This window comes from Pseudomonas tremae, assembly GCF_001401155.1.
Lineage (GTDB): Bacteria > Pseudomonadota > Gammaproteobacteria > Pseudomonadales > Pseudomonadaceae > Aquipseudomonas > Aquipseudomonas tremae.
Window position 1 is genome coordinate 1 of record NZ_LJRO01000206.1, and the last position, 57,671, is coordinate 57,671.

At 57.8% G+C, this 57,671-nt stretch carries 53 protein-coding genes and 2 pseudogenes; 21 read left to right on the forward strand and 34 right to left on the reverse strand.

Annotated features, from left to right (window positions below; all coding sequences use genetic code 11):
- A pseudogene (locus ALO43_RS31490) lies at positions 1–1,432 on the reverse strand (ABC transporter transmembrane domain-containing protein); the annotation flags it as partial.
- A gap of 286 nt (positions 1,433–1,718) precedes the next feature.
- Here ALO43_RS31490 and ALO43_RS30930 point away from each other — a divergent pair.
- Positions 1,719–1,889, forward strand: coding sequence for a PA1571 family protein (locus ALO43_RS30930; protein ID WP_005887456.1), 171 nt, complete (start codon positions 1,719–1,721; stop codon positions 1,887–1,889).
- An 85-nt stretch (positions 1,890–1,974) separates the two neighbouring features.
- Here ALO43_RS30930 and pdxB read toward each other — a convergent pair whose 3' ends face one another.
- The 3 genes from pdxB to rlmM form a co-directional block, all read right to left on the reverse strand.
- Positions 1,975–3,117 (reverse strand): 4-phosphoerythronate dehydrogenase PdxB, encoded by a 1,143-nt coding sequence (gene pdxB, locus ALO43_RS14580; protein ID WP_054997718.1) that lies wholly within the window; start codon positions 3,115–3,117, stop codon positions 1,975–1,977.
- Positions 3,118–3,206: 89 nt separating this feature from the next.
- Positions 3,207–3,461, reverse strand: a complete 255-nt coding sequence (gene tusA, locus ALO43_RS14585) for a sulfurtransferase TusA (RefSeq protein ID WP_005887451.1) — start codon at positions 3,459–3,461, stop codon at positions 3,207–3,209.
- A 66-nt stretch (positions 3,462–3,527) separates the two neighbouring features.
- Positions 3,528–4,601, reverse strand: coding sequence for a 23S rRNA (cytidine(2498)-2'-O)-methyltransferase RlmM (gene rlmM / locus ALO43_RS14590; protein WP_053480633.1), 1,074 nt, complete (start codon positions 4,599–4,601; stop codon positions 3,528–3,530).
- Between the two features lie 191 nt (positions 4,602–4,792).
- On the opposite strand from rlmM, the gene acnA reads away from it, so the two are divergent.
- The 3 genes from acnA (at position 4,793) to ALO43_RS14605 (ending at position 10,710) form a co-directional block, all read left to right on the forward strand.
- Positions 4,793–7,537, forward strand: coding sequence for an aconitate hydratase AcnA (acnA, locus tag ALO43_RS14595; RefSeq protein ID WP_054997719.1), 2,745 nt, complete (start codon positions 4,793–4,795; stop codon positions 7,535–7,537).
- Positions 7,538–7,702: 165 nt separating this feature from the next.
- Positions 7,703–9,268 (forward strand): methyl-accepting chemotaxis protein, encoded by a 1,566-nt coding sequence (locus ALO43_RS14600; protein ID WP_053480635.1) that lies wholly within the window; start codon positions 7,703–7,705, stop codon positions 9,266–9,268.
- 908 nt (positions 9,269–10,176) lie between these two features.
- Complete coding sequence (locus tag ALO43_RS14605; protein WP_053480636.1) at positions 10,177–10,710, forward strand: hypothetical protein; 534 nt, start codon at positions 10,177–10,179, stop codon at positions 10,708–10,710.
- Between the two features lie 63 nt (positions 10,711–10,773).
- Here the strand turns inward: ALO43_RS14605 and ALO43_RS14610 are convergent, their stop codons facing one another.
- Positions 10,774–13,068, reverse strand: coding sequence for an autotransporter family protein (locus ALO43_RS14610; RefSeq protein ID WP_217999774.1), 2,295 nt, complete (start codon positions 13,066–13,068; stop codon positions 10,774–10,776).
- 326 nt (positions 13,069–13,394) lie between these two features.
- On the opposite strand from ALO43_RS14610, the gene ALO43_RS14615 reads away from it, so the two are divergent.
- The 3 genes from ALO43_RS14615 to ALO43_RS14625 all read left to right on the forward strand — a co-directional run bounded on the left by ALO43_RS14615 (position 13,395) and on the right by ALO43_RS14625 (position 17,506).
- Positions 13,395–15,275: a hypothetical protein gene (locus ALO43_RS14615; protein ID WP_054997757.1), complete on the forward strand. Its 1,881-nt coding sequence runs from the start codon at positions 13,395–13,397 to the stop codon at positions 15,273–15,275.
- 88 nt (positions 15,276–15,363) lie between these two features.
- The gene (locus tag ALO43_RS14620) at positions 15,364–16,956 is read left to right on the forward strand and encodes a hypothetical protein (RefSeq protein WP_024670714.1); all 1,593 of its coding nucleotides are present in this window, start codon (positions 15,364–15,366) and stop codon (positions 16,954–16,956) included.
- Positions 16,957–17,047: 91 nt separating this feature from the next.
- Positions 17,048–17,506 carry a hypothetical protein gene (locus tag ALO43_RS14625; protein ID WP_005887431.1) on the forward strand — a complete coding sequence of 153 codons (459 nt, stop codon included), beginning with the start codon at positions 17,048–17,050 and terminating at the stop codon, positions 17,504–17,506.
- A gap of 1 nt (position 17,507) precedes the next feature.
- Here the strand turns inward: ALO43_RS14625 and ALO43_RS14630 are convergent, their stop codons facing one another.
- On the reverse strand, positions 17,508–18,197 hold the full coding sequence (locus tag ALO43_RS14630) for an alpha/beta family hydrolase (RefSeq protein ID WP_024670716.1): 690 nt from the start codon (positions 18,195–18,197) through the stop codon (positions 17,508–17,510).
- A gap of 294 nt (positions 18,198–18,491) precedes the next feature.
- Here ALO43_RS14630 and ccoN point away from each other — a divergent pair, with 294 nt between their 5' ends.
- Genes ccoN through ccoP form a run of 4 tightly spaced genes read left to right on the forward strand, consistent with a single transcriptional unit; the run spans position 18,492 to position 21,713 of the window.
- Positions 18,492–19,937 (forward strand): cytochrome-c oxidase, cbb3-type subunit I, encoded by a 1,446-nt coding sequence (gene ccoN, locus ALO43_RS14635; RefSeq protein ID WP_024690355.1) that lies wholly within the window; start codon positions 18,492–18,494, stop codon positions 19,935–19,937.
- Positions 19,934–20,542, forward strand: coding sequence for a cytochrome-c oxidase, cbb3-type subunit II (ccoO, locus tag ALO43_RS14640; protein WP_054997720.1), 609 nt, complete (start codon positions 19,934–19,936; stop codon positions 20,540–20,542). The genes ccoN and ccoO overlap by 4 nt, the downstream gene beginning before the upstream one ends.
- Positions 20,543–20,547: 5 nt before the next feature.
- On the forward strand, positions 20,548–20,739 hold the full coding sequence (locus ALO43_RS14645) for a CcoQ/FixQ family Cbb3-type cytochrome c oxidase assembly chaperone (RefSeq protein ID WP_005887420.1): 192 nt from the start codon (positions 20,548–20,550) through the stop codon (positions 20,737–20,739).
- Positions 20,736–21,713: a cytochrome-c oxidase, cbb3-type subunit III gene (gene ccoP / locus ALO43_RS14650; RefSeq protein ID WP_024690357.1), complete on the forward strand. Its 978-nt coding sequence runs from the start codon at positions 20,736–20,738 to the stop codon at positions 21,711–21,713. The genes ALO43_RS14645 and ccoP overlap by 4 nt, the downstream gene beginning before the upstream one ends.
- Before the next feature lie 73 nt (positions 21,714–21,786).
- Here the strand turns inward: ccoP and ALO43_RS14655 are convergent, their stop codons facing one another.
- Complete coding sequence (locus ALO43_RS14655; RefSeq protein ID WP_024690358.1) at positions 21,787–23,433, reverse strand: metallophosphoesterase; 1,647 nt, start codon at positions 23,431–23,433, stop codon at positions 21,787–21,789.
- Between the two features lie 258 nt (positions 23,434–23,691).
- Between ALO43_RS14655 and ALO43_RS32125 the strand changes: the two are divergent.
- The 8 genes and pseudogenes from ALO43_RS32125 to hemN form a co-directional block, all read left to right on the forward strand.
- Positions 23,692–23,805 (forward strand): annotated as a pseudogene (locus ALO43_RS32125) (type II toxin-antitoxin system Phd/YefM family antitoxin); the annotation flags it as partial.
- Entirely contained in the window at positions 23,805–24,257 is a 453-nt protein-coding gene (locus tag ALO43_RS14660; protein WP_005887413.1) for a type II toxin-antitoxin system VapC family toxin, read from the forward strand. The pseudogene ALO43_RS32125 and the gene ALO43_RS14660, both read left to right, overlap by 1 nt.
- A 64-nt stretch (positions 24,258–24,321) precedes the next feature.
- The gene (gene ccoG / locus ALO43_RS14665; RefSeq protein ID WP_054997721.1) at positions 24,322–25,734 is read left to right on the forward strand and encodes a cytochrome c oxidase accessory protein CcoG; all 1,413 of its coding nucleotides are present in this window, start codon (positions 24,322–24,324) and stop codon (positions 25,732–25,734) included.
- Positions 25,735–25,744: 10 nt separating this feature from the next.
- Positions 25,745–26,281: a FixH family protein gene (locus ALO43_RS14670; protein ID WP_005887408.1), complete on the forward strand. Its 537-nt coding sequence runs from the start codon at positions 25,745–25,747 to the stop codon at positions 26,279–26,281.
- Positions 26,282–26,283: 2 nt separating this feature from the next.
- A complete protein-coding gene (locus tag ALO43_RS14675) occupies positions 26,284–28,746 on the forward strand; it encodes a heavy metal translocating P-type ATPase (protein ID WP_054997722.1) in 2,463 nt (820 codons plus the stop codon).
- Complete coding sequence (gene ccoS / locus ALO43_RS14680) at positions 28,725–28,928, forward strand: cbb3-type cytochrome oxidase assembly protein CcoS (RefSeq protein ID WP_024670724.1); 204 nt, start codon at positions 28,725–28,727, stop codon at positions 28,926–28,928. Before ALO43_RS14675 ends, ccoS begins: the two co-directional genes overlap by 22 nt.
- Complete coding sequence (locus ALO43_RS14685; RefSeq protein ID WP_054997723.1) at positions 28,921–29,610, forward strand: sulfite exporter TauE/SafE family protein; 690 nt, start codon at positions 28,921–28,923, stop codon at positions 29,608–29,610. Before ccoS ends, ALO43_RS14685 begins: the two co-directional genes overlap by 8 nt.
- A gap of 88 nt (positions 29,611–29,698) precedes the next feature.
- On the forward strand, positions 29,699–31,081 hold the full coding sequence (gene hemN, locus ALO43_RS14690) for an oxygen-independent coproporphyrinogen III oxidase (RefSeq protein WP_005887397.1): 1,383 nt from the start codon (positions 29,699–29,701) through the stop codon (positions 31,079–31,081).
- Between the two features lie 15 nt (positions 31,082–31,096).
- On the opposite strand, the gene ALO43_RS14695 is transcribed toward hemN, so the two are convergent.
- Positions 31,097–31,564 carry a chemotaxis protein gene (locus ALO43_RS14695; RefSeq protein ID WP_005887395.1) on the reverse strand — a complete coding sequence of 156 codons (468 nt, stop codon included), beginning with the start codon at positions 31,562–31,564 and terminating at the stop codon, positions 31,097–31,099.
- Between the two features lie 152 nt (positions 31,565–31,716).
- Here ALO43_RS14695 and fnr point away from each other — a divergent pair, with 152 nt between their 5' ends.
- A complete protein-coding gene (gene fnr, locus ALO43_RS14700; protein WP_005887393.1) occupies positions 31,717–32,448 on the forward strand; it encodes a fumarate/nitrate reduction transcriptional regulator Fnr in 732 nt (243 codons plus the stop codon).
- 60 nt (positions 32,449–32,508) lie between these two features.
- Positions 32,509–33,057 (forward strand): adenine phosphoribosyltransferase, encoded by a 549-nt coding sequence (locus ALO43_RS14705; RefSeq protein WP_005887391.1) that lies wholly within the window; start codon positions 32,509–32,511, stop codon positions 33,055–33,057.
- A 190-nt stretch (positions 33,058–33,247) separates the two neighbouring features.
- Here ALO43_RS14705 and ALO43_RS14710 read toward each other — a convergent pair whose 3' ends face one another.
- The 26 genes from ALO43_RS14710 to ALO43_RS14835 all read right to left on the reverse strand — a co-directional run bounded on the left by ALO43_RS14710 (position 33,248) and on the right by ALO43_RS14835 (position 57,637).
- The gene (locus ALO43_RS14710; protein ID WP_005890139.1) at positions 33,248–33,649 is read right to left on the reverse strand and encodes a DUF2802 domain-containing protein; all 402 of its coding nucleotides are present in this window, start codon (positions 33,647–33,649) and stop codon (positions 33,248–33,250) included.
- Positions 33,650–34,129 (reverse strand): chemotaxis protein CheW, encoded by a 480-nt coding sequence (locus ALO43_RS14715; protein WP_024690363.1) that lies wholly within the window; start codon positions 34,127–34,129, stop codon positions 33,650–33,652.
- A 57-nt stretch (positions 34,130–34,186) separates the two neighbouring features.
- Positions 34,187–35,068 carry a CheW domain-containing protein gene (locus ALO43_RS14720; protein ID WP_024670728.1) on the reverse strand — a complete coding sequence of 294 codons (882 nt, stop codon included), beginning with the start codon at positions 35,066–35,068 and terminating at the stop codon, positions 34,187–34,189.
- Between the two features lie 102 nt (positions 35,069–35,170).
- Positions 35,171–35,959 carry a ParA family protein gene (locus ALO43_RS14725; protein WP_005890137.1) on the reverse strand — a complete coding sequence of 263 codons (789 nt, stop codon included), beginning with the start codon at positions 35,957–35,959 and terminating at the stop codon, positions 35,171–35,173.
- Positions 35,960–36,001: 42 nt separating this feature from the next.
- Positions 36,002–36,892 carry a flagellar motor protein MotD gene (motD, locus tag ALO43_RS14730; RefSeq protein ID WP_005890136.1) on the reverse strand — a complete coding sequence of 297 codons (891 nt, stop codon included), beginning with the start codon at positions 36,890–36,892 and terminating at the stop codon, positions 36,002–36,004.
- A 6-nt stretch (positions 36,893–36,898) separates the two neighbouring features.
- Positions 36,899–37,639 (reverse strand): flagellar motor protein, encoded by a 741-nt coding sequence (locus ALO43_RS14735; RefSeq protein ID WP_005890135.1) that lies wholly within the window; start codon positions 37,637–37,639, stop codon positions 36,899–36,901.
- Positions 37,639–38,832 (reverse strand): protein-glutamate methylesterase/protein-glutamine glutaminase, encoded by a 1,194-nt coding sequence (locus ALO43_RS14740; protein ID WP_024690365.1) that lies wholly within the window; start codon positions 38,830–38,832, stop codon positions 37,639–37,641. Before ALO43_RS14740 ends, ALO43_RS14735 begins: the two co-directional genes overlap by 1 nt.
- Before the next feature lie 50 nt (positions 38,833–38,882).
- Positions 38,883–41,156 carry a chemotaxis protein CheA gene (locus ALO43_RS14745; protein WP_024690366.1) on the reverse strand — a complete coding sequence of 758 codons (2,274 nt, stop codon included), beginning with the start codon at positions 41,154–41,156 and terminating at the stop codon, positions 38,883–38,885.
- Between the two features lie 32 nt (positions 41,157–41,188).
- A complete protein-coding gene (locus ALO43_RS14750; RefSeq protein ID WP_005890129.1) occupies positions 41,189–41,974 on the reverse strand; it encodes a protein phosphatase CheZ in 786 nt (261 codons plus the stop codon).
- Between the two features lie 19 nt (positions 41,975–41,993).
- Entirely contained in the window at positions 41,994–42,368 is a 375-nt protein-coding gene (locus tag ALO43_RS14755) for a chemotaxis response regulator CheY (protein WP_172678989.1), read from the reverse strand.
- A 254-nt stretch (positions 42,369–42,622) separates the two neighbouring features.
- On the reverse strand, positions 42,623–43,363 hold the full coding sequence (fliA, locus tag ALO43_RS14760) for an RNA polymerase sigma factor FliA (protein ID WP_003378731.1): 741 nt from the start codon (positions 43,361–43,363) through the stop codon (positions 42,623–42,625).
- Complete coding sequence (gene fleN / locus ALO43_RS14765) at positions 43,360–44,193, reverse strand: flagellar synthesis regulator FleN (protein ID WP_024670733.1); 834 nt, start codon at positions 44,191–44,193, stop codon at positions 43,360–43,362. The genes fliA and fleN overlap by 4 nt, the downstream gene beginning before the upstream one ends.
- 115 nt (positions 44,194–44,308) lie before the next feature.
- The gene (flhF, locus tag ALO43_RS14770) at positions 44,309–45,640 is read right to left on the reverse strand and encodes a flagellar biosynthesis protein FlhF (protein WP_005890121.1); all 1,332 of its coding nucleotides are present in this window, start codon (positions 45,638–45,640) and stop codon (positions 44,309–44,311) included.
- An 11-nt stretch (positions 45,641–45,651) separates the two neighbouring features.
- The gene (gene flhA / locus ALO43_RS14775; RefSeq protein WP_005890119.1) at positions 45,652–47,781 is read right to left on the reverse strand and encodes a flagellar biosynthesis protein FlhA; all 2,130 of its coding nucleotides are present in this window, start codon (positions 47,779–47,781) and stop codon (positions 45,652–45,654) included.
- Between the two features lie 306 nt (positions 47,782–48,087).
- Entirely contained in the window at positions 48,088–49,224 is a 1,137-nt protein-coding gene (gene flhB, locus ALO43_RS14780) for a flagellar biosynthesis protein FlhB (RefSeq protein WP_005890117.1), read from the reverse strand.
- Between the two features lies 1 nt (position 49,225).
- On the reverse strand, positions 49,226–50,011 hold the full coding sequence (gene fliR / locus ALO43_RS14785) for a flagellar biosynthetic protein FliR (protein WP_032618644.1): 786 nt from the start codon (positions 50,009–50,011) through the stop codon (positions 49,226–49,228).
- 6 nt (positions 50,012–50,017) lie between these two features.
- Positions 50,018–50,287, reverse strand: a complete 270-nt coding sequence (locus ALO43_RS14790) for a flagellar biosynthetic protein FliQ (protein ID WP_002554277.1) — start codon at positions 50,285–50,287, stop codon at positions 50,018–50,020.
- Between the two features lie 25 nt (positions 50,288–50,312).
- Complete coding sequence (fliP, locus tag ALO43_RS14795; protein WP_005890114.1) at positions 50,313–51,065, reverse strand: flagellar type III secretion system pore protein FliP; 753 nt, start codon at positions 51,063–51,065, stop codon at positions 50,313–50,315.
- Positions 51,065–51,505, reverse strand: coding sequence for a flagellar biosynthetic protein FliO (gene fliO, locus ALO43_RS14800; RefSeq protein ID WP_024690367.1), 441 nt, complete (start codon positions 51,503–51,505; stop codon positions 51,065–51,067). The genes fliP and fliO overlap by 1 nt, the downstream gene beginning before the upstream one ends.
- Entirely contained in the window at positions 51,506–51,967 is a 462-nt protein-coding gene (fliN, locus tag ALO43_RS14805) for a flagellar motor switch protein FliN (RefSeq protein ID WP_005890112.1), read from the reverse strand.
- Positions 51,968–52,027: 60 nt separating this feature from the next.
- Positions 52,028–52,996 (reverse strand): flagellar motor switch protein FliM, encoded by a 969-nt coding sequence (gene fliM, locus ALO43_RS14810; protein ID WP_005890111.1) that lies wholly within the window; start codon positions 52,994–52,996, stop codon positions 52,028–52,030.
- Positions 52,997–53,005: 9 nt separating this feature from the next.
- Positions 53,006–53,512, reverse strand: a complete 507-nt coding sequence (gene fliL, locus ALO43_RS14815) for a flagellar basal body-associated protein FliL (protein ID WP_005890110.1) — start codon at positions 53,510–53,512, stop codon at positions 53,006–53,008.
- A gap of 205 nt (positions 53,513–53,717) precedes the next feature.
- Positions 53,718–55,133 (reverse strand): flagellar hook-length control protein FliK, encoded by a 1,416-nt coding sequence (locus tag ALO43_RS14820; protein WP_054997724.1) that lies wholly within the window; start codon positions 55,131–55,133, stop codon positions 53,718–53,720.
- Between the two features lie 100 nt (positions 55,134–55,233).
- Positions 55,234–55,590, reverse strand: coding sequence for an Hpt domain-containing protein (locus ALO43_RS14825; RefSeq protein WP_005890108.1), 357 nt, complete (start codon positions 55,588–55,590; stop codon positions 55,234–55,236).
- A gap of 33 nt (positions 55,591–55,623) precedes the next feature.
- Positions 55,624–57,330, reverse strand: coding sequence for a fused response regulator/phosphatase (locus tag ALO43_RS14830; RefSeq protein ID WP_054997725.1), 1,707 nt, complete (start codon positions 57,328–57,330; stop codon positions 55,624–55,626).
- Between the two features lie 4 nt (positions 57,331–57,334).
- Positions 57,335–57,637 carry an STAS domain-containing protein gene (locus ALO43_RS14835; RefSeq protein ID WP_005890106.1) on the reverse strand — a complete coding sequence of 101 codons (303 nt, stop codon included), beginning with the start codon at positions 57,635–57,637 and terminating at the stop codon, positions 57,335–57,337.
- Positions 57,638–57,671 lie beyond the last annotated feature (34 nt).

Genomic DNA, 57,671 nt, shown 5'->3' on the forward strand with positions numbered 1-57,671 from the left:
AGCCCGCCCTCCCCCAAGTGGGTACGATAACCGTTGGCCATCTCCAGAATGAACTCGTGAGCATGAGCAATAAGTGCCGCAGCCTGAACTTGTTCGAAACTGGCGTTGACGTTGCCATAACGAATGTTGTCCTCGACGCTGCCAAAAAACAGCGCGGGGGTTTGCGAAACCAACGCAAAACAGCGACGCAAATCGTGCGGATCAAGCTGCGTAGCAGGCACCCCTTCGACAAGAATGCGCCCGTGTCCAGGATCGTAAAAACGCAGCAGCAGATCGAAAATCGTCGATTTGCCCGCACCGGAGGGGCCGACCAGCGCCAGGGTTTCTCCAGGCTCCACGGAAAGGGTCAGGTTATCGACCGCATTACGTTCAGGACGCGAGGGATAGGCAAAACTGACGTTTTCCAGCGCCAGCCGCCCGCTGATACGCTGCGGCAGATTCAGCAGCCCAGTGGCCGGCGCACTGATCTCGCTGCGGGCCTGGAGCAGTTCGCCGATCCTCTCGGCAGCACCGGCTGCACGCTGCAGCTCACCGATCACTTCGCTTAATGTGCCGAACGCCATTCCCACCACCAGTGCATAAAACACAAACGCTGCCAGTTCACCGCTGGAGATTCCATGCCGCCCACCCACAACATCACGGCCACCGCACCCAGCACCAGAACGATCACCAGTGTAATCAGCCAGGAGCGTTGCAGAATCCGCTTGCGGGCGGTTTCGAACGCCTGCTCGACCGTCTGGGAAAAACGCTGTCGGTCCTGTTGCTGATGGTTGTACGCCTGAACCGTCTTTATCTGCCCAAGCGCTTCAGCCACGTAGCTGCCTACATTGGCGACCCGGTCTTGGCTCTCCCGCGAGAGATTGCGCACCCGCCGCCCGAACATGAGGATCGGCGCAATGATCAATGGCAAGGCCACCATCACAATGCTGGTGAGTTTGGGGTTGGTGATGAACAACAACACGATCCCGCCAATGACCATCAACGCGTTACGCAGAAACATCGACAGCGATGAGCCGATCACCGATTGCAGCAAAGTCGTATCGGCGGTCAATCGCGACTGAATTTCCGAACTGCGATTGTTTTCATAAAAGCCGGGATGTAGCTCGATCAAGTGGTCGAACACTTTCTTGCGGAGGTCTGCAACGACGCGCTCACCAATCCATGACACCAGATAGAAACGGGTAAAGGTTCCGATCGCCAAGCCGACCGTGAGCAGCATGAAAAACCCTATCGAACGTTCGAGCAATTGCGCTGAACGGGTCATGAACCCCTGATCGATCATCAACTTGATGCCCTGCCCGATCGACAGGGTGATGCCAGCGGTCACGATCAGCGCCAGCAAAGCGCCCAGCACTTGCCAGCGATAAGGGGCAATAAAACTCGCGGCCAGGCAAATTGCCTGGCGTTGACGTCGGGAAATCAGTGAAATCATGGAGAGTGAACCTGCCTGTCTGCCCGAAATGTCTGAACTGCGAAGCCTACACCTGTCCGACACACAGCGCTGCGCGCCATTCAGAGTGAACTTGCGGCGGGATGCCAAGGTCTGGTTATGACTGCTTTACAGAGCAGGCTACAAGTGATTGATCTAAAGGCCTGCTGGCAGATTCAGAACAAATCTGTTGCACTGGTATCGCGTTTGAAAGGCTGACAGTACCTGTCACGGACCGGTCATCAAGCGCGGTTAACTTAACGCCGTTACCTGATGAAAGGAGAAAACCATGAGCCTGCAAGAGCACAGCAAAGAAGTCCCGGTCGTTCGAGCCACGCCCGACCTGCCTGTTGGCGGTGCCGTTCTTGACCAGCACGGGCGAGAAGTCGTGATCACTGAAGAAATGGTTCAGGCTGCTTGCCAGGAATGCGACAAGAACTGGGTAACTCCGGAAAAATAAGACCTGATCCTGCCGAATGCATTGAAACCCGACGGTAAAGTCGGGTTTTTTATGTCCGTAAAAACCCGGAATACGCTTCGGCCAATCAGACCAGCACTGCCCCCAGCGCTCGCACTATCTGCGCAAGGGCCGCGGACTCGCCTTCCAGCCTGACCTGCAAACCCTCGATCTCTCGGCGGGGCGGGTAGTGTTTGCGCAGCGCATCAAATGCCAGGCGCTGACTGGGAATATTGCCGGTCAGGCTGCGACGGAAGTCTGCATCGTCGCGGCGCGGATCATAAACACCACGACACAACATGTTCAGTGCCCACAGCGGCTCGGTTGCGGCGGCAAGGCTGACCTGCGCCAGCCAGGGTGCCGGCAGTAGATCGTCAAGACTGATCAGCGGCGGCTGCTCAAGAAACGTGCACAGCGCGTGGTAAATCTGCGCTGTACCGCGCTGTCGGCCATCAAGGCTGTAACCGGCGATGTGCGGCGTTCCAAGTACACACAGGTCGGCCAGCGCAACGTTGACCTGCGGCTCGCCCTCCCATACATCCAGCACGGCCTGCAAGTCTTCCCGCTCGAGCAGGACATCATGTAATGCGGCGTTATCTACCACCGCGCCCCGGCTGGCATTGATCAGCCACGTGCCCTGCCTTAACTGGCGCAGACGCGTGTCGTCGAGCAGGTGCCAGGTTGCTAGCTCCCCGGTCTTGCTCAAGGGCGTGTGCAGGCTGATGACATCACAGCGTTGCAGGACTTCATCAAGGCTGACGAAATCGCCTCCTTCGGCGGCCTGACGCGGGGGATCGCAGACCAGGACATTCCAGCCCAGCGCTTTCAGGACGGCGATCAGACGCCCACCCACCTGCCCTGCTCCCACCACGCCATAGGTACGCTGCCTGAGGTCGACGCCTTCTATTTCCGCCAGGGTCAACAGGCTGCCCAGTACGTAATCCACCACGCCACGCGCATTGCAACCCGGTGCGCTGGCCCACTGGATTCCGGCTTCCGCGAAATACTCCAGGTCCAGGTGATCGGTGCCAATCGTGCAGGTACCGACAAAACGCACCGGACTGCCTTCAAGCATTTCGCGGGTCACCGGTGTCACGGAGCGCACCAGCAGGATATCGGCCTCGGCGACTGCTGCGCGGTCGATAGCGCGGCCGGGCAAGCGCTGGATTTCACCGAACCCGGCAAAAAAGGCGTCAAGCAGCGGGATATTTTCGTCGGCAACAATGCGCATGGAAGACTCTCTGGGTCTGGCGAACATGGACCTGTCCATCGTATGGACAGGCGCGTCGTGAACAGGCGCGGGTTGCAGCGATAGGGCAATCAGTCGGCTTTTTTGCGAATCCAGTACAGAAACGTTCCTTCCCCGGTCTGCTCCGCAACCAGCTCATGACCCAGGAATACACAGAATTTAGGGATGTCGCGACGTGTGGACGGATCGGTCGCGATGACCTTGAGCAAACCGCCCGCAGGCAGGTCGCGGACCTTTTGGTGCAACATCATCACCGGTTCCGGGCAGTTCAGCCCGGTGGCATCCAGAACGGAGTCAACGGCGAGACTTTCGATGGGTTCAGACATGGGGCTCTCCAGCAACGGGTCACTATTGTCGCTCAATTCACCAGGCACGATAAGCGTCAGCTTGCCTCACTTGCGCGCCGACTTGGGCACATCCAGCCTTCTCAGGTGGCAGGTGACTTCTTCACGGTCGTGATAGAGCTGTTTGCAGCCGATCGATACCCTGACGCCGCGCGCCTGAAAGCCCTCTTCGATACGGTCGAGCAGGCGGCGCACTTCAGCGTAACGCTGTTTCATCGGCAGCTTGAGGTTGACCACGGCTTCGCGACACAGGCCTTCACCCAGCCAGGTTTCCAGCAGGGCGGCATTGCGCGCAGGTTTTTCGACAATGTCGCAGACCATCCAGTCCACCGGCTGGCGAGGCTTGTAGGTAAAACCGTCGGCCATCAGGTGTTGCACCAGCCCGGTGTCCATCAGGCTTTCGGCCATCGGGCCGTTGTCGATGGCCGTCACCAGCATCCCGCGACGCACCAGTTGATAGGTCCAGCCACCGGGAGCAGCTCCCAGGTCCACGCCGGTCATGTCACCGGACAGACGCTCGTCCCACTGATCCCGAGGGATGAAATGGTGCCACGCCTCTTCGAGCTTGAGGGTCGAGCGGCTTGGTGCCTCGCGGGGAAACTTCAAGCGCGGAATGCCCATCGGCCACATCGCCGAATTGTCAGCTTCGGCCAGGCCGAGAAATACCTCGCGGCCACTCTTGAAGGTCAGCAAAAGGCGCGGCCTGCGTGGGTCTTCGACCAGCTTGCCAGCCTGGGTCAGGGCTTTGCGCAACGGCGCTTCGAACTTCTTGCAGAAATTCGACAGCTCCTTGCCGTCATTGGTGTCCACCACCTCCAGCCACATGCTGCCGCAGACCGGAAACGCTGCCAGCTGAGCAAGGATGACGCTGATCCGGTCAGATTCCGGCAAATCCAGAAACACACCGCGCGCCCATTGCCGAGGGAAGATCAGCTTGTCGAAACGCTGGCCATTCATCAACCGTTCGGCGCCGTCCGCTTCGGTGCATATGAACTCGGCGCATGCTGTATCGGGGCGCGCCTTGGCATACCCGGCGACGTCCAGACGCGCCGCGTGTTCGGCTATCTCCGAACAGACTTCGCCTTCAAAGCCGGGCCTGCAATGCATAAACAGCGTATTCATGGGTCACTCCTGGGCAACGGGCGCTCGGGCGTAACCCCGCAGACTTGAAAGCCGCGCATGATAGCCCAATCAGGAACCACTGGCGCGGCCAGACAGTCCACAGAACCTGAAGCCTGATTCGGCGCTCTTGACCTGATGCACACCGAGCCCTGTGATCCGACCTGCAGATATCATCCCAAAAGGAGACATTAATGCCCTCCCTCGATAGCCTGAAGAGCCTGAAAACGCTCGAAATCGACAACAAGACTTACCACTATTTCAGCCTGCCCGACGCTGCCCGATCACTCGGCAATCTGGACAAGCTGCCCATGTCGCTCAAGGTACTGCTGGAAAACCTGCTGCGCTGGGAAGACAACAAAACCGTCACCGGCAACGACCTAAAGGCCATCGCCGACTGGTTGACCGAGCGCCGCTCGGACCGTGAAATCCAATACCGCCCTGCCCGCGTTCTGATGCAGGACTTTACCGGCGTACCCGCCGTGGTCGATCTGGCCGCCATGCGCGCTGCAATGGCCAAGGCTGGTGGCGATCCGCAGCGGATTAATCCGCTGTCACCGGTCGATCTGGTGATCGACCACTCGGTGATGGTCGACAAGTTCGGCAATTCCTCGGCGTTCGAACAGAACGTCGACATCGAGATGCAGCGCAATGGTGAGCGCTACGCGTTCCTGCGCTGGGGCCAGAGCGCTTTTGACAACTTCAGTGTGGTGCCGCCTGGCACGGGTATTTGCCATCAGGTGAACCTGGAGTACCTGGGCCGCACTGTCTGGACCAAAGAAGAAGACGGCCGTACCTACGCATTCCCCGACACCCTGGTCGGCACCGACTCCCACACCACCATGATCAATGGCCTGGGCGTACTGGGCTGGGGCGTGGGCGGCATCGAAGCCGAAGCGGCAATGCTCGGCCAACCGGTGTCGATGCTGATCCCGGAAGTCATCGGCTTCAAACTGACCGGCAAATTGAAGGAAGGCATTACTGCTACCGACCTGGTCCTGACCGTGACGCAGATGCTGCGCAAGAAAGGCGTGGTCGGCAAGTTTGTCGAATTCTACGGCGACGGGCTGGCTGACCTGCCACTCGCAGACCGCGCAACCATCGCCAACATGGCACCGGAGTACGGTGCAACCTGCGGTTTTTTCCCGGTCGATGAAGTGACGCTCGATTACCTGCGCCTGTCCGGTCGTCCCGACGAGACTGTGAAGCTGGTCGAAGCCTACTGCAAGGCTCAAGGCCTGTGGCGCCAGCAAGGTCAGGAACCTGTGTTCACGGACAGTCTTGAACTGGACATGGGCACAGTTGAGGCCAGCCTCGCCGGACCGAAACGCCCACAGGACCGCGTAGCACTGCCGAATGTCGCCAAGGCCTTCAGCGACTTCCTTGGCCTGCAGGTCAAGCCCGCGAAGACGGAAGAAGGCCGTCTGGAAAGCGAAGGTGGCGGCGGCGTCGCGGTAGGTAACGAGGCGCAGATCAATGCTGGGACGCCCTACGATTACAATGGGCAGACCTATCACCTGAAGGACGGCGCGGTGGTGATTGCAGCGATCACCTCATGCACCAACACCTCCAACCCCAGCGTCATGATGGCGGCCGGGCTGGTCGCGAAAAAAGCGGTCGAAAAAGGCCTGCAACGCAAACCATGGGTGAAAAGCTCACTGGCGCCCGGCTCCAAAGTCGTCACCGACTACTATGAAGCAGCGGGTCTGACGCAATACCTTGACGCCCTGGGCTTCGACCTGGTGGGTTACGGCTGCACCACCTGCATCGGCAACTCCGGGCCATTGCTGGAGCCTATCGAAAAAGCCATCCAGCAATCTGACCTCACCGTCGCCTCGGTGCTGTCCGGCAATCGTAATTTCGAGGGACGTGTCCACCCGCTGGTCAAGACCAACTGGCTGGCATCGCCGCCGCTCGTTGTTGCTTATGCGCTGGCCGGTTCGGTGAGCATCGACATCAGCAGCGAACCGCTCGGTGAAGGCTCGGATGGCAAACCGGTGTATTTGCGTGACATCTGGCCGACTCAACAGGAAATCGCCGATGCGGTCGCCAACGTGAACACCGGGATGTTTCACAAGGAATACGCGGAAGTCTTCGCCGGTGACGAACAATGGCAAGCCATCGAAGCTCCGCAGGCTGCCACGTATGTATGGCAGGAAGACTCGACCTACATCCAGCATCCGCCGTTCTTCGAAGACATCGGTGGACCATTGCCGGTCATCGAAGACGTGCAAGACGCGCGTATCCTGGCCTTGCTGGGCGACTCGGTGACCACCGACCACATCTCCCCTGCCGGCAACATCAAGGCAGACAGCCCTGCGGGACGCTATCTGCAGGAAAAAGGCGTCCAGTATCAGGACTTCAACTCTTACGGTTCACGCCGTGGCAACCATGAAGTGATGATGCGCGGGACATTTGCCAATATTCGCATTCGCAACGAAATGCTTGGCGGCGAGGAAGGCGGCAACACCGTGCATGTGCCGTCCGGTGAAAAACTGGCGATCTACGATGCCGCCATGCGCTACCAGGCTGAAGGCACCCCACTGGTGATAATCGCCGGTCTGGAATACGGCACCGGCTCAAGCCGCGACTGGGCCGCCAAAGGCACCAACCTGCTGGGCGTCAAGGCCGTCATTGCCGAAAGTTTCGAACGCATCCACCGCTCGAACCTGGTGGGCATGGGCGTACTGCCATTGCAGTTCAAGAACGGGCAGACCCGCAAGACGTTGGGCCTGACCGGCAAGGAAACATTGAAAATTACCGGGCTGACCAATGCGGAAGTTCAGCCAGGCATGAGCCTGACCTTGCACATTGAACGCGAAGACGGCAGCAAGGAGACCGTCGACGTACTGTGCCGCATCGACACGCTCAATGAGGTGGAGTACTTCAAGTCAGGAGGTATCCTGCATTATGTATTGCGCCAGTTGATCGCTTCCTGAGGGTATAGCGCAGAGCCCGGCGAGCAGAAAAGGTCGCGGTGTCAGGCACACCGCGACCTGCTTTTGCCGCACTGACTCATCGGTCATTTGGCGTGCAATACTCAATTTATCGGCCATGCGGCCGATAACACGCCATCGTCTTCAGGATCGAAGGATCGAACTCCCATGCGCAACAACCAGCCCGTAACTCAACGCGAGCGCACATTCCCTGCCGAACAGCGACTGATCTCCACCACCGATACCCAAGGCACCATTACTTACTGCAATGATGCCTTTATCGATATAAGCGGCTATAGCGAGGCGGAGCTGCTGGGTGCCGCCCACAACACAGTGCGTCACCCGGATGTGCCGCCTGCTGTGTTCGAACATATGTGGACCACGCTCAAGACCGGTCAGCCGTGGATGGGCATCGTCAAGAACCGCTGCAAGAACGGCGACCACTATTGGGTCAACGCTTATGTGACACCGGTACTGGAAAACCGCAAGGTCGTGGGTTTTGAGTCGGTGCGTGTCAAGCCGACGGCCGAACAGGTCCGTCGTGCCGAGGCGCTTTACGCCCGTATCAACAAGGGCAAGAGTGCCGTCCCGGGTCGTGATAAATGGCTGCCGATCCTTCAGGACTGGCTGCCGTTCATTCTGGTCAGTCAACTGAGTTTTCTGATCGGCACGTGGCTCAACTCCCCCTGGGGTTTTGCCCTGGCAGCAGCATTGTCAGTGCCCCTGGGCCTGCTGGGGCTGTCCTGGCAGCAGCGTGGCATCAAACGCCTGTTGCGTCTGGCCGAACAGGCCACCTCTGACCCACTGATTGCGCAGATGTATACCGACAGCCGTGGCCCGCAAGCGCGCCTTGAAATGTCGACCCTCAGCCAGGAAGCGCGTCTGAAAACCTGCCTGACGCGCTTGCAGGACACTGCCGAACACCTGAACAGTCAGGCTCGCCAGTCCAATTCACTGGCCAACGCCAGCTCGATCGGGCTGGAACGTCAGCGGGTAGAGACCGAGCAGGTTGCGGCTGCCATCAACCAGATGGCTGCCACCACGCAAGAAGTTGCCGGCCATGTGAATCGTACTGCCGACGCCACGCAGCAGGCCAATGAACTGACCCGCCGTGGCCGCGACATCGCAGGTGAGACCCGCGAAGCCATTCAGCGCCTCTCCACCTCAGTGGGCGAAACCGGCCTGACCGTCACACGACTGGCCAAGGACAGCGATGAAATCGGTGGCGTGGTCGATGTGATCAAAGGTATCGCTGATCAAACCAATCTGCTGGCACTCAACGCGGCCATCGAAGCGGCACGTGCCGGCGAGATGGGTCGCGGCTTTGCGGTGGTGGCAGACGAAGTACGTCAATTGGCACAACGCACCGCAGAATCCACCGGGCAGATTCACGGCCTGATCGCCAAGCTGCAGCAGACCGCCAATGACGCTGTGCAGACCATGGATGCTGGGCGACGTCAGGCCGAGGAAGGCGTGGCCAGGGTGCTGGAAGCGGATCAAGCGCTGGTAGGCATCAGCGAAGCCGTCGCCAATATCACCGACATGACGACCCAGATCGCCACTGCCACCGAAGAACAGAGCGCTGTGGCCGAAGAGATCAACCGCAATATCGCGACCATCGCCAGCCTGGCAGACACGACAGCCGATGAGGCGCGCCGCTCGGCCGTATTGAGCGGGGAGCTGACTGCGACTGCCAACTCACAATATTCGCTGGTGGAACGATTCAATCGCTGAGATTTGATTAGCCTCGCAAAGCCCCGCCAGTTCGGTCTGTCGGGGCTTTTTTATTGAGGTACACAGCCTGCTCTTTAATATATGAAGCCCCACATTGCGCAGAGCATTATTTAGCACCGCCAACAACCGCAAGGGGCCCACACCGGTATCGGCATAAGATGTTTACTCCAATCAGCTGATTTCATGGCAAGACGCGGTAGTTATGTATTACCACTTTTAATTATCAAGTATCACCCGATGCGAACTTCAGATCTGCGCCTTGTGGCGCCTGACTTGTCAGCGGGAGAAATACAACGAGCGTTTGCACAACACCCTGGTTTTTTGCACCTCGAATTTCACTGACCATTCCGGATGGCTGTCTCACGCAAAATACTGTTTAAGCAGGACAGCGATAACCTCAGAACCAGCGACAGGATCATCGATTGTGCAGGCGATCTCTAGCTGCTGACGCGCTGCGCTGCACACCTCCAAGCAGGCTTGAGCTACACGACCTACATTTTTGGCTCAAAACTCCGAAGGCCTCCTGCAGTTATGTGTGAGGGAAAACAATGATAAGTTTGAGTGAATCATCCTGTGAACAAGTAGGATATTAGACAAAATGCAATATTTTTCTACTTGTAAGAATTCTCTGTAGTAACCGTCCTACAGATATAGATAGCAGAAAAAACCTCAGCGGGCTCTCCTTGTACAGCAACACCCTTTATTTACAGCACCGTCGCCGTAATAGTCGATAATTTAACGCCCACATGAAACCAAATGTAACTGCATTACTAACGCCAAACCCTGTTCTTCCTTTGCTCTTCCAACCGACTTGACCTCAGCACTTGAGTGACTTGTAATATTTCTCGCACTGGCGATTGTCGGTGCAAGTACAACAACTCAAATTAATGCCAATTAAAGAGTGTACGATGGATAAGAAGCAATCCACGGATGTCACTGCGCGCGTCCTGCAAGAAAAAATCCCCAAAAACGCGGGTATTGCTCAAGAATCACCACCGCGAGAGGGTGACTATAAAGCGGCGGGGCTTGCCCCTGCTCCATCAGACATTTCAGACACCATGAAGCCACCCGTGCTGCCTGGTATCGATCCTGAAGCCATCAGTGAAGAACAGGCCTATGCAGGTATCACCATCCATATTCCCGGCTCGGTGAAGATGTGCTGGGGAGATGAAATCCGTTTCTATTGGGGGAAAAATCTATCGTCAACAACCCTGTTTCATCGAGTGGGCAAGGACAGCATCGTCCGCGTGCTATGCGTTTCCTACAACTTCACGCCCTACATTCAGTTCGGCCTGGTTGACCTGTACTACGAGCTTTATCGTGACAATCGACTGATCGGCACCTCGCCGGTACTAAGGGTCAATGTAAATTACTCCGCGCCTGCTACGTCCCGACAACGGCAACGCAAGCGTCTTGTCAATCGCAGGTTCTTCGACACATAACTGAAAACCCCCGGTGATCACTCACCGGGGGCTTTGGTGTCATTCAGCCTTCAGACCGAACCATCAGAACGCAATACGCAGCCCCACGTTCGCGCCCCAGGGTTGCTCGATATGCCGACCTTTCATGTAGCCGAGATCCGCATGCAATTGCACACGCTCGGACAATGAAGCCGACACCCCGCCACCCAGCTCGGCGCGTGAGCCGTACAGGCTGTTATCGAACGTCGTGTCATTGACCTTGACTTCGTTACGGCGGGAAAACTCCTGCGCAACGGCGGCACGTACGTAAGGCTGTATCATCCCACCATCCTTGAGCGCCACCGTACGCCCCATCGACGTACCGACCTTGCCCAGTATCGACTGAGTTCGATCGCTCTTCGCCTTCATGCCGTTATCAAGGTGCAGATCCTGACCCTGCACCACCACACCGGAGACCTGCGCAAACGGCTCAAGAAAGTAGTCCTCCGCCAGCTTGATATGGCGACCGACTTCCACCCAGCCACCCACGCCGTTATTGGTGTAGTCGCCCTTGGATTTGCTCGCGTCACTCATGGCAACGTCCGCCTTGTTGCGAAAGCGGTTGAGCTTCAATACGCCGTCTATATAGTAACCATCGTCCGACAGCCAGGTGCCGTAAGCACCCGCATAGAAACTGTCGACTTTCCCGCTCGTACCTCGGCTCATGTCCAGACCAGACGTGCTGTAGCCGCCCAGCACACCCACCAGCAACTGTCCGCTGCCGACGTCTACGGGCGCATCGGCACCCAGCGACAGACCACTTTGCGTCTGTTTGTAATCGACGCCCTCGCTGGTCGTCGCATTGAGTCGATTGCCATAGGCGCGCATCCAGCCACCGGCCTTGCCGCTGGCACGAACCTCGCCCATGCGCGAGCGCAGGGTTGAAAGCTCGTTCATCCAGATGGCAGGTGCCGCGCTGTAAAGAGCAAGAGCGCTCTGGGTCGAGGGACTTATCTCCTTGTCTTTGCCAACGACGAACCAGTCATTGCCCTGCTGTTCCAGCAGGTACGAATAGGCACCGAGGTCGACCCGACCGCCCAGCAGACTGAATTGCGCATCGCCGCCCTCGGTGTGCACCACCTTGAGCGGCTGCATGTCAGCCGATAACACCTCCACCCCGGTATTGCGCACCCGCAATCCAAATTGCCCGCTGGCCTGACCGTTGACGTCTATAAGGTCACCCACCCCATTGTCCAGATCCACCCGCATGCCGAATGTGCCCGATCCGGACAGCTCGTTCAGAGACAGGGTATGGAACCCCTCCTCGCTGAACCCGACGCTGCCACCCTGCATGGAGAGCGACTTGACCGCGTTGTCACCCTGCATCTGCCATTGAGCACCGGAGTTGATCGCAAGCGTGCTGCCATTGATGATGTCACCGGACAATTGCGCGCCGTTCTGCAAGGTGGCGTTCAGGATGCTGGTGTCATCGGCAACGAGGTTGCCGCTGAGCACGCTGTTGTCGACGTTGAAGTTGACGGTACTATGATCAGCCACTTCTAGCAGATTGCCATTGCCGGCCAGTAGCTCGGAATGGTTTTGCACAGTGATATCGGCCTCGATGTCGAGTGCTACGCGCTGGTCGACCCTGATAGCAGCGCCGGCCAGACCTTCGACGATCGACCGATCGATCACAGTAACGGACTTGTTTCCGATAAGGAGCTTGGCTTCAGATCCATCTACAAGGTGGATTCCATTCATGTCGCCTGTTACATAACTGTCTTCCGCTATCAGTACATTCGCACCAGAAGACAAAATACCCTGACCATTTTTGCCTTGCGACGCAAACCCGTACACATCGGTATCGAAGATACTCAACGTTCCCCATATCCCGGCTGCGATACCATAGCCAGATCCCGATATGTCGCTTGAACGAGCCGATGCCGAGGAGCCAGGATTGACGGAGTTTCTCACCCCACCAATAACGATGCCGGAACCTGTCGCGTTTCTTACTGTAGCGTTGGAAAGATTTCCCACGGAATCGTACAGCGTGATACCGCTTTCCACCACGCCAGCCTCAATATTAAGCGTAGAGCGATCTACCTTCGCGCTGTCTACTCGCCCACCGACAATATTGAGAACGCCCTGATCGTCGACAGAGTGAGAACCGAAGGGGGTATCAGGACCGACATTAATGATTTCACCCGGCCTGCCAGTTGCCTTTGTCCCCGCTCTGTCCGGCAGCACCGTTATGACATTGTCGAGGTCAAACACTGAACCATTTTTATCGCCCGATACCTCTGCCGACGCCTGCACGTTAGCCAAAGCCCCGAATGCAATCACGGCAAGCCGAAATGCACCACCCTGCGGATTAATGACATTATTTTTTCTAAAAGACACCGTCCATCTCCTCGGTTATTGAGGACCGAAGGTAGCTCACTTAATTAATCAACTTTGTATCTGCTCACTACCAAAAGCGTAGGAACGCTCCCAAATTGAGATAGGAAAGTTCTTACAGCGTGACTCTATATCAAGGCCGAACCAAACTTTTCAAAAATAAAACTTACACCCCCACTTGACCACTCACGAAAAAGCCTATTACGTCCAATCGTGACTGAGAAAACAAAGATTACTTTGCCAAGTGCTACTTACAGCACGCTCATTCAATACCACATTGTTAAAAGCAGGAATCTTCCTACAAATTGTTTTTAAAGAAGGTTATGTCCATGGAATTTCGCTCGAATAGCTATCTGCCTACCCCTGTCGCGGTGCCAGGCAACAGGCACCGAAACTTGAACCTTGTATTGACGCCTCCCGATATCGCCGCCGCGTTTCATGATCAAGACACGCCAGGCCTCATACCGGTCGGTGAACTGTCTCAGCCGTTGGCGGTGGACTTGGTCGTGTGGCCAGCCGCGCGCCCTGATTACACTTACCAACTGCTGTTTGACGGCATAGCGATTGGCCCCCGAAAGCTGATTCTGCCCTCACATGCACCAGGCGATCCGCTGCAGCTGGAAATTCCGTCCGACCTGTTGCTGGAGGGTTTCCACAATGTCGCCTACCTCGTTGTCAACCCGATCAACCAGACAAAACAGGAATCAGACATTTTCCGGATTCAGATTGACCGGACAGCGCCAGGCGCCCCTGAACTTGCCGCCATACAGTTTCCAGCCGAGATCCAGAACGGTCTGACTGCCGCAGAGCTCGATCAACTGGGAGGTCAGCTTGATGTACAGATTGCTGGCTACACCGGTATGGCCAAGCACGACCGCATTCTGACACGGTGGGGAGATATCGTGGGTCCCAGCGCTGTAGTCAACGAAACCGATATGGGCCTGGACAAAGTCTCGGTCACTTTCACACGAGCATTTCTGCAATCTTTGGGGGAGGACGAAAAGCAGGTGTGTTATCAGGTCATAGACCGTGCGGGCAACCCTTCAATCCTGTCGAATACCGTGCCCGTAAAACTGCGACTGCAAGACTTGCCCTCCAATTATCCGGCACCTGTTATTGATCAGGCCGTCGGCGAACTGGTCGATTATCTGGAAGCTCAGGCGGGGGTACGGGTCGACATCCCTCATTATTCGGGCGCCGCAGCGCTTGATAGTATTCAGCTGTTCTGGGGCGCCAATAACCCCTTGACCCCTGTCTCCGTGGCGCCTGGCGACGAAAACGAGGCAGTCCTTTTAACGTTGAAGTTGCCATTCGAGGCCATTGCCCAAGGGCCCCAAGGCAATACTGCGGTGCATTATGAAGTGCTGCGCAATGGCGAATTGATCGGCACTTCGCTCGACGCCCATATCGACGTTTTTACCACGCGCCCTTTCCCCGACCCACTGAACAGCCTGACGGTACAGGGAACGAGCGTACAAAACCCGAACACTCAGGACAACTTCATCGACGAAGACGATTACGAGTTGAACGGTAGAGGTGTGGTGGTCTGGAACACCGGCTTCAAGATCAATGACGACCTGAATCTGTACTGGGGTAATCAGGTAAAACCGCAGTGGTATCAAATACGGTCGAGTGACGTTACAGCAGCAAGAAACCTGATCATTCCGATTGATAACGAACTTATGCAGTTGCAAGGCACCGGTGAAGCCATCCCGGTTTACTTTATTGCCACGCGTACAGGAAACCCGAATAGCATGACTAGCCCGACGCAGCCCGTAACAGTAAGGTCTCGAGAAGAGCAACCCGGCGGCGAGGACGGTTTGACCGGCCCCACCTTCAATCTCACTCCGAACGGAGTACTGGGGCCTAATGAAAACCCGAACGGTGCAGATGTAAAAGTTTCGCGGTATGTAAACATTGCCGAGGGCCAGAAGATCACCTTCACGTTCAAGGGATTCGACGATTCCAACAATCCCATTGAAGCGGCCACTTACATAACGACGCGCAAGCTCGACGAAGTCGATGTTGTGGACGGCCACGTATTCACGGTCCCACAGATTAATACACTCCTTATTTGTACCGGGTTTGCGGAGGCCTCTTATACCGTCGACCCCGTGGAGGGCAGCAATCAAAGCCCAGCGAATTCCACAGTCACTCGCGTGATCGTGCACATGCTTAAACCCACCGACTTTACCTGTCTTAGCCGCTAACCCGTTGCGGGCCCACAAAGCCCGCATCCTGGTTCTGTACTGGAAGTCAACGTACCGAGCCCAAGACACCTAAAAGCAAGGAAAGCACATGTATCACGTATCGACTGAAAGAAAGAACAACTCGCTGCCAGCCCCCGTCATCGCAGCCGCCTTGAACGGCGGAGTATTACCCGTCGACAGTTTGAACACCCCCCTCGACGTAGGGTTGAACGTATGGCAAGGCGCACGCCCGGGCTATACGTATCAACTTTGCTTCGACGAGATGCTTATCGGCCTCAAGAAAGAAATACTGCCGTCGCACAAGCCCGGCGACCCGCTGCATCTGGACATTCCACCCGAGCTGTTGAAGGAGGGCCGCCACTCGGTGGCTTATGCCGTCGAAAACCCGGCTAACATGGTCGTCGAATACTCTGCCGAGACAGCAGTAATCGTAGACCTTACGCCGCCTGGCGACCCACTGCTCGCCCCAATCATTTTTCCGGAACAGACGCAGGACGGCCTGACCTCCGAAGAGCTGGGAAGCCTGGGCAATGTGCTTTCAGGGACGATTGCCGGCTACAACGGCATGCAGGAGGGTGATGTTGTCCACACCTACTGGAATGACGTGCCAGGTCCAATGACCATGGTGAGCAAGGATGACGTGGGTCTGAGGCAGACAGTGGTCGACTTTGCGAGACCGTTCCTGGAGCTGATCGGCGACATTGAGGCGCCGGTTTACTACACGATTACGGACCTCGCGGGAAATCTGTCGATGGCGTCAGAAGCTGTGAACGTGAAGCTGCAGCTCACGCACGCTACGCCCCTGCCTAACCCGACCGTAAAAGAGGCCATCGGCACCACTCTGGATCCGGCCAACGCCTTGTCCGGTGCGACAGTGGTGATCGACGCCACCGCCAATCTGCAAGCCGGCGATCAGGTGATCGTGCAGTGGCAGGGACGCAACGGCAGTGATACCAAGGAAAAGACCCTGACAGGTACAGAAGCTGGCAAAACGCTGGAAGTGCTGTTCGCCGCGGCGTTGGTTACGGCAAACGCCGGGCAGTCGGTCGCTGTCTCTTATGTCGTCAATCGCGTCAACGGCCTGGTGCAGGTCTCAGGCACACTGGCCTTGCAGATTCTGGAAGGACTGCCCGAACTGGTGTTCGATACTTCACCAGTGACGCTGGCAGGCAAGATCTACCTGATCCCGGGAAGGCCGGAAGTGTTGCCGAACTTCCCGGCCGAGACCACCGTTTTGCGTCAGGCCAGCGGCGGGCTCGCGCCTTATCAATATACGTCGAGTGATCCGCTGGTGGTGAACGTGGATGACAATGGCCTGGCCTCCGTTCGAGGCAAGGGCACGGCCACGCTTACCGCAACCGATGCTTTGGGCGCGAGCAAAAGTTGCCTGGTCACCGTGACCGGCGTTATTCATTGCATCGGTGTGGGCAGCGGCAACTTCTCCCAGATGAGCAGCGCTGCCAGTAACCGGGGTGCAAGGATTCCGTCAATTCATGAACTGGTGGAGATCTACGCCCTGTACGGCAATCGCTGGCCGATGGGCAGTGGCAATTACTGGTCATCCACTGTTTCCAGCGCCGGCATCGGGGGCTGGAACTGGTACTACGTAAAAGACATGGTTTCTGGCGGAAACTTCAAGCTGAAAAGTCACAACTCCAGTCTTGGCGTCGGTATCCAATGATCGACAACTGGTGAACCTGTAATCATCAAGCAGGGCGTTACCTGAAAAGGCAACGTCCTGCTTCTATTCATACGCTTTACAGAGTCAGGTCATGCACCGCACAACATCCCCAACCAAACGCTTTTTTCGTCCCGCACCTTGTGAAGGCAGTTTTCACGTCAGCGTCAACAAGCACCCATTCCACGTGCTTTCGCTGGCAGGCCAGCTGACGCTGCGCGCAGAGCTGGAGCAGGCTCCCGAACAATGGATATGGAAGCTGGTCGCCGATGGCAAGGTGGGCTCAACGCGAACCACCATAGGCTTGTTTCTGGACAGCGACCTGAGGCCCGGCAATCACGACCTGGTAGACCATGCCCGGATCAAAGTGATTTACAGCGAAACGCTGCACAGGCAAAACACCCTTTATCACTCGGCACACTTTCAAAGCGGTACGCTGGACCTGTTTGAGGTCAACCCCTGTACCCTTCGCCTGCGAGGACGCTTCCGTTTCAGCATGTCATCGATCAATTTAGACGTCACCAACGGCTTTTTTGACATACGCTGCCAGTGACTCAGGTACGCAAAAATCGGGCGATCACCTGCGCCGACTCGGCCAGGCATTGATCATGGCTGACACCTGCCATTTTCAATGGTTTGAGGTCGTGATTGGCCGTCGGCAGCCAGTGCAGCCGAATGGCGCTGGACAAACTATAAACCTCCACGGTTTCGCGGTTGCCCAATGCATCGCGCTCACCCTGAACGATCAGGGCCGGAGTATTCAGTTCAGCCAGATGCGCAACGCGCGGTTTTTCAGGTTTGCCTGCGGCGTAGAACGGATAACCCAGGCACACCAGCGCATCAACCTGAAGTTCATCGGCAATCAAACTGGCCATTCGCCCTCCCATTGATTTGCCGCCCACCGCCAGACGTCCGGCAATTTTGGGCTGCACACAGCCATAAACGTCTCGCCAGCACTCCAGTAACCGGGCCTGAGGGTTCGGGGGTCGCTTGCTGCCGCCCTGGCGTCGCTGAGCCATGTAGGGGAACTCGAAACGCAAGACGCTGATGCCTTGTGCTGCCAGTTCATCAGCCATGCGGTTCATGAAGTCGCTGTCCATCGGAGCGCCTGCGCCGTGTGCCAGCAGCAAGGTGGCAGGCTGCATACCGTCCAACGGCTGCCCTGGCGTCCATAGCCAGCCTCTTTCACGCACCAATTGCAGCCATTGTTCGGCGGCGATACCGGGCTGTAAGCTTTTGCTCATGCTTGTCTCGTTTTGATAAGTACGGCGTTGGCCGATCACTATAGGCAACTGCGTCAGCAACTGCATGACCAACCGCGATTCAGATACGTAGCGCGCAAGAAGGTGCTGCGGCTTCCCACACCCCTCCTTTCAAAGCTAAACTCGCTGACACGCGTCTGCTGCAACCCTTTGACGCACGTAAACGTGCCTGTGTGTTCCTGCCCCTGCCTTTTCGGTCCGCCTGGATGCTGTTACAGCGCTGCATCGGCTGCCCGATTACGTCTCTGGTCACTATCTGAATCGTGGAAGTCTGCAATGAGTACGACAATCAGCCCGACTGCCTACAACTACACCGTGGTGCGCCAGTTCGCCATCATGGCGGTAGTCTGGGGCGTGATCGGCATGGGCCTGGGTGTGTTCATCGCCTCCCAACTGGTCTGGCCGGGACTGAACCTTGAACTCGAATGGACGACCTTCGGCCGCCTGAGACCGTTGCACACCAATCTGGTGATCTTCGCGTTCGGCGGCTGTGCGCTGTTTGCCACGTCTTATTATGTGGTGCAGCGAACCTGCCAGACGCGGCTGATTTCAGACCGGCTGGCAGCCTTTACATTCTGGGGATGGCAGGCAGTGATCATCGGCGCCATCATCACACTGCCCATGGGCTACACCACCACCAAGGAATATGCCGAACTCGAATGGCCGGTTGCGATTCTGCTGGCTGTGGTCTGGGCCGCTTATGCCGCAGTGTTCTTCGGCACCATCGTCAAACGCCGAACCCGACATATATATGTTGCCAACTGGTTTTATGGCGCGTTCATCGTCGTGACCGGCATGCTGCATGTGGTCAACCACATCTCGTTGCCGGTCAGCCTGTTCAAGTCCTATTCGGCCTATGCCGGAGCGACCGATGCCATGATCCAGTGGTGGTACGGGCACAATGCCGTGGGGTTTTTTCTAACCACTGGTTTTCTCGGCATGATGTATTACTTCGTGCCCAAGCAGGCCGAGCGTCCGGTGTACTCCTATCGCCTGTCCATCGTGCATTTCTGGGCGTTGATCACCCTGTACATCTGGGCTGGCCCTCACCACCTGCATTACACCGCGCTGCCGGACTGGGCACAGTCGCTGGGCATGGTGATGTCGATTATCCTGCTGGTGCCGAGCTGGGGCGGCATGATCAACGGCATGATGACCCTGTCAGGCGCCTGGCATAAGCTGCGCACCGATTCGATTCTGCGTTTTCTGGTGGTCTCGCTGGCGTTCTACGGCATGTCGACCTTCGAGGGGCCGATGATGGCGATCAAGACCGTGAACTCGTTGTCGCATTACACAGACTGGACCATCGGCCACGTCCACGCAGGCGCCCTGGGCTGGGTTGCGATGATCACCATCGGCTCGCTCTATCACATGATCCCGAAGCTCTACGCCCGCCCGCAGATGCACAGCGTCGGCCTGATCAATGCGCATTTCTGGCTCGCCACCGTGGGCACCGTGCTGTACATCACCTCGATGTGGGTCAACGGCATCACTCAAGGCCTGATGTGGCGCGCCGTGAACGACGACGGCACACTGACGTATTCCTTCGTCGAGACCCTGCAGGCCAGCCATATGGGCTACATCGTGCGGGCGATCGGCGGTGCCATCTTCACCAGCGGCATGTTGCTGATGGCCTACAACGTGCTGCGTACCGTGCGCGCATCGGACCCGCAGGCAGCTGAAGCCGCTGAGCGGATCAGCGTCGCGGGGGGCCATGCATGAAACATGAAGTACTCGAAAAAAACATCGGCCTGCTGGCCTTTGTCATGATCATCGCAGTGAGCATCGGCGGGCTTACCCAGATCGTTCCGCTGTTTTTTCAGGACGTGACCCAGCAGCCCATAGAGGGCATGAAGCCACGCAGCGCGCTGGAGGTGGAAGGCCGGGATGTGTTCATTGCCAACGGTTGCGTGGGCTGCCACTCGCAGATGATCCGTCCGCTGCGCGCCGAGACAGAGCGCTACGGGCATTACTCGGTGGCGGGCGAAAGCGTGTGGGACCACCCTTTCCTGTGGGGTTCCAAACGCACGGGACCGGACCTGGCAAGAGTCGGCGGTCGCTACTCGGACGAGTGGCACCGTGCGCACCTGAACAATCCCCGAGACCTGGTTCCCGCGTCGATCATGCCGGCGTACCCGTTTTTGAACGACAAGAAAATCGACACGACACAGACGGCGAAAAAGCTGCAGGTATTGCGTACCCTCGGTACGCCATACACAGACGCCGACATCGCCGGTGCGGCCGCCGCCGTACAGGGCAAGACCGAAATGGACGCGCTGGTGGCCTATCTGCAAGGCCTCGGCACGCTCATCAAGAGCAAGCGGTGATCACGATGGACATCGGAATGATTCGAGGCCTCGGTACGCTGGTGGTGATGGTCGCCTTCATCGGCCTGATGCTGTGGGTGTTCAGCCCTGCTCGCAAGGCTGAATTCGATGACGCCACCCTGCTGCCTTTCGCCGACGACCCCGACGCCATCCGCAAAGTCGAGCACACCGCGACAGACAAGGAAGACAGGCCATGAGCACATTCTGGAGCCTGTACATCACGGTACTGACGCTGGGCACGATTATCGCAATGCTCTGGCTGCTGCTCTCTACGCGCAGAGGCCAGCGTGACGAGCCCACTGATGAAACCGTCGGCGAGTCTTTCGATGGCATCGAGGAGTACGACAACCCGCTGCCCAAGTGGTGGTTTCTACTGTTCATGGCAACCATCGTTTTTACGCTGGGTTACCTGGTGCTGTATCCGGGCCTGGGCAACTGGCAGGGCCTGCTGCCGGGTTACGAGCACCGGGACAAGACCGGTACAGTACAATTTTCCGACGGCCAGCAGGGCTGGAGCAGTGTTCACGAGTGGGAGCGGGAAGTTGCGAGCGCCGAAGCCCGCTATGGCCCACTGTTCGCAAAATACGCTGCAATGCCGGTCGAGGAGGTCGCCAAAGACCCGCAAGCGCTGAAAATAGGCGCGCGTCTGTTTGCGTCCAATTGTTCGGTTTGTCACGGCTCGGATGCAAAAGGCGCCTACGGCTACCCTAACCTGACCGATGCCGACTGGCGTTGGGGTGGCGATGCGCAGTCGATCAAGACGTCGATCCTTGCTGGCCGCATGGGCGTGATGCCAGCCCTGGGTGGCGCGCTTGGCGAACAAGGTGTTCGCGACGTGGCGGCTTACGTGCTGACCCGACTGGACGCCAGGCAACTGCCCGAAAGTGCGCAGGCTGATCCCGTTGCAGGTCAGAAAACCTTCGCCACACTCTGCGCTGCCTGCCACGGCCCGGAGGGCAAGGGGATGCCTGTTCTTGGCGCCCCGGACCTGACACACCCGAATGCGTTCATCTACGGCTCGAGTTTCGCCCAGTTGCAACAAACCATTGGTGAGGGTCGCCAGGGCCAGATGCCTGCGCAGCAAGCGCTGCAGGGCAATGACCGAGTGCATATCCTCGCAGCGTACGTCTACAGCCTGTCTCGTCAGGAGAAGCCGGCCGAGCCCAAATGATGTTGCTCTGCCTTATAGCGAAACCTGGCGTCGTGGAAGTACAAAAAACATCACGACTGCCATTGCCGATCAATCAAGGCTTGGGATCGCACCTCATCCGCATACCGTTCAAAGTCGAATCGTCATTGTTACCCCGATCAACTTCGACACGGGTTTCAAAGCCGGTGGCAACCATTCCGGCGGGACAACGGAACGCTTTCTTCCAGATACCATAAGGAGTGTCGTAGGGTGAAGGCAGATACCCTCCTCCTTCACAGAATAGTCTGACAGAGTCAACGGCAGTGTCGTCCTGATGGTTTCCACTTCCTTGACTAGGCTGCATTTTCAATTGATAACCGACCACTGCCTCGTTTGAAGGACAAAGAGCGTACTCATACCAATGCCCCCAGTTCCCTTCGTTGCTGTGCAATTCTGACCCCCTGAAGCAGTGCATAGCGATCGCATTGACAGCTGTATCGTCACCGCTACCTTGCGACGACTGAGCCCTTATACTGAAACCATTTATGTAGTTTGGCGATGAACACGATGCCGTAACCCCCCAGTTCCCCCAGTGTCCAGTATTGTCATATTCATCGACGGGAGGAACAACAACAGAGTGTTTGAAATACATCGAACCGAGATGTTTAGCGTTTTGAGGATTGTTATTGCTAACAAGCCACGTCTGAAAAGCCTTAGTGCTTTCGTCAATATCAACGATGAGAAATGTCTCATCCGTGGCCGAGCCGCTCAGAAAAACAGGCACATCCCCATATACACTTTGGTACTTTCCAGCACTGGAATGGAAGTGACCCGCAAAGATAGCTGAAACATCGTAGATCTTTAGCAATTGACGAAACCGGGTTAATATTGCTGCCGATCGAGCGTCAGATGAATACGTCCACTCCGCCGGATCGTGCATACCAATAATGATAAATTTTTTCTGATCCCTTGCATTGATCAGCACTCGCTCCAGCCAGGTATTTTGGACCGGCGACTGGATATTGAACTCATACTTTGACTTGAACACCGTCGCACCATTGGAGTAAAACCATTGAGTGTAGGAAGGGTCCAGATTCAACTGAATATACCGCACCTTGCCAAAATCTTTATAGTACCCAAAACTTCCCGAATATCGCTTTGTTTCAGGAAAACCTCCGCCATGGTTAGTACTGTAATCCATATTATTACCACCCATCCGGCCAATGAGGTCATTCATACTGTCTCTGGCGCAACCATTATTTAAACAGCCACCGACGTTGTTTTTATAATCATGATTACCCAGCCCGAAATACCAATTGGTCGACAATATCGAATCCAGTGCTCCGTAAAGAAAGCTTCTTTGCCAACCGTGACCATAAGCTGTCATATCACCATTTATGATGACCGGATTGTTGCCGACCCCTCCCATCGCAGCTGTACGCCATTTCTGTATCGCATTATATTGATTTCTAACGAGATTCTCATCACTGACCTGATTAACCGAGGAGCGGGATTGCAGTGGGACGTCCTGCGATTTCTGGTGCGGCGAAGCACCCAGACCGTCCTCTGCGTTTTTTTCATCCTTTGACCAAGGGTATTGAGGATCAGACGCAAAAATAATATGCCTTATTATATTTTTAGGTGCGGCTTCGCTTGCGTTCACAACAGCGAGTGGACCTTCACTTTTCAAATTCTGAGCACACCCAGACACCCACAGCAGGGTACTGAGCAGCGCACAACAAAAAAACCTGTACGTAGACATTTTAATTTCCTCACACGGACTAAAACATCAGAACCAAAGCGCGAATCTAAAACTTCCGGCGGCCCTTTGGGCTGCACCTATTATTACGAACACCGAGACAATATCTACTATCAAAACTGATAGGTAGGTGTTCGACTATCGGCAATCTATCCTTGAGTAAACACTGACACGATAGTTAATACTCAAATGTTCTAAACAGGCCGCGAGTTCAACCAAGGCAACAACGATGTCAAACAAGAAAGCCGACAATGAAAGCCCGGAGCGGCGAACATCGCAGCCATGCTGATAATGCCGACGGACCCTGATATCGAATTCGAGCCGAACGGGTTGTGCACGGGTTGTCATCAAATCTCGCCCGTTGATCTGTCCTGATGTTCCTGCTTGACACCCACGTGGTGTCCGAACTCAGAAAACGCAACGCCGACGTGAACGTGCTCCATTGGTCGCGAATCCAGCTGGCATCCAGCCTGTTCGTCTCGTCCATCACGATTCTTGAGCTCGAAACAGGTATCCTGCGTATCGAGCGAAATGACCCGACGCAAGGCGCAGCGCTGCGAATGTGGCTGGACCACCATGTGCTGAACGCCTTTGCCGGACGCACTCTGTCGATCGACACTCAGGTTGCAAAACGTTGCGGCCACCTGGACGTTCACGACCCGCGCAGCGAATGCGCTGGGCTGATCGCGGCCACCACACTGTTGCACGTCATGATGCTGGTCACTCGTAATACAGTAGACTTTGAATTCTGCGGAGCCGCCTTGCTCAATCCATGGATCAGCCAGTTGAACGAAGAAACTGCCCATCACTCAAGTGCGTTACTTTGAAAGCGGATGTGAACCTGCCTGACACATATCGGCGAGAGCTACGCAAGCGCCTCTGGACCCATCGATGAGCAACCAGATCCCGGTACACGACATCACCCCGCCCTCCGAAAAAAACGGCGAGTTCATCGATCTCTACGCCTCGCGCAAGAAAATCCACACTCGCGCGTTCAAGGGTTTGTTTCGCAATGTGCGCATAGTAGGCGGCGCAGTGCTGCTGCTCATCTTTTTCGGTACGGTCTGGCTGAATCGAAACGGGCACCAGGCCGTGTGGTGGGACTTGCCTGAGCGCAAGTTCTATATCTTCGGCGAAACGTTCTGGCCGCAGGATTTCATTCTGTTGTCCGGGATTCTGATCGTTGCGGCCTTCGGGCTGTTCTTCATCACGGTGTATGCCGGACGGGTCTGGTGCGGTTATACCTGCCCGCAAAGCGTCTGGACCTGGATGTTCATGTGGTGCGAGAAAGTCACTGAAGGCGACCGCAACCAGCGTATCAGGCTCGACCATGCACCGATGAGCGCCAGCAAATTGCTGCGCAAGTTCGCCAAGCACAGCCTGTGGCTGCTTATAGGTTTTGCCACAGGCATGACGTTCGTGGGCTATTTCTCGCCGATCCGCGACTTGTGTATCGATCTGTTCACCGGTGAAGCAGATGGATGGGTGTATTTCTGGGTCGGCTTTTTCACCCTGGCCACTTACCTGAATGCCGGCTGGCTGCGCGAGCAGGTGTGCATCTACATGTGCCCCTACGCGCGCTTCCAGAGCGTGATGTTCGACAAGGACACGCTGATCATTTCCTACGACCCGCGCCGTGGCGAGCCACGCGGGCCGCGCAAGAAGGAAACCGATCATCAGGCTCAGGGGCTCGGTGACTGCATCGACTGCACTGTATGCGTTCAGGTCTGCCCGACCGGCATCGACATTCGCGACGGCCTGCAGGTTGAGTGTATTGGTTGCGCGGCCTGCATAGACGCTTGCGACACCGTCATGGACAAGATGGACTACCCTCGCGGGTTGATTCGCTACACGACCGAACACAACCTGTCCGGACAACGCACCCACACCTTGCGCCCGCGCCTTATCGGTTATGCATTGGCCCTGCTGCTGATGATCGGGTTGCTGACCACGGCCTTCTGCATGCGCACCCTGGTAGGCCTGGAGGTCAGCAAGGACCGGATGATGTTCCGGGAAAACGCCGAAGGCCGAATCGAAAATGTCTACAGCGTGAAAGTCATGAACAAGGATCAGGTCGATCACACCTACTTGCTGAGCGCCAGCGGCCTGCCTGATCTGAAGCTGCAAGGCTCACGGGAAATCAAGGTTCCGGCAGGTGAAATCATCAGCCTGCCGGTGGAGCTGTCCGTTGCCCCGCAAGCGCTGTCGTCACGCAGTAACGAGGTTGTTTTCACCCTCGAGGACATCGACAGCGACACTCGCGTCAAAACGCCGGGCCGCTTCATCGGCCCTCCTATTCGTTAAGAGCAACGTCATGCCTGTCACGACCGCTTCAAGCCCTTGGTACAGGCATCTTTGGCCCTGGATCATCATTGCCATCCTGGCCTGCTCGGTGACGCTGAGCCTGTCGATGGTCTTTATTGCCGTGACCAACCCGGACCCACTGGTTACCGACAACTACTACGAAGCAGGCAAAGGCATCAATCGCTCGCTGAATCGTGAAGTGCTGGCCCAGAACCTCAAACTGCATGCCGACGTCCATCTGGACAGCCTGACCGGCGAGGTCGAGCTGCGCCTGAGCGGCAACAGCAGCCCGCAGCGTCTGGAGCTGAACCTTATCTCCCCCACACAACCCGCCAGTGATCGTCGAGTGTTTCTGACTCGCAGCTCGTCCGAACCGGGCCGTTACGTCGGCCAGTTGCAGGACCGTGTCACAGGCCGTCGCTTTGTAGAGCTGCTGGGCGTCGAAGGCGATCAGACCTGGCGCTTGTTCGAGGAAGAGCAAGTCGGCACCGATGACCTGATTCTGGGCGATGAACCGCTGCAAGCCGCGCAACGCCGGAACGACTGAACGTGACCGCGTCCGACCGCTCTCCCACGCCCTGCTACCACTGCGCCCTGCCCGTGCCGAGCGGCCGGCGTTTCAGCGCAGTGGTGCTCGGTGAAACCCGTGAGCTGTGTTGCCCAGGCTGTCAGGCGGTTACCGAGGCCATTGTCGCGAGCGGGCTGGAAAGCTATTACCGTCATCGCAGCGAAACGGCAGCCAACCCGGAAAGTCTGCCCACGCAGTTGATCGATGAACTGGAGCTCTATGACCGGCCAGACGTACAAGCGCCGTTCGTCCGCCACGAAGGCGATCTGTCAGAAACCATTCTGCTTATCGAAGGCATCAGCTGCGCAGCCTGCTGCTGGCTGATCGAACAGCGTCTCGCACGTTTGCCGGCCATTGCCGAGGCACGCATGAACCTCTCGACTCATCGTCTGCAGGTGCGCTGGCGTGGCGACCAGCTGGCCCTCAGCCAATTGCTGAGCGAAATTCACGCCATCGGCTATGTTGCCCACCTGTGGCAGGCCGACCGAGCGGCGGAAAGGCTGGCGAGTGAAAATCGTCTGGCCTTGCGCCAACTCGGTGTCGCCGGGCTGTTGTGGGTTCAGGCAATGATGGCAACCATGGCAACCTGGCCAGAGTTCAACATCGACCTCAGCCCGAACTTGCACACCATCCTGCGCTGGGTGGCGTTCTTTCTGACCACCCCCATCGTGTTTTATAGTTGCGCGCCGTTCTTCCGTGGCGCGTTGCGCGACTTGCGCAACCGCCAGCTGACGATGGACGTCTCGGTGTCGCTGGCCATCGGCGCGGCGTATGTCGCAGGTATCTGGACCGCAATCACCGGTGTGGGCGAGCTGTATTTCGATGCGGTCGGCATGTTTGCCCTGTTTCTGCTGGCTGGACGCTATCTGGAACGGCGAGCCCGCGAGCGCACTGCGGCGGCCACCGCGCAACTGGTCAACCTGCTGCCTGCCTCCTGCCTGCGCCTGGATGAAGACGGCCAGAGCCAGCGCATCATGCTCAGTGAGCTGCGTCTGACCGACCGGGTACTGGTGCAGCCCGGTGCGGTAATTCCGGCAGACGGCACAGTTGTCGAGGGTCAGTCCAGTGTCGATGAGTCGTTGCTGACCGGCGAATACCTGCCGCAGACACGTGGCACTGGCGATGCGGTCACTGGCGGAACACTGAATGTCGACAGCCCGCTAACCGTCAACGTGACGGCACTGGGTCAGGAAACCCGTCTGTCCGCTATCGTCCGGCTGCTGGAGCGCGCCCAGGCGCAGAAGCCCCGACTTGCCCAGTTGGCAGATCGGGCGGCACAGGTCTTTTTGCTGTTTTCGCTGGTCGCCGCAGCGTTGATAGGCGTGATCTGGTGGCAGATCGATGCATCGCGTGCATTCTGGATCGTGTTGGCAATGCTGGTAGCCACCTGCCCCTGCGCGCTGTCGCTGGCTACCCCGACCGCGCTGACCGCCGCGACTGGCACGCTGCACACACTCGGTCTGCTGCTGACCCGAGGTCATGTGCTGGAGGGCCTCAATCAAATCGATACCGTCATCTTCGACAAGACCGGCACCTTGACCGAAGGTCGTCTGGTGCTGCGCAGCATTCAGCCGCTGGGCGCGCTGGACGCTGACACCTGCCTGACTTTGGCGGCGGCGCTGGAAAACCGCTCCGAGCACCCGATCGCTCGCGCGTTTGGCCGCACGCCCCAGGCCGCCGACGACGTCCACAGCACACCGGGGCTGGGCCTTGAAGGCGTTGTCGGTACACGCCACCTGCGCATTGGCGAGCCGGCTTTTGTCTGCGCACTGAGTGGCGCGCAGATACCATTGATCACAGATCAGTCCGGACAATGGCTGCTGCTCGGCGACACGCAAGGCCCTCTGGCATGGCTGGTGCTGGACGACCGACTGCGTGACGATGCCCATACCTTGTTAGACGCCTGCAAGGCACGTGGCTGGAAAACCCTGTTGCTGTCCGGCGACAGCTCGCCCATGGTTGCCAGCGTCGCCAAGGCATTGGGTATCGAAGACGCCCGCAGCGGCTTGCGCCCAGACGATAAACTTGCCGTGCTGCGCGAGCTGCAGGCACAAGGGCACAAGGTGCTGATGGTCGGTGACGGGGTAAACGACGTGCCGGTCATGGCCGCTGCCGATATCAGCGTGGCGATGGGCTCGGCCACCGATCTTGCCAAGACCAGCGCCGACAGCGTGCTGCTGTGCAACCGCTTGCCGGTGCTGATCGACGCACTGAATCTGGCCCGACGCACGCGCAGGGTCATTATCGAAAACCTGATCTGGGCCGGTCTGTACAATGGCCTCATGCTGCCCTTTGCAGCACTTGGCTGGATCACCCCTATCTGGGCAGCAATCGGCATGTCGGTCAGCTCATTGATCGTGGTGCTCAATGCACTGCGTCTGACCCGTCTGCCGCGACTCACCCCGCCTGCACCGGAGGTTGTATGCCCGCGCTTTACATCCTGATTCCTGCCGCCCTGCTGCTGGTGGGCATCGCGATCTACGTATTTTTCTGGGCGGTGGACAGCGGCCAGTACGATGACATGGAAGGCCCGGCACACAGCCTGTTGTTCGATGACCCACCGCCTGCAGAGCCGCTCCCGCCTGCGCATCAAAAGTCAGGTTGTGACGAGAAGCACAATGCTTGAACTGGCCCCGGTACTGTTGTCAGCGCTTATTCTCGGCCTTTTGGGCGGTGGTCATTGCCTAGGCATGTGCGGCGGCCTGATGGGCGCGCTGACACTGGCCATCCCCAAAGAGCAGCGCAGCCGCCGATTTCGTCTGCTGCTGGCCTATAACCTTGGGCGTATTCTCAGCTACGCGCTGGCCGGCTTTGCATCCGGACTGGTCGGCTGGGCCGTCGCGCAAAGCCCGCTGGCCACAGGCTTGCGAATAATGGCCGCCGTCCTGTTGATCGTCATGGGGTTGTATCTGGCTGGCTGGTGGAGCGGGCTGACCCGCATCGAACGGCTGGGCCGAGGCCTGTGGCGACACCTGCAACCGCTGGCCAGCCGTTTGTTACCGGTGTCCAGTGTGCCGCGCGCGCTGTTGCTCGGCGCACTCTGGGGATGGCTGCCCTGCGGGCTGGTGTACAGCGCCCTGCTCTGGGCTGCCAGTCAGGGCAATGCGGTCGATAGCGCCCTGCTGATGCTGGCATTCGGGTTGGGCACATGGCCGGTTCTGCTGGCAACCGGGCTTGCCGCCGAACGCACCACCGCGCTGCTGCGCAAGCGTGACATTCGCGTGGCGGGCGGGTTGCTGGTCATCGTGTTCGGGCTCTGGACATTGCCCGGGCCGCATCAGCACTGGCTGATGATGATGTCGCACTGAGAGGCTGGCCACCTGACCCACATCAAGATTCCCCCTGAACAGCCTGCGTATGCTCGCGCCATCACCAGCCTGACCGGGACACGCGCGCATGCTCGACACCATTCGTTGGGATTCAGATCTGATCCGCCGCTATGACGTGACAGGGCCGCGCTATACGTCCTATCCGACTGCGCTGCAATTTGACACACGCATTGGCGCGTTCGACCTGTTGCAGGCTCTTCGCGACAGTCGCAAAGCGCTGCGTCCGCTGTCTCTATATGTGCATCTGCCCTTCTGCGCGAACATTTGCTATTACTGCGCCTGCAACAAGGTCGTCACCAAGGATCGCAGTCGGGCGCAACTCTACCTGCAGCGACTGGAGCATGAAATACAAATGCTCGCCTGCCACCTGGCACCCGGTCAGGTGGTGAAACAGCTGCACCTGGGGGGCGGCACGCCGACCTTTCTCAACCATGAAGAACTGCGTCGGTTGATGGCGCAATTGCGCGCATGTTTCACGCTGCTGGACGATGATTCGGGCGACTACAGCATCGAAATCGACCCCCGTGAAGCCGACTGGGCAACCATGGGTCTGCTGCGCGAACTGGGGTTCAACCGGGTGAGCCTAGGCGTTCAGGATCTTGATCCGGCAGTGCAACGAGCGATCAACCGCATGCAGAGCCTGGAAGAAACCCGCGCTATCGTTGAAGCCGCCCGCACGCTGCAGTTTCGCTCAGTGAATATCGACCTGATCTACGGCCTGCCAAGACAGACGCCGGACGCCTTCAGCGGCACGCTGGACGAGATCATCAACCTGCAGCCAGACCGTCTTTCAGTGTTCAACTATGCTCACCTGCCGGAACGCTTCATGCCGCAACGCCGGATCGATGCAAGCGAACTGCCGACCGCCGAGAGCAAATTGATCATGCTCGAGCGCACCCTCGAACAACTCGGCAGCGCGGGCTACCGTCATATCGGCATGGACCATTTCGCCTTGCCCGACGACGATCTGGCCATTGCCCAGGAGGACCTGACCCTGCAGCGCAACTTTCAGGGCTATACCACGCAGAATGATTGTGACCTGATCGGGCTAGGCGTCTCGGCCATCAGCCAGATCGGCGAGCTGTACAGCCAGAACAGCAGCGACCTTACCGACTATCAACGACTGCTGGACAGCGACCAGCCTGCCACCAGGCGAGGGTTGACATGCAGCGACGACGACCGGATCAGAAGCGCCGTCATCCAGCAGTTGATCTGCCACTTCACGCTGGATTTCGCCGCGATTGAAAAAGCATTTCGCATCGATTTCAGGATTTATTTCAACGACGCGTGGCCACAGCTGCTGGTTATGGCAAACGATGGGCTTATTGCGCTGAGCGATACAAGGATCGACGTCAGACCGGCAGGTCGTTTGCTGGTGCGCTCGGTGTGCATGGTGTTCGATGCGTACCTGACCCGGAAAAACCGGCAGCAGTTTTCCCGGGTAATTTGAACAAGCGGTGCTGCACTACATTTTGGCCAGCACCAGCATGCCCGCCTTGGTCTTGTCGGAGTCACTGGACTTGAGGCTGTTCATGAGCGACGACAGATCGGCCGTGGAATTGCTTATCTGCGCCTGCAATGTTCCAAGCACGGTCTGTAACGCGGCGGCCTTGGTACGGCGCTCATCGGGGTCCAGGCTCTGGTCACTCATGACCTTCTGAAGCTGGTCCATGGTTTCCTCTATCTTGCGCTGCAACTCGCGAATGGCCTTGAGGATCTTCTGTACGGAGGAAGGCAGCCCGCTCTGCTCGATATCCGCATTTTTCGAGGACGACGCTGCAGCGGCCTTGCCTTCCGGGGAAAGATTGACCTCCACGCCTTTTGTCTCGCCGACAGGTTTTTCTGCATTGCTTTCAATGGCTTGGCTGTAGGTCACCTGCGAGGTAGGCGTACGTATTGTAATACTATTGATCAACGGGAGAGTCGTTGACATGGCAAGGCATCCTGAATCGGCTGGAAATATACGAATGCATCGGCATTAAGAGCGCAAACTTGATTAATCAGATGGCCTTCGACGCTGGCCCGATTTATCCAGGGTGAGTTACCCTTATGACTTATGTGTGATTTCCCACAAGGAATTAAGTGATGTCCGAGCCAGTGAAACGTGCTCAAAGCCAAGCCCATTGCAAGGATTGCAGCCTCGCACCGCTGTGTCTGCCCCTCTCGCTCAACCTGGATGACATGGATTCGCTGGACCAGATCGTCAAGCGCGGCCGCCCGTTGAAGAAAGGCGAGTTTCTGTTTCGTCAGGGCGACACTTTCGAATCGGTATACGCGGTACGTGCCGGCGCCTTGAAAACTTTCAGCATCAGCGACAATGGTGAAGAACAGATCACCGGTTTTCATCTGCCCAGTGAACTGGTGGGCATGTCTGGCATGGACACCGAGGCCTACCCGGTTTCGGCGCAGGCACTGGAGACTACATCGGTGTGCGAAATTCCATTCGAGCGTCTGGACGAGTTGTCGGTGCAACTGCCACAACTGCGTCGGCAATTGATGCGCGTGATGAGTCGTGAGATCCGTGACGATCAGCAAATGATGCTGCTGCTGTCGAAGAAAACCGCTGATGAGCGCATTGCCACTTTCCTGATCAATCTGTCGGCGCGCTTCCGGGCACGGGGCTTTTCGGCCAATCAGTTCAGGCTGAGCATGTCCCGCAACGAAATCGGCAATCACCTCGGGTTGGCAGTGGAAACCGTGTCACGCGTGTTCACGCGGTTCCAGCAAAACGAGCTGATCAACGCAGAGGGCAAGGAGATCCATATCCTCGCCCCAATCGACCTGTGCGCACTGGCAGGCGGTTCGATGCAAAGCTGAGGCGTGCGATCTTTGGCGGGTCGGCTTAAACTGTCGGCCAAAACTGCCATGGACTCCCCGATGACCTTCGATCAACCGAACTTCAAATCCCTTATACGCCCGGTCGTAGACTTCCCCAAGCCGGGCGTGGTGTTTCGTGACATCACTCCCCTGTTCCAGTCCCCCAAAGCCACCCGTCAAGTCATTGACAGCTTCGTGCAGCGCTATATCGAGGCCGACTTCAGTCACATCGGTGTCATGGACGCGCGCGGCTTTCTGATTGGTTCGGTTGTCGCCTACCAGTTAAACAAGCCGCTGGTGCTGTTCCGCAAACAGGGCAAATTGCCTGCTGACGTACTGTCCGAGGGGTATCAGACCGAATACGGCGAAGCCTACCTGGAAGTGCATGCAGACAGCCTGTGCGAGGGCGATTCGGTGGTGATGTTCGATGACCTGATCGCCACGGGCGGCACCCTTATCGCTGCCGCCAACCTGATCCGCCGCATGGGCGCCAAGGTGCATGAAGCTGCTGCGATAATTGACTTGCCAGAACTGGGCGGCTCGAAACGCCTGCACGATCTGCAGATCCCGACGTTCTGCCTGACCGAGTTTGCGCTGGACGAGCAGTAAGGGCTATTTGCAAGCCATGAAGCGCCCGAAAACGGGCTTTTGTCCGGAAGCCTGTGAGCCTAGGAGGTTACGACGGCTGCGATGGGCTGCGAAGCAGTCCTGAAACGGTTTACTACCGCTTCCTGGCAGATGCGCACAAGCGAAGCGTCACCCAGGCTACTGACAGCCCTCGGCTTTCGTGTCCGATAATCTAACCTGCCGTATTGCCGTGCAGCTTGGTCATGAGCTGCGCTTCGGCCTGGGTCAAGCCGCAGGACTGAGTGAGCTCATCGATGCTGGCACCCATGCCCACCAGCCTGGCGGCCTGGGCGAAGGACAGCGTGGAGGGATCGCGCTGTTCCAGTGCGGTGAGCTTATCCGGCAATGGCGCAACGGTGGCGCGCAGTTCATGCAAGGCTTCGCCCATGCGCACCGTACCGTTCTGGTAGTTGTCCAGGCGTCTGGCCAACTCCTTGATCCGCTGATCACGCAAGGCAGCCGCCTCGTCACGCTCGGCGTCAAGCTTGCGCTGACGCTTGGTATGGGCCAGGAACAGAAACAGGGTCACGCCCCATAGAATGGCCAGAAAGACGACAGCTACCTCAAAGATCAATCAAATGCTCTCCAGTTCGGACCACTCTTCTTCGGACATCATTTTGTCCAGTTCGACAAGAATCAACAGCTCGCCGTTCTTGTTGCAGACGCCCTGAATGAACTTGGCCGACTCGTCATTACCCACGTTTGGCGCGGTTTCGACTTCGGACTGACGCAAGTAAACCACTTCCGCCACGCTGTCGACCAGAATACCGACCACTTGCTTGTCGGCCTCGATGATCACGATACGCGTGTTATCGCTGACTTCAACCGGCGCCAGGCCGAAGCGCTGACGAGTGTCGATTACGGTGACAACATTACCGCGCAGGTTGATGATGCCCAGCACGTAGCTTGGAGCACCCGGAACCGGGGCGATTTCGGTGTAGCGCAGCACTTCCTGCACCTGCATTACATTGATGCCGTAAGACTCGTTGTCCAGGCGGAATGTAACCCATTGCAGGATCGGATCTTCGGAACTTTGTGCAGACGACTTATTCATAACCCCAACCCCTCACGTGTGTTCTTTGCGGGTGACGCCACTGGCGCCTGCCCATGATTATTTCGACTTGTTCAACTGCTTGACCGCGCCACTGGCTATCAACTCGGCCAACTCTGCAACATCCAGCAACGCACACATGTGCTCGATAACCGTGCCTGCCAGCCAAGGTCGCTGACCGCGTTGCGTGCGCCATTTGATCTCGTTCGGATCAAGACGCAACGAGCGACTGACCTGATGCACCGCCAGCCCCCATTCGTATCCTTGCACCGAGATCACGTACTGCAATCCCTGGCGAAAATCGTCGCGGTAGCGATCAGGCATGATCCAGCGCGCGGTATCCAATACTTTCAGGTTGCCTGCCTGACTGGGCAGGATCCCGAGAAACCAGTCCGGCTGCCCGAACAGTGGCGTCAGTTCCTGCCCTGCCAGCGGATAAATCGACCCCAGACAGACCAGTGGCACCGCCAGTGTCAGACCCGCCACATCAAACAACAGGCATTCGAACGGCTCGGCAGCCCACGCCGGACGACCATCGCTGGTCGGTGGCGGCGTTGGAGTTCGCTGAGTCACCAGCGTACTCAATTCGGCGACAGGCTCGACCAGATCTACTGTCGGCACCGTCGTTTCAACCTTTAACGTTTCAACCTGTAAGGCCTCGGCAACGATCACCGGAGCAACCTCAAGCACTGGCACCGCAACAGGTGCCGCAACCTTGACGGCTACAGCCACCGCGGCAGGTGCGGCAACCGCGACCGCCAGCGGCTTCACCTGCGCCTGCATGCGCGCATCGAACGCTTGCTCTTCAAGCACCGCAGCCTGGAATTCATCGATACTGCCGGAAGGCGTTTCAAGCTCTTCGGTCGCGTCGTAAAGCAATGCGTCCAGATAGGACTGCAAAGCCAGCTTGGGTCGTGTTGCAACTTCTACAGGGCGGTTCATACCGGGGCCCAACAAAAAATGGAGCGTGTGCAGCCTGATAGAGTTATCGGCCGCATTGAGGCATCACTTGAGCGAACTGTGCAGAAAGAGTAAAGGTTCATGTCAGGCCACCTGAGCATTGAGCTGCTCGGCGAGCATGTGTTTGAGCAAAGCCCGATAGGCAATCACGCCACGACTCTTGCTGTCGTTCTGAGAGGGCGTCAGGCCCAGGCGACTGGCATCCCGAAGCCGTGTGTCGACTGGCACATAGGCCTGCCAGACATGCTCGGGGAAGCTGTCACGCAACAACTTCAGGGTGCCCATCGACGCCTGGGTGCGGCGGTCGAACAGCGTGGGCACAATGGTGTAAGGCAGCGGGACTTTTCGCGAGCGGTTGATCATGGCCAGCGTATTGACCATCCGTTCCAGGCCTTTTACAGCCAGAAACTCGGTCTGCACAGGGATTGCCAGTTGCTGGCTTGCCGCCAGCGCATTGACCATGAGAACGCCCAGCAACGGCGGACTGTCGATCAGCGCATAGTCAAATTCCTGCCATAACTGGGCAAGACTCTTGGCGATCACCAGGCCGAGACCGCTCTGGCCAGGCGATTGACGCTCAAGGGTGGCAAGCGCCGTGCTGGACGGTATCAGGGATATGCGCTTGTCACTGGTGGGCAGCAACAGCTGCGCGGGAAGACCATCCGGCACCGCGCCTTTGTGCAAGAACAAATCGAACGCGCTGTGCTCCAGCTCGTCCGGATTGTGCCCGAAATAACTGGTCATGGAGCCATGGGGGTCCAGATCGACAACGACCACGCGTTTGCCTGCATCAGCCAGCAACCCGGCCAGGGCAATGGTCGTGGTGGTCTTTCCGACTCCACCTTTCTGATTGGCTACTGCCCAGACTCTCATTGATTTTTTTCCTTCCGTACAGCGAAGATCATACCGATACGATTATTGGAGGGCGGGTGACGGAGAATTGACGGCGTTCGCGCGTACCGGCGGCTTTGCTGGCACCGGTGCAGTTTGTGTGCCAGCACGCCTTAAAGCAGCATCAGGTTGCACATTCGCGGAACCTGCACTGGTCAGACTGCGGCGAACATCCAGGTTTCGCGAGATAACCAGCACCACACGGCGGTTCTTGGCGCGCCCGGCAGCGGTGGCATTGGAAGCAACAGGCTGAAACTCGCCGTAGCCTACAGAGGCGAGCCGCGCCGGGTTGACGCCGTCCATCGCCAGCATGCGCACAATGCTGGCAGAGCGCGCCGAGGAGAGTTCCCAGTTGGTCGGAAACTGTGCAGTGCGGATCGGCTGATCATCAGTGAAGCCTTCGACATGGATCGGGTTGTCGAAGCGTTTGACGATATCGGAGACCTTTTCAATGATGGTGAATGCCTTGTCGCTGGGCATGGCATCGCCACTGACAAACAACAGGCTGGAGTTAAGCTCGATCTCTATCCACAACTCGTTGCCGCGCACGGTCATCTGGTCGGACTTGATCAAGTCGCCAAACGCATCGCGTACATCCTGGGCAATAGTCTGCAACGGGTCATCGGACGCCTGCCCGATACCGGCGTCAGTCTGCTCGCTTTCCTTGAGCAAGGGCTCGGCAGGCTTCGTCGACACCGGACGCTGTTCGCCGATCGGGATCGGCTTCATGGTCCGCTCCGTGTCGTTGAAGACCCCCACCAGCGCCTGGGACAGAATCTTGTACTTGCCTTCGTTGATAGAAGATATGGAGTACATCACCACGAAAAACGCGAACAGCAACGTAATGAAGTCGGCATAGGACACCAGCCAGCGTTCATGATTTTCGTGTTCCTCGGGCTGACGTCGGCGAGCCATGCGCTGTTACTCCATGAAGCCTTGCAGCTTGAGTTCGATGGAGCGCGGGTTTTCACCCTCGGCGATGGACAACAGACCTTCGAGCAGCATTTCGCGGTAGCGTGACTGACGATGGGCAATACCTTTGAGCTTGTTGGCCACCGGCAGCAGGATGAGGTTGGCTATGGCCACACCGTAGATGGTGGCAACAAACGCAACCGCAATGCCACTGCCAAGCTGGCTCGGGTCGGCCAGATTGCCCATCACGTGAATAAGCCCCATCACTGCACCGATGATGCCCACGGTCGGCGCGTAGCCGCCCATGCTTTCGAATACTTTGGCAGCCTGGATATCGCGGGTTTCCTGAGTGATGAAATCCACTTCCAGAATGCTCCGGATCGCCGCTGGCTCAGCCCCGTCCACCAACAGTTGCAGGCCTTTGCGGGCATAACTGTCGGGCTCGGCGTCGGCTACAGTTTCCAGCCCCAGCAAACCTTCCTTGCGGGCGGTCATGCTCCAGCCTATGACCCTGTCAACACCGCCGGGCAGATCAATGCGAGGCGGGAAAACAATCCAGCGAACGATCTTCATGGCGCGCATAAACGCGCTCATCGGTGATTGCAACAGCGATGCGCCCAGTGTACCGCCCAGCACGATCAGGGCTGCCGGACCATTGAGTAATGCGCCGAGGTGTCCGCCTTCGAGAAAGTTACCGCCGATAATCGCGACAAACGCCAAAATCAGACCGATAAGACTCAGTACATCCATCAGAGACAAGCCTCGACCAGATGCCGACCGATGTCATCGAGGCTGTAGATCGCGTCGGCGAGGTCCGCCTTGACGATAGCCATCGGCATGCCATAGATCACGCAGCTTGCTTCATCCTGCGCCCATACGGTACTGCCCGCCTGTTTGAGCAGGCGTGCGCCCTCCCGGCCGTCTGCGCCCATGCCGGTCAATACTACCGACAGCACTTTGTCGCCGTAGGATTTGGCCGCCGAGCCGAAAGTAATGTCGACGCAAGGCTTGTAGTTCAGGCGTTCATCGCCTGGCAGAATCTTCACCGTGCCGCGAGCGTCGACCATCATCTGCTTGCCGCCAGGGGCCAGCAGCGCCAGCCCTGGACGCAGAACATCACCGTCCTCGGCCTCTTTGACGCTGATCTTGCACAGTTTGTCGAGACGCTCGGCAAATGCCTTGGTGAATGCCGCAGGCATGTGCTGAATCAGGACCAGGGGCGCCGGAAAACTGGCTGGCAGTTGGGTCAGTACTCGTTGCAGGGCAACCGGACCGCCAGTCGACGTACCGATGGCGACCAGTTTGTAGGCCTTGCGCTTGGCGGTGCCAGTGGTCGTGGCGTGCGCAGGCGCATGATGAGCATGATGAGCATGATGAGCATGAGCATGCCCATGCGCTGCCGGCGCCGAAACAGGGGCCGGAGCAGCCGTACGCGAAGGCACAGTACGCGCGGGCGTAGCCGGCGCTGGCGCACGACTCGAAATCGTCGAAGGCGCTGGTGCCGCAGATGATGCGCTGGCAGAACCAAAACCGCTCGAACGGCGGTTGCTACGCGAGATACTGTTGATCTTCTCGCACAGCAGTTGTTTGACCTTTTGCGGATTGCGCGAAATGTCTTCGAAATTCTTGGGCAGAAAATCCACGGCACCGGCATCAAGCGCGTCCAGCGTTACGCGCGCACCTTCGTGCGTCAGCGACGAGAACATCAAGACCGGGGTGGGAATACGCTGCATGATATGGCGAACTGCCGTAATGCCATCCATCATCGGCATTTCGTAGTCCATGGTGATGACGTCAGGCTTGAGCGCCAGCGCCTGCTCAATTGCTTCCTTGCCATTGGTGGCGGTGCCGACAACTACAATGTTGGGGTCCGAAGAAAGAATTTCCGTAACGCGGCGGCGGAAAAAACCGGAATCATCCACCACCAGGACCTTGACTGCCATAAACACTCCAATAGGTGCTGCAGGCAGCCAGGCTGCCCGCAACCCCGGATTCAAATACGCCGTGCGGCGTATCGCTTGAGCATGCTGGGTACATCGAGAATCAAGGCAATGCGGCCGTCACCGGTAATGGTGGCGCCCGACATACCCGGCGTACCCTGCAGCATCTTGCCCAGCGGTTTGATAACCACTTCCTCCTGACCGACCAGTTGATCGACGACAAAGCCGATGCGCTGGGTGCCAACCGTCAGAATCACGACGTGCCCTTCTCGCTGCTCTTCATGAGCTGCGGAACTGACCAGCCAGCGCTTGAGGTAAAACAGCGGCAAGGCCTTGTCACGCACGATCACCACTTCCTGACCGTCCACCACGTTGGTAGTCGAAAGGTTCAGGTGGAAGATTTCGTTGACGTTGACCAGCGGGAAGGCGAATGCCTGGTTGCCCAGCATCACCATCAAGGTCGGCATGATCGCCAGGGTCAACGGGACCTTGATGACGATCTTGGAGCCCTGGCCCTTGGTCGAGTAGATGTTGATCGAGCCGTTGAGCTGGGAAATCTTGGTCTTCACCACGTCCATGCCCACACCGCGGCCAGAGACATCGGAGATTTCGGTCTTGGTCGAGAAACCTGGAGCAAAGATCAGGTTGTAGCAATCGGTGTCACTCAACCGATCGGCCGCATCCTTGTCCATGACCCCACGCTTGACAGCGATGGAGCGCAGAACGTTAGGGTCCATGCCCTTGCCGTCATCGGAAATCGACAACAGGATATGGTCGCCCTCCTGCTCTGCCGAAAGAATCACCCGACCGCCACGAGACTTGCCTGTGGCTTCACGCTCTTCCGGGGTTTCGATACCGTGGTCGACCGCGTTGCGCACCAAGTGGACCAGCGGGTCGGCAAGCGCCTCGACGAGGTTCTTGTCGAGATCGGTCTCTTCACCGACCAACTCGAGGTTGATCTCTTTCTTGAGCTGGCGGGCCAGATCGCGAACCAGACGCGGGAAGCGTCCGAAGACTTTCTTGATCGGCTGCATGCGCGTTTTCATCACCGCGGTCTGCAGGTCTGCCGTCACCACGTCAAGGTTGGAAACCGCCTTGGACATGGCTTCATCGCCACTGTTGAGCCCCAGACGAACCAGACGGTTACGAACCAGCACCAGCTCACCCACCATGTTCATGATCTCGTCCAGGCGGGCGGTATCAACGCGAACAGTGGTTTCAGCTTCGGTCGCGACCGGTTTTTCACCGGTCGGGGCCGGCGCTCGTGCCGGTGCAGCTGCTGGAGCGGGCTTGGCTGGCTCGGCCTTGGCAGCCGGTGCGGGCGCTGCAGCAGGCTTGGCCACGGGCGCCGGGGCAGCAGGAGCAGCCGCAGGTGCCTTGGCAGCGATAGCCTGAGGTTCGAACTTGCCTTTGCCGTGCAACTCATCCAGCAGGTTTTCGAATTCGTGATCGGTGATTTCGTCCGATGCCTTCGCAGCAGGCGCAGGCTTTGCGGCAACAGCTGCGGGCGCAGGTGCAGCGGCAACCGGAGCGGCTACAGCAGCGTCGAAAGAACCTTTGCCATGCAACTGATCAAGCAGCGCCTCGAACTCGTCGTCAGTGATTTCATCACCGGCGGGCGCAGCAGCGGCGCTCTTGGCAGCAGGGGCCGGGGCAGCTGCGGCGTCGGGTGCAAACTTGCCCTTGCCGTGCAGCTGATCAAGCAGCGATTCGAATTCCTGGTCGGTGATTTCATCGCCCACCGGCGCAGGTGCAGCAGCAGCTGCCACTGGCGTGGCCACAGACACCGGGCTGGTGCCGTGCAGCGAATCCAGCAGTTGCTCGAATTCATCATCGGTAATGTCGCCGTCGGCCTGAGCCTGAGCCTGAGCCGCCGGGGCAACTGACTCGGCCACTGGTTGCGGCTCTGGCTCTGGCGCTTCGACCACATCCGCAGACTGTGGCTCAGCCAGCCGCGCCAGGGCAGCCAGCAGCTCAGGTGTCGCCGGGGTGACGTTGGTTCTTTCTCGTACTTGACCAAACATGCTGTTGACGGTGTCCAGAGCCTCCAGGACCACATCCATCAGTTCGGAATCAACGCGACGCTCACCCTTGCGCAGGATGTCGAAGACGTTTTCGGCGATGTGGCAGCACTCCACCAGCTCATGGAGCTGGAGGAAGCCGGCGCCGCCTTTTACAGTGTGAAAACCGCGAAAAATTGCATTGAGCAGGTCAGCATCATCCGGTCGGCTTTCCAGCTCGACCAACTGCTCTGACAACTGCTCCAGAATTTCGCCGGCCTCTACCAGAAAATCCTGAAGGATTTCTTCATCGGCGCCGAAGCTCATGGGGTGCTCCCTAAATTAACCGTCAACAGACCTTAGAAGCCGAGGCTCGATAGCAGATCGTCTACATCATCCTGTCCGGATACGACGTCTTCACGTTTATCGGCATGAATCTGCGGACCTTCACCCTTGGCGAGATGTTTTTTAGGATCTTTTTCTGCAAGGATGGATTCTTCGTCATGTTCGATGCCTGCGAAGCGATCGACATGGCTGGCCATGAGCACCAGCTTGAGCAGATTGCTCTCAACTTCAGTGACCAGCTGCGTAACGCGCTTGATCACCTGCCCCGTAAGGTCCTGATAATCCTGAGCAAGCAGAATATCGTTGAGATGGCCGGCAACCTGGTGGGTTTCCTTTTCGGTGCGCGTCAGAAAACCGTCGACTCGCTTGGCCAGCTCGCGAAACTCTTCAGCGCTGATTTCGCGGCGCATGAAACGCCCCCAATCCTCGCTCAAAGCCTTGGCGTCGGAACTCAAGCCATTCATGACCGGCGTACTTTCCTCGACCAGGTCCATCGTGCGGTTGGCTGCGTTCTCGGTCAGCCTGACCACGTACGACAGGCGTTCGGTGGCGTCGGTGATTTGCGACACTTCCTCGGCCTGAGGCATGTGCGGATCGATATGAAAGTTGACGATTGCACTGTGAAGCTCACGAGTCAGCTTGCCCACTTCCTGATAAAGGCCGCGGTCACGTGTCTGATTGAGCTCATGGATCAGTTGCACAGCCTCGCCGAAACGACCCTTTTCAAGGCTGGTAACGAGTTCCTGCGCGTGTCTTTTTAGGGTCGACTCAAAGTCGGCCATCGAATCATTGTTATCCATAGCGCCCTCGCGGCATGCATCAGCTATTGACGCGGTCAAAGATCTTTTCGATCTTCTCTTTCAGCGCTTGAGCCGTGAATGGCTTGACTACATAACCGTTCACCCCGGCCTGAGCAGCTTCAATGATCTGCTCACGCTTGGCTTCTGCAGTGACCATCAGCACGGGAAGATTCTTGAGGCGATCATCCGCACGGACCTGACGCAACAGATCGATACCGGACATGCCAGGCATGTTCCAGTCGGTCACCAGAAAGTCAAAGGCACCGCTTTGCAGCATCGGCAGTGCGGTCAGACCATCATCCGCTTCCGATGTGTTGGTAAACCCCAGATCACGCAAAAGGTTCTTGATGATCCGCCGCATCGTTGAGAAGTCATCAACGATGAGGATTTTCATGTTCTTGTCCAATTCGACCTCCAAGCAGTCTTTAACGCATTCAGCACCTGAACACGCTGTTCACTCAATACTGGCACAGCACACCTCCAGCTATACGAAACGACGACGGGCTTGGCACAACGACAGGCAAAGACCTTGAACGAAAGCCCATCGAGACAATGCTCGATGGGCTTGCGTCTCGTTCATCCTGTTACCACGTAACGCTTTGCACAGCCGGCATGCAGACAACTCGCGACTTGCGTCGCGGATTGCCGTCAACGCGCTCGCCACTCCCCCAAACGCCCTCGCAAACGAGCTGCGCACTGGCTGTGTAACTGACTGACTCGAGATTCGCTGACCCCAAGAACCTCTCCGATTTCCTTGAGATTCAGCTCTTCGTCGTAGTACAGCGCCAACACCAGACGCTCACGCTCTGGCAGATTGGCAATTGCATCGGCCAACGCAGCCTGGAAGCGCTCGTCTTCCAGATCGCGCGACGGCTCAAGCGAACCGCTTGCACCGTCCTCGTGCAGCCCTTCATGATCGCCGTCCTGCAAAAGGTCGTCGAAACTGAAAAGGCGGCTGCCCAAGGTGTCATTCAAAATCCCGTAATAATCATCAAGACTCAACTGGAGTTCGGCAGCAACCTCGTGATCTTTAGCGTCACGACCGGTTTTAGCTTCAATTGCCCGAATTGCGTCACTGACCATGCGCGTATTGCGGTGTACCGAACGCGGAGCCCAGTCACCCTTGCGGACCTCATCGAGCATCGCGCCACGGATACGAATGCCGGCATAGGTCTCGAAGCTCGCACCCTTGGTGGAGTCATATTTGGTAGAGACTTCAAGCAGACCGATCATGCCGGCCTGGATCAGATCCTCGACCTGCACGCTGGCTGGCAAACGCGCCAGCAAGTGGTAGGCAATGCGCTTGACCAAAGGCGCATAGCGCTCGATCAGCTCATATTGTGAGTTCCGAGAAGTCTTGCTGTACATCTGGTAGCCGCTCGCAGTCATTGCACAGGCCCCGCACTGGTCTGGTGAACGAGTCGCTCAACGAAGAACTCGAGATGACCCCGCGGATTGGCCGGCAACGGCCAGGTATCAACCTTCTGGGCAATAGCCTTGAACGCCAGTGCACATTTGGAACGCGGGAATGCTTCGTAGACGGCACGCTGTTTCTGCACGGCCTTGCGCACGCATTCGTCATACGGCACAGCGCCTACATACTGCAGGGCAACATCAAGAAAACGGTCTGTCACTTTGGTGAGCTTGGCGAACAGGTTGCGCCCTTCCTGAGGGCTCTGAGCCATGTTGGCCAGGACCCGGAAGCGGTTCATGCCGTAGTCGCGGTTGAGCAGTTTGATCAGGGCGTAGGCGTCGGTGATCGACGTGGGCTCGTCGCACACCACCAGCAGCACTTCCTGAGCAGCGCGCACAAAGCTCACCACTGATTCGCCAATACCGGCAGCCGTGTCGATCACCAGTACGTCGAGATTGTCGCCAATATCGCTGAACGCCTGGATCAGACCGGCATGCTGGGCCGGAGACAGATGCACCATGCTCTGGGTGCCGGAAGCTGCAGGCACGATACGAACCCCGCCCGGCCCCTGCAATAGAACATCGCGCAGTTCGCAGCGACCCTCTATGACATCGGCAAGCGTGCGCTTCGGCGTCAGGCCCAGCAAGACGTCGACATTGGCCAGACCAAGATCGGCATCAAGCAGCATAACGCGCCGGCCAAGCTCGGCGAGGGCCAGTGAGAGGTTCACTGACACGTTAGTCTTACCGACGCCACCTTTGCCGCCGGTCACCGCGATCACCTGTACGGGATGCATGCTGCCCATGTTATTTCTTTACCTTGTCTTGCGTAGACCGAAACCACACCGAGAACCGCACATTCACTAATGAACAATGCCAGGCAGACCGTTGATGCAGGGACATTTCAATAATATCCATCACTTAACCCACTCTCTTGCCAGGGGTGTGATAGAGGTCGGCAAACATATCAGCCATCGCTTCCTCGCTCGGCTCATCCTGCATCTGAACGCTCACCGCACGGCTAACCAGTTGGTGACGGCGTGGAATATGCAGATCTTCAGGAATACGTGGACCGTCCGTCAGGTAGGCCACTGGTAGTTCGTGACTGATCGCCAGGCTCAGGACTTCGCCGAGGCTGGCTGTTTCATCGAGCTTGGTCAGAATGCATCCGGCCAGGCCACAACGTTTGTAACTGTGATAAGCCGCTGTCAGTACCTGCTTCTGGCTAGTTGTTGCCAGTACCAGGTAGTTGCGCGATTTTATGCCACGCCCTGCCAGACTCTCCAGCTGCATGCGCAGCGCAGGATCACTGGCCTGCAGGCCGGCGGTATCGATCAGCACCACGCGCTTGCGCAGCAGTGGCTCGAGAGCCTGAACCAGAGACTGGCCCGGATCGACATGGGTAACCGGCACGTTGAGAATGCGCCCGAGCGTCTTGAGCTGCTCCTGGGCACCGATGCGGAAACTGTCCATGCTGACCAGAGCGATATTCTGCGGACCGTACTTCAGCACGTAGCGGGCTGCCAGTTTGGCCAGTGTGGTGGTCTTGCCCATACCGGCAGGACCGACCATGGCGATCACGCCGCCCTCTTCCAGCGGCTCGATGTCAGGCACGGCAATCATGCGGGCCAGATGCGCCAGCAACATGCGCCATGCCTGACGAGGCTCGTCTATGTCGGGGATCATCGACAGCAGGTCGCGGGACAGCGGGCCGGACAAGCCGACACGTTGCAGACGGCGCCAGAGGTTGGCCTGCTGCGGACGGCTGCCCTGAAGCTGATTCCAGGCCAGGGAGCCCAGCTGGACTTCCAGCAGCTCGCGCAGGCCATTCAGTTCGGAACGCATCGACTCGAAGGCGCGCTGGCCGCCAGCAGGCTCTGCGGCAGGCGCAGACGCATAGGCAGCAAACGGACGTGGCGGCTCTTCAAGCGTGGGTTCGATGTGTGTGTCTGCAGCGCTGCCGGTCTTGCCGGAAAACAGCTGGAGGTTGACCGACACGTCACTGTCACTGCGATTGTTCAGTTCAGCCTGAGCGGAAACGATGCGCGACTGGGTTTTGCGCAGTTCGTCTTCCAGCTCCATGTTGGGCACGCGAGGGGCCAGGGCAGAAAGCTTGTAATCCAGAGCAGCAGTCAGCTCGACGCCACCAGCAATGCGCCGGTTACCGATGATGGCCGCTTCGGCGCCCAGCTCATCGCGAACCAGCTTCATGGCTTGACGCATATCGGCGGCGAAAAATCGCTTAACTTGCATGACTCACTACCTCAGCCGTTTGGCCCGACAGTCGCTACGATGGTTACTTGCTTGTTGTCCGGTATTTCCTGATACGCCAGAACATGCATGTTCGGTACAGCCAATCGTCCAAATCGTGACAGCATCGCCCGGACAGGACCTGCTACCAGAAGAATTACCGGCAACCCTTGCATCTCTTGACGCTGGGCGGCCTCTATCAACGAACGCTGGAGCTTTTCAGCCATGCTGGGCTCAAGCAAAACGCCTTCTTCCTGACCCTGACCAGCCTTCTGAAGACTATTGAGCAATATCTGTTCCAACCTTGGCTCCAGAGTGATAACAGGCAGCTCCGGCTCAATGCCTACAATGCTTTGGACGATTGCACGGCTCAGACCGACCCGCACTGCCGCCACCAAAGCGGCGGTATCTTGACTCTTGCCAGCGTTGTTGGCGATAGCTTCTGCAATGCTGCGGATATCTCGCACCGGCACATGCTCGGAAAGCAGCGCTTGCAATACGTTGAGCAGCGACGACAGGGACAACACACCCGGCACCAGCTCTTCAGCCAGCTTGGGCGAGCTTTTGGCCAACAATTGCATCAACTGCTGCACTTCCTCGTGCCCGATCAGCTCATGGGAATGCTTGTACAGAATCTGATTGAGGTGGGTTGCCACCACGGTGCTGGCGTCTACCACGGTGTAGCCCAGCGACTGCGCCTGGCTGCGCTGGCTGATTTCGATCCAGACAGCCTCCAGACCAAACGCCGGGTCTCTGGCGGTAATGCCGTTCAGCGTACCGAACACCTGCCCGGGGTTGATTGCCAGTTCGCGATCCGGATAGATCTCGGCTTCGGCCAGAATCACACCCATCAGCGTCAAACGATAGGCGCTGGGCGCCAGATCGAGGTTGTCGCGAATGTGTACGGTCGGCATCAGAAAGCCCAGCTCCTGAGACAGCTTCTTGCGCACGCCCTTGATCCGCGCGAGCAATTGGCCACCCTGATTGCGATCCACCAGCGGAATCAGGCGGTAGCCCACTTCCAGACCAATGATATCGATCGGGGTCACGTCATCCCAGCCCAGCTCCTTGGAGTCCTGAACGCGGGTCGGTGATGGCAGCAGATCTTGCTGACGCTGCACTTCGGCGATGGCTTCGACCTTCACCTGGTTTTCTTTCTTCCACAACATATAGGCGCCGCCTGCAGCAACCAGACCAAGGCTGATGAAAGAGAAGTGCGGCATGCCCGGAACCAGACCCATGACGATCATGATTGCAGCGGACACACCCAGCGCTTTGTGCGAGGCAAACATCTGGCGATTGATCAGCTTGCCCATCTCTTCCGAACCGGAAGCGCGGGTCACCATGATGGCGGCAGCAGTGGACAGCAGCAGTGATGGCAATTGCGCCACCAAACCGTCACCAATGGTCAAGAGGGTGTAGACACGGCCTGCATCGGCAAACGACATGTTGTGCTGCATGATACCGACCAGCGTGCCGCCGATCAGGTTGATGAACAGAATCAGCAACCCGGCAATGGCGTCGCCGCGCACGAATTTACTGGCACCGTCCATTGAACCGTAGAACTCGGCTTCCTGAGCCACTTCGGCGCGACGGCGCTTGGCTTCAGGCTGATCGATAAGGCCGGCGTTGAGGTCGGCGTCGATCGCCATCTGCTTGCCGGGCATCGCATCGAGGGTGAAACGTGCGCTCACCTCGGAGATACGACCGGCACCTTTGGTGATAACCACGAAGTTGATGATCATCAGAATCGCGAACACCACGATACCAACGACGTAGTTACCGCCGATCACTACTTCACCGAATGCCTGAATCACCTTGCCCGCAGCAGCGTGGCCGTCCTGCCCGTGAAGCATTACTACACGGGTGGAAGCGACGTTCAGTGCCAGACGCAGCAACGTGGCAACCAGCAGGATGGTCGGGAACACCGAGAAATCCAGCGGCCGAAGTGCATAGACGCAGACCAGCAGCACGACGATCGAGAGTGCGATGTTGAACGTGAAGAACACGTCCAGCAAAAAAGGAGGAATGGGCAACATCATCATTGCCAGCATGACCAGCAACAACAACGGAACGCCTAGCTGACCGCGACCCAGGCCAGAGATATTGCTGCGTGCGCTACTGAGTAATTGAGAGCGATCCACTGATTCGTTACCTGCGCACTAGATCAAAACATTGACGCCGATGGCGACCTGTATCGACCCTGTTGCAAAAAGCTGTCCAACTTTTACAACGCCAGTGGCGGCAAGGCTTTAGAGACAGAAATCGCGCAAAGCGAGCATGCCCTTCTCGCACGAAATTCAGGCCTGAATTGGAATTAAGTCTTGTATCTCGCCAGACTAAAGATGTGTGACGCAGAACATGCATACGATAGCGGTCCTGCAAACACCTATCGTTCCTCACGCTCAGCGTGGCAATGCCCTCATCAGGCGAGACGCCCTTTCTGACGATCAGGAATCGCGCTGCAGGTCAGGGGGGATTTTAACATCGCCCAGCGGGTCTGGGCGCTTGCCCTGGCCGGCATGGAACTGGCGGATCTGGTAGACGTACGCCAGTACCTGAGCCACTGCCAGGTACAGCCCGGCTGGAATTTCCTGATCCAGATCAGTGCTGTAGTAGATGGACCGGGCCAAGGCAGCGGATTCCAGAATGAGTATCTGGTTATGCGCACCAATCTCGCGAATCTTCAGGGCAACAAGGTCAGTGCCCTTGGCCAGCAGCATGGGCGCCCCACCTTTTTCAGGGTCGTACTTCAAGGCCACGGCAAAGTGTGTCGGGTTGGTAATGATGACATCGGCCTCGGGGATCGATGCCATCATCCGCCGCTGAGACATCTCGCGCTGCAACTGGCGAATCCGCTGCTTGACCTCAGGGCTGCCTTCGCTGTTCTTGTGCTCGTCGCGCACTTCCTGCTTGGTCATCAGCAGCTTCTTGTGCGCCTCATACAGCACAAACGGTACATCCGCTGCCGCAATGAACATCAGTCCGCAAGCCATCCAGAAGCTGCTCCAGCCCACCACCATCAAGCTGTGGATCATCGCCTGCTCGAGCGGCTCGTGGGCAATGGCAACCAGGTCCTTGCGCTCGCTGTTCAGCACCGCCAGCGCCACCGCCAGAATGATCAGGAATTTGCCTAAAGACTTGAGCAGCTCGACCAGCGCGTGTGGCGAAAACATACGCTTGAGCCCTGCAGCAGGGTTCATCCGGCTGAACTTGGGCATCAGGGACTTGGTTGTGAACAGCCAGCCGCCGAGCATGATCGGCCCCACCAGCGCTGCCACCAGCATGGCAATCAGAAACGGCAGAATCACCACCAGCGCATGCAGCCCGGAACTGAGCAAAGCCTTGCCCATGTAAGACTGATCCATCAGCGTTTCACGCGTGATCGTGAAGTTGTCACGCATCAGCTCCGACATCATCGCGGCAATGTCAGAACCGAACATAAGCAAACCGCCCGCCCCCATCAACATCACCACCAGCGTGGTCAGTTCCTTGGAGCGCGCAATCTGACCATCGGCACGAGCGTCCTTGACCTTTTTTTCCGTGGGGTCTTCTGTTTTATCCTGACCGTTCTCGTTTTCTGCCATCTCAACGAGCCCTCACCATATCGCGCAACATCTGCAGTGCCTGGGTGGCAATCGGCTGATACTGGTTGAGAATGTCGCCCATCGTCATCCACAGAATGACCATGCCCATCACCAGAGTCAGCGGGAAACCGATGGAAAAAATGTTGAGCTGTGGCGCAGCGCGGGTCATGACACCGAAAGCGATGTTGATGATCAGCAACGCCGTGATCGCCGGCAATACCAGCCTCAGCCCGGAACCCAAAACCCAGCCCAGGCCGTTTGCCAGCTCCCAGAAATTGTTGACCAGCAGGCCGCTGCCGACCGGCATGCTGGTAAAGCTCTCGACAAGGATTTCCAGCACCACCAGATGGCCATTCATGGACAGAAACAACAGAGTCACCAACAGCGTGAAAAATTGCCCGATGGTGGCTGAAGACACGCCGTTGGTGGGGTCGACCATCGAGGCAAAGCCCATGCCCATCTGCGTCGAGATGATCTGCCCCGCGATCACAAAGATATGGAAGAACAACTGCAGCGAAAGGCCCATGCCGGCCCCGATGATGATCTGCTCGCCAATCAACAACAAGGCGCTCAGGTCGAGCGCCTGGACCGGAGGCATGTCAGGCAAGGCTGGCGCGACCACCACGGTGATGGCGAAGGCCAGATACATGCGCACGCGACGGGGCACCAGCGTCGTACCGATGACCGGCATGGTCGTCAGCAGCGCGATGATGCGAAAAAGCGGCAGCATGAAGGCCGCCACCCAGGTACTGATCTGGGTATCGGTCAGCGCAAGCATCGGCTGCATTCGGCGCTAGCCGATCAGCGTCGGAATACTGGTGTACAGCGACAGCATGTATTCCATGAATATTTTCAGCAGCCAGGGGCCGATGACGATCAGGGTCACAAGCATGACCAGCAAACGCGGCAGAAAGCTCAATGTCTGTTCGTTGATCTGGGTAGCAGCCTGGAACATCGCTACCAGCAGGCCGCATAACAGACTGGGCACTACAAGAATCGCAACCAGCACGGTGGTCAGCCACAGCGCTTCGCGAAACAGATCGACGGCAACTTCCGGCGTCATCGGGCAGACTCCTCGTCAAAACGGCTCATACGCCACCAAAACTGCCGGCCAGAGTGCCGACAATCAACGCCCAGCCATCTACCAGCACAAACAGCATGATCTTGAACGGCAGGGATATGATCAGTGGCGACAGCATCATCATACCCATGGCCATCAGCACACTGGCCACCACCAGGTCGATGATCAAGAACGGAATAAAGATCATGAAGCCGATCTGAAACGCCGTCTTGAGCTCGGAGATCACGAACGCCGGAACCAGAATGGTCAGCGGCGCAGCATCCGGCGTCGGAATATCGGTGCGCTTGGACAGCCGCATGAACAGCTCGAGATCACTGGTACGCGTCTGCGCCAGCATGAAGTCCTTGATCGGCACCTGCGCCTTGGCAACCGCGTCCTGCGCTGACAGCTTTTCAGCCAGATAAGGCTGCAATGCGTCCTGATTAACACGGTCGAAGACCGGCGCCATGATGAACATGGTCAGAAACAGCGCCATGCCGGTCAGTATCTGGTTCGACGGTGTCTGCTGCAGACCCAGGGCCTGACGCAGGATCGAGAAGACGATGATGATCCGGGTAAAACTGGTCATCAGCATGACAAACGCAGGAATGAAGCTCAGCGCGGTCATGATCAGCAGAATCTGCAGACTGACCGAATACTCCTGCTGGCCGTCCGTGCTGTTGGACAGGGTGATCGCCGGTATCGACAAAGGGTCGGCAGCCAGGACCGCAGGCGCCACCATGACCAGCATCAGCAGTATCAGGAAACGCAAGGCGCCCATTACTTCTTGTCCTTATCCTTGCCCATCAGCTCCATAAGGCGCTGAGCGAATTCAGGTGTCGTTTGCTCACGCACAGGCACCTGAACCGGTTCCTTGAGCACATGCAGGGGCGTGATTCGGCCCGGCGTGATACCCAGCAGTACCTGCTCGTTGCCGATCTGGACCAGCACCAGCCGATCACGCGGCCCCAGTGCGCGCGAACCCACCAGCTCGATGACCTGACTGTTGTTCGGGCCGGCGCTCTGCACACGGCGCATCAGCCATGCCAGAACGAATATCAGACCAACCACCAGTATCAGGCCGAATAGCAGCTGTGCCAGCTGCCCGCCCATGCCACCAGACACGGTATTGGCCACTTGCGCAGGCGCCGTCTGAGCGGCGGGATCTACAGCACAGGCCAGCGACGGCGACATCAGCAGAACACTCAGCAAGCGCTTCATTCAGCGCAGCTTCTTGATGCGTTCGCTCGGGCTGATCACGTCGGTCAGACGGATGCCGAACTTTTCATTGACCACAACCACTTCGCCGTGGGCGATGAGTGTGCCGTTGACCAGCACGTCCAGCGGTTCGCCAGCCAGACGATCCAGCTCGATGACCGAGCCCTGGTTGAGCTGCAACAGGTTGCGAATATTGATATCGGTACTGCCCACTTCCATGGAGATCGAGACCGGAATATCCAGAATCACGTCCAGGTTAGGACCGTCCAGCGTCACCGGCCCGGTGTTCTTCGGCACACTGCCGAACTCTTCCATGGCCAGACGGCTACCCGCATTACCGGCGTCGGCAGCCAGCAAGGCATCAATATCAGCCTGCCCGCCATCGCCAGCCTCGCCCAGAGCAGCAGCCCACTCATCGGCCAGCGCCTGATCTTCAGCAGACGTCATTTCGTTATCATCAGCCATCGGTTGTCCTCTGCACGCAGTATTTCAATTACGCAAAATTTCCGACATCGACCTTACAGGTCAACGTCGCGCTATGGGTTCGATTACTTGCAGGGCCATCTTGCCCTTGTGCGAGCCTAGCTTGACCTTGAAAGAAGGCACGCCGTTGGCACGCATGACCAGCGAATCGCTCAATTCCACCGGAATCACATCGCCGGGGCGCATGTGCAGGATGTCCCGCAGGGGCAACTGACGCTGAGCGATGGTGGTCGTGAGTGGTACGTTCACATCCAGCACGTCTTCCTTGAGCGCGTTCACCCAGCGCTCATCCTGATCATCAAGGTCGGACTGGAAGCCGGCATCGAGCATCTCGCGGATCGGCTCGATCATTGAGTACGGCATGGTCACGTGCAAGTCGCCGCCACCGCCATCCAGCTCGATATGGAACGTGGAGATCACCACCGCCTCGCTTGGCCCGACGATGTTGGCCATGGCCGGGTTCACTTCAGAGTTGATGTACTCGAAGTTGACTTCCATGATCGCCTGCCAGGCTTCCTTGAGGTCGATGAAGGCCTGATCCAGCACCATGCGCACTACACGCAACTCGGTCGGCGTGAATTCACGGCCTTCGATCTTGGCGTGACGGCCATCGCCACCGAAAAAGTTGTCCACCAGCTTGAACACCAGCTTGGCGTCGAGAATGAACAGCGCCGTGCCGCGTAACGGTTTGATCTTGGCCAGGTTGAGGCTGGTCGGGACGTACAGCGAATGCACGTACTCGCCGAACTTCATGACCTGAACACCGCCCACCGCCACATCCGCCGAGCGGCGCAGCAGGTTGAACATGCTGATACGCGTGTAGCGGGCGAATCGCTCGTTGATCATTTCCAGTGTCGGCATGCGCCCACGGACGATCCGGTCCTGACTGGTCAGGTCATAACTTTTGACACTGCCAGGCTCGGCAGCGTTGTCGGTCTGAACCATCCCGTCGTCGACGCCATGCAGCAGCGCGTCGATCTCATCCTGGGAGAGCAGGTCTTGCACGGCCATGTGAGGATCCTACTGCAATACGAAATTAGTGAAGAGCAACTGTTCGATCACAGTCTTGCCGAGTTCTTTCTGGGCCACTTCCTGAATGCTCGCGGTCGCTTTCTGACGCAGCATTTCCTGACCGATCGGCGACGCCAGCGATTCGAAGGGGATGGCTGCGAACAGCATCACCAGATTATTACGAATCAGAGGCATGTGTACTTTAAGCGCCTCCATGTCGGCAGCATTGCGGCCCAGCATGGTAATGCTGACCTGCATGTAACGCTGACGGCCATTGGCGTTGAAGTTGACCACAAAGGCGGGAGTCATCGGCTCGAACACCGCCACTGGCTTGGCGTTGGCCGCCGCGGCTGCAGCAGCCGGGTCTTCCTTGCTCTCGCTCTTGTGCATGAGGAACCAGGTCGCACCCACCGATAAGCCCACCGCCAGCAACAGCGCCACAACGGCGATTATGATGAGCTTGAGTTTACCTTTGCCTTTGGGTGCGGGATCTTTAACTTCTTCGCTCTGCGCCATGCCAATAATCCGTCACTATTCAAGAGTTTCTTCAATACGTGACAGAGGCAGAGCAAGTGTTATGCCAGAGTTGTGGGAAACGGGAGATGTGCCTGACACGACTGGTTACGCAGCCGGGTCATGCAGCAATAGACAGGACTCCTGCCCCGATGCTCGCAACGGGTACAGGAGTTGAAGGAACATGGATGCAGCAATCAGCCCGGTATCAGGCGTAATAGTCGATCTCGCTGGTGCCGATCACGCGTGCCGCCGGCTGGCTGACAGGTACGGCGGCGTCAATGCCAGCAATATCATCCGATGTATCGCTGGTATTTAGGCCATTTCCACGACCACCACGCTGAGCGCGACTTGCCTGCTCTTGAGCCTGTTGCTGAGCCTGCTGTTGCGATTGATCGGAAACGTTGACGTCGACGTTGCCCAGCCCTTGCTGAACAAATGACTCGCGCAGCTTCGACATCTGGTTTTCCAGCGCGTCACGCACGCCTAGATGAGCGCTCATGAAGGTCACCTGGGTTTGCTGATCCGGCGCCATGTTGATGCGGATATCCAGACGACCAAGCTCGGCAGGCTCAAGCTTGATGTCGGCGGTCTTGAGGTTCTGGCTCGACAGGTACATCACGCGATCGACAATGCCTTCGGTCCAGCCACTTTGATGCATGGCCAGCGGCTGATTCATCAACGGCGCAGCAGGTGCGGCCGCAGTGCGTGCAGGCTGCGCGGCCTGACTGAGGGCAGCCAGACGATCAGCGAAATTGTCTACACGCGTGTCACCGGCAGCCCCTTTGACGTCCTTCAGGCCCTCGCCGATCAGACCGCTGAACGATTTGTCGCTGCTCTCGGTACTGCTTTCATCCGATGGCAGTTGCTCACTCAAAACCGACAGGTTATTGACTAAATTCTGCGCTGGGTCAGCCTCCGCGTTCGAAGGCGTCGCCTTGTTGGCGGCTTGTGCATTCTGCGCGGCCAGCTGGGTTTTCGCGGTGGCATTTTCAAGCGCCAACTGCACGGCATCAAGGCCATCCAGCGGGTCGGCGTCCGGATTGAACGCGGCTTCGGCTTTTGCAGGAACCGCCGCCTGACCAACTGCCAGCGATGCGATCGCCGGTGTGGCGCTGGCGTCTGGCGTCTGCGGCTTGACTGCCGAAGTAGCTGGCAAGGCAGGCACTTGTGCCGCCATTGCCTGCAAAGCCGGGTCCAGAGCGGGGTCGACAGCTACCTGACCTTCAGCCAGCGCAGGGTCGGCAGATGCCTGTGCCTGAGCATCATCTGGGGCGGTTTCGGACTTGGCGGCGTCGCCATCCGCAGCAGCAGACTTGGCAGGCAAGTCATTGCCGCTATCGGCAACGGTCGACTTGTCAGCGGCATTCGACGGGTCGTTTACCGGCTTGTCCTTACCTGCGGCAACCTTGTCTTTGTCAGGCGCCGACTTGTCACGGCTCTGCTTGACCGGCGCATCATCACGTGGCGCCACGCTGTCCCTGGTCTGCTTTGCATAGACGTTGGAAAAGCTGGAAGCCCCGTCTTTGCTGCTGTCGGCGGATTTGACCGAATTATTGACGGCACCGGACCTGGAGGTCGCAGCGTTCGTGGCCTGAAGAAGGGCATTGGTGGAAAGTGGCATTTCGGTCTCCGCATAAGCAGCTGGTAATCGCCTTACCACCAGAACTTAGCAATATGCGGGCCAACTCGTGAAAGCGGCCAGATCGGCCGAAAGCGGCAGATCAGCTGATGAAAAACTGCCGCTCTGCGTTGAACAGACCACGGATGGTCAGGTACTCGTTATCAATCTTGCCGACCAACTCTGCCAGCCCCAGCGACTGATGCTGACGGGCACGATCTTCAAGCTGTCTGCACAGGTCGGAAAGACGCAACGCACCCATGTTGCTACTGCTGCCTTTGAAGCTGTGGGCCGTGAGGCTAAGCTCCTGCAGGTCCATGTTTCCGGTCTCGACAGCCTGGCGAAGTTGCACAATGCGCTGTTCGGAATCCTTGAGAAACACATCCAGCAATGTCGGATATTCATCCTCCATGACTTCCTGCAGAGCATTCAACACGCTGTAATCCAGATGAATCGACACTTGTTCACTCCTTGATCAAGACTGTGGAACGGATTATGCCACTCCCTCCCAGGTAAATTCCACGCACGCGGTCCTGCCATCCCTGGACCAGTTGGCCTTGTGACTCAACTCGCGCACCAGACGCAGCCCGCGACCGTACAGCTTATCGCTCGCAGGTTTCAACATATGCAGCCGTTCTGCATCAAATCCGTCACCACTGTCTTCGACGCTGAGGGTCAGGCGCCCTCCTTCACCGACAGGTTCAACGTGCAGAGTCATGCGGATGAACCCTGACTCCAGAGCGCCAAGACGCTCGGCCCGCTGCTGATAATAAAGCGCAAAACCCGCCGCATCATGCTTCAGTGCAGAATCCAACCCTAGCACGCCGTGCTCCAGCGCATTGCTGTACAGCTCGCCCAGTACCATATGTAACGCGGCGCCCTGATTGCGCAAACCATGCACTTCAAGCAGCAATTGCAGCACGTAAGGCAGCGGATTGAAACGCCTGAGGGTCGAAGCACGCAGTTCGAAGCTCGATGACCAGTCCAGCGGGCTCGATGCGCCGCTGTCGGAGTACGTCAGGGCAGGCAGGCGGTCAAGCGGCTCTTCGACCGCGCTGATTTCAAGCAGGCTTACATCGTCTCGGGCCTTGCCGCCAAAATCGTTGAGTGCCTGAAGAATTTCCTGGATCAGCAGTTGCGGCTCGCGATTGGCGGACAGCACGCCGCGCAGACGTTGCGCGCCGAATAACTCATCACGGCTGTCGCTGGTGTCGAGCACGCCATCGGACAGCAGGAAGATCCGGTCGCCCGGCGCCAACGGGTAGACCTGGGTGTGCGCGTCGAACGCATCGACACTCAAGACGCCCAGAGGCAGGTGATTCGACGCCAGCGGCACGTGCTCGCCTTCAGTGCCACGCAGCAGATAACCATCCGGCAATCCGCCGTTCCACACCTCGACCTGACGCTGCTGGAGGTTGACGCACAGCAGCGTCGCACAACAGAACATGTCCACCGGCAAAATGCGCTTCAGCTTGGCATTCATCTCACGAAGAATGGCCACCAGACCGTAACCCTTGGCGGTCATGCCATAAAACACCTCGGCCAGCGGCATGGCTCCCACGGCAGCCGGCAGTCCGTGGCCAGTGAAGTCCCCAAGCAACACCTGCATATGACCTGCCGGGGTGTAGGCGGCCAGCATCAGGTCACCGTTGAACAGCGCATAGGGCGACTGCAGGTAGCGGATATTGCTCGCCCCCAGACACCCGGCATGTGCCACCTGATCAAACACGGCTTTGGCGACGCGCTGTTCGTTAAGCAGGTATTCATGATGTCTGGAAATCTGATCACGCTGCTGACGAACAGTCTCGTGCAGTACTCGCAAGCGGTTCATGGCATTGATCTTGGCGGCCAGAACCAGGGGATTGTAAGGCTTTGACATGAAATCATCGCCGCCAGCATCCAGACAGCGCGCCAATGCCTCACCTTCGGTAAGCGAGGTCAGGAAGATGATCGGCACCAGCGACTCGCCTGACAGCGCCTTAATCCGCCGTGCTGCCTCGAAACCGTCCATGACCGGCATCATCGCGTCCATCAGGATCAGATGCGGGCTTTCAGAGGTGAACATCGCCACGGCTTCGACGCCATTGGCAGCACTCAATACCCGGTGCCCCTGACGCGCAACGATGGTCGACAGCAGCAACCGGTCACTGGTGCTGTCGTCGGCAATCAGAATGCAGAGGTTTTTCAAGGAGGACTGCAAAGGTTCAGCCCAGCTGGAACAGCTTCGAGAAGTTTGAAATGGCGAGGATCGTGCAGACATCAGGCGTGCAGTTGATCAGACGCACCACCGCTTTATCGCCACCGGCATGATCACGCAACAGCAACAGCATGCCCAGCGCCGAGCTGTCCAGGTAATGCGTGCCACGCAGGTCCACCACGTAATGCAGATCCTGCGGACAGTCCTCATAAGCCTCGCGAAATTCCTGATGGGCGGAAAAATCAAAGCGCCCCTCAATGAAAAGGGTCAGTTGTCGACCATCTGCAGAACGTTCGGACGTGACTGTCATGGGAACTCCGAGGTGTTTCATCAACGAGACATTG

What these genes read in the sequence shown, in the direction of transcription:
- ALO43_RS30930 (WP_005887456.1), top strand. Translation starts at nt 1,719, where the DNA reads ATGAGCCTGCAAGAGCACAGCAAAGAAGTCCCGGTCGTTCGAGCCACG.
- pdxB (WP_054997718.1), bottom strand. Translation starts at nt 3,117, where the DNA reads ATGCGCATTGTTGCCGACGAAAATATCCCGCTGCTTGACGCCTTTTTT.
- tusA (WP_005887451.1), bottom strand. Translation starts at nt 3,461, where the DNA reads ATGTCTGAACCCATCGAAAGTCTCGCCGTTGACTCCGTTCTGGATGCC.
- rlmM (WP_053480633.1), bottom strand. Translation starts at nt 4,601, where the DNA reads ATGAATACGCTGTTTATGCATTGCAGGCCCGGCTTTGAAGGCGAAGTC.
- acnA (WP_054997719.1), top strand. Translation starts at nt 4,793, where the DNA reads ATGCCCTCCCTCGATAGCCTGAAGAGCCTGAAAACGCTCGAAATCGAC.
- ALO43_RS14600 (WP_053480635.1), top strand. Translation starts at nt 7,703, where the DNA reads ATGCGCAACAACCAGCCCGTAACTCAACGCGAGCGCACATTCCCTGCC.
- ALO43_RS14605 (WP_053480636.1), top strand. Translation starts at nt 10,177, where the DNA reads ATGGATAAGAAGCAATCCACGGATGTCACTGCGCGCGTCCTGCAAGAA.
- ALO43_RS14615 (WP_054997757.1), top strand. Translation starts at nt 13,395, where the DNA reads ATGGAATTTCGCTCGAATAGCTATCTGCCTACCCCTGTCGCGGTGCCA.
- ALO43_RS14620 (WP_024670714.1), top strand. Translation starts at nt 15,364, where the DNA reads ATGTATCACGTATCGACTGAAAGAAAGAACAACTCGCTGCCAGCCCCC.
- ALO43_RS14625 (WP_005887431.1), top strand. Translation starts at nt 17,048, where the DNA reads ATGCACCGCACAACATCCCCAACCAAACGCTTTTTTCGTCCCGCACCT.
- ALO43_RS14630 (WP_024670716.1), bottom strand. Translation starts at nt 18,197, where the DNA reads ATGAGCAAAAGCTTACAGCCCGGTATCGCCGCCGAACAATGGCTGCAA.
- ccoN (WP_024690355.1), top strand. Translation starts at nt 18,492, where the DNA reads ATGAGTACGACAATCAGCCCGACTGCCTACAACTACACCGTGGTGCGC.
- ccoO (WP_054997720.1), top strand. Translation starts at nt 19,934, where the DNA reads ATGAAACATGAAGTACTCGAAAAAAACATCGGCCTGCTGGCCTTTGTC.
- ALO43_RS14645 (WP_005887420.1), top strand. Translation starts at nt 20,548, where the DNA reads ATGGACATCGGAATGATTCGAGGCCTCGGTACGCTGGTGGTGATGGTC.
- ccoP (WP_024690357.1), top strand. Translation starts at nt 20,736, where the DNA reads ATGAGCACATTCTGGAGCCTGTACATCACGGTACTGACGCTGGGCACG.
- ALO43_RS14655 (WP_024690358.1), bottom strand. Translation starts at nt 23,433, where the DNA reads ATGTCTACGTACAGGTTTTTTTGTTGTGCGCTGCTCAGTACCCTGCTG.
- ALO43_RS14660 (WP_005887413.1), top strand. Translation starts at nt 23,805, where the DNA reads ATGTTCCTGCTTGACACCCACGTGGTGTCCGAACTCAGAAAACGCAAC.
- ccoG (WP_054997721.1), top strand. Translation starts at nt 24,322, where the DNA reads ATGAGCAACCAGATCCCGGTACACGACATCACCCCGCCCTCCGAAAAA.
- ALO43_RS14670 (WP_005887408.1), top strand. Translation starts at nt 25,745, where the DNA reads ATGCCTGTCACGACCGCTTCAAGCCCTTGGTACAGGCATCTTTGGCCC.
- ccoS (WP_024670724.1), top strand. Translation starts at nt 28,725, where the DNA reads ATGCCCGCGCTTTACATCCTGATTCCTGCCGCCCTGCTGCTGGTGGGC.
- ALO43_RS14685 (WP_054997723.1), top strand. Translation starts at nt 28,921, where the DNA reads ATGCTTGAACTGGCCCCGGTACTGTTGTCAGCGCTTATTCTCGGCCTT.
- hemN (WP_005887397.1), top strand. Translation starts at nt 29,699, where the DNA reads ATGCTCGACACCATTCGTTGGGATTCAGATCTGATCCGCCGCTATGAC.
- ALO43_RS14695 (WP_005887395.1), bottom strand. Translation starts at nt 31,564, where the DNA reads ATGTCAACGACTCTCCCGTTGATCAATAGTATTACAATACGTACGCCT.
- fnr (WP_005887393.1), top strand. Translation starts at nt 31,717, where the DNA reads ATGTCCGAGCCAGTGAAACGTGCTCAAAGCCAAGCCCATTGCAAGGAT.
- ALO43_RS14705 (WP_005887391.1), top strand. Translation starts at nt 32,509, where the DNA reads ATGACCTTCGATCAACCGAACTTCAAATCCCTTATACGCCCGGTCGTA.
- ALO43_RS14715 (WP_024690363.1), bottom strand. Translation starts at nt 34,129, where the DNA reads ATGAATAAGTCGTCTGCACAAAGTTCCGAAGATCCGATCCTGCAATGG.
- ALO43_RS14720 (WP_024670728.1), bottom strand. Translation starts at nt 35,068, where the DNA reads ATGAACCGCCCTGTAGAAGTTGCAACACGACCCAAGCTGGCTTTGCAG.
- ALO43_RS14725 (WP_005890137.1), bottom strand. Translation starts at nt 35,959, where the DNA reads ATGAGAGTCTGGGCAGTAGCCAATCAGAAAGGTGGAGTCGGAAAGACC.
- motD (WP_005890136.1), bottom strand. Translation starts at nt 36,892, where the DNA reads ATGGCTCGCCGACGTCAGCCCGAGGAACACGAAAATCATGAACGCTGG.
- ALO43_RS14735 (WP_005890135.1), bottom strand. Translation starts at nt 37,639, where the DNA reads ATGGATGTACTGAGTCTTATCGGTCTGATTTTGGCGTTTGTCGCGATT.
- ALO43_RS14740 (WP_024690365.1), bottom strand. Translation starts at nt 38,832, where the DNA reads ATGGCAGTCAAGGTCCTGGTGGTGGATGATTCCGGTTTTTTCCGCCGC.
- ALO43_RS14745 (WP_024690366.1), bottom strand. Translation starts at nt 41,156, where the DNA reads ATGAGCTTCGGCGCCGATGAAGAAATCCTTCAGGATTTTCTGGTAGAG.
- ALO43_RS14750 (WP_005890129.1), bottom strand. Translation starts at nt 41,974, where the DNA reads ATGGATAACAATGATTCGATGGCCGACTTTGAGTCGACCCTAAAAAGA.
- ALO43_RS14755 (WP_172678989.1), bottom strand. Translation starts at nt 42,368, where the DNA reads ATGAAAATCCTCATCGTTGATGACTTCTCAACGATGCGGCGGATCATC.
- fliA (WP_003378731.1), bottom strand. Translation starts at nt 43,363, where the DNA reads ATGACTGCGAGCGGCTACCAGATGTACAGCAAGACTTCTCGGAACTCA.
- fleN (WP_024670733.1), bottom strand. Translation starts at nt 44,193, where the DNA reads ATGGGCAGCATGCATCCCGTACAGGTGATCGCGGTGACCGGCGGCAAA.
- flhF (WP_005890121.1), bottom strand. Translation starts at nt 45,640, where the DNA reads ATGCAAGTTAAGCGATTTTTCGCCGCCGATATGCGTCAAGCCATGAAG.
- flhB (WP_005890117.1), bottom strand. Translation starts at nt 49,224, where the DNA reads ATGGCAGAAAACGAGAACGGTCAGGATAAAACAGAAGACCCCACGGAA.
- fliR (WP_032618644.1), bottom strand. Translation starts at nt 50,011, where the DNA reads ATGCAGCCGATGCTTGCGCTGACCGATACCCAGATCAGTACCTGGGTG.
- ALO43_RS14790 (WP_002554277.1), bottom strand. Translation starts at nt 50,287, where the DNA reads ATGACGCCGGAAGTTGCCGTCGATCTGTTTCGCGAAGCGCTGTGGCTG.
- fliP (WP_005890114.1), bottom strand. Translation starts at nt 51,065, where the DNA reads ATGGGCGCCTTGCGTTTCCTGATACTGCTGATGCTGGTCATGGTGGCG.
- fliO (WP_024690367.1), bottom strand. Translation starts at nt 51,505, where the DNA reads ATGAAGCGCTTGCTGAGTGTTCTGCTGATGTCGCCGTCGCTGGCCTGT.
- fliN (WP_005890112.1), bottom strand. Translation starts at nt 51,967, where the DNA reads ATGGCTGATGATAACGAAATGACGTCTGCTGAAGATCAGGCGCTGGCC.
- fliM (WP_005890111.1), bottom strand. Translation starts at nt 52,996, where the DNA reads ATGGCCGTGCAAGACCTGCTCTCCCAGGATGAGATCGACGCGCTGCTG.
- fliL (WP_005890110.1), bottom strand. Translation starts at nt 53,512, where the DNA reads ATGGCGCAGAGCGAAGAAGTTAAAGATCCCGCACCCAAAGGCAAAGGT.
- ALO43_RS14820 (WP_054997724.1), bottom strand. Translation starts at nt 55,133, where the DNA reads ATGCCACTTTCCACCAATGCCCTTCTTCAGGCCACGAACGCTGCGACC.
- ALO43_RS14835 (WP_005890106.1), bottom strand. Translation starts at nt 57,637, where the DNA reads ATGACAGTCACGTCCGAACGTTCTGCAGATGGTCGACAACTGACCCTT.